Consider the following 40510-nt stretch of genomic DNA (forward strand, 5'->3'; position numbering starts at 1 on the left):
CAGGTTGGCTGCACTGTGGGGTGATAATACGTCCATGACTATTAGCCACGAGTCGATTTACCAGGCCCTTTACGTACAAGGGGCAGGTAGCTTGCGTAAAGAACTTGTGTTTGAAAAGTCCTGCCGGACTACCCGGCCAGGGCGTAAACCCCGCTCGCTTTTAGCGGGGGTGCCCAAACCACGAGGAAAACGCTGGACCCATGATGCCAATATTTCACTTCGCCCAGCCGAAGCCAACGACCGTGCTGTGCCCGGTCATTGGGAAGGGGATTTGATTATTGGCGCAGATGGCACCAGTGCTTTAGCGACATTGGTGGAACGCCGCAGCAGGTTTGTGCTCCTCGGCAGACTCGGCACTGACCATACTGCCGCAAGCGTCAATGAGGTCATGGTGCGGATGATTCGTCGGCTTAAAGAGTCGATGGACACCACGATGTCGACGTTGACCTGGGACCAGGGGGTGGAGTTTGCCAAACACACGGAGTTTTCCGTCGCGGAGAATATCCAGGTGTTTTTCGCCGATCCGCATTCACCGTGGCAGCGAGGCAGCAATGAGCGGATGAACCGGGATATCCGGTTTTATTTCCCCAAAGGAACCAACTTTACCGATGTCACCGACCAGGAGGTCGCCCAGGCGGAGGCATTGCTGAATAACCGGCCGAGGGTAGTGCTCGGCGGGTTAACTCCCCGGGAGGTAATCTCTGGTGTTATCCATGATGCAATGACCGCCTGACCCTACCGTGCATACGCACTAGCACTCGGCGCAACAGAGAACGCTGCCCCCGTTAAAGCTAGGCTTACTATCCCGACTACTAATGAACGGAGTGACTTTCGCATGACCAATCCTTCTTCCTTGTCAAATGGTGAGCTGCAAGGCTTTTACGAAGACCTTTACGTTTATTGCTCTGAAAAAGACTCTTACCAGGTTGCCGAGCGTTTCAAGAAGGAACTCAAAGTTTCTTTTCCCGAAATTGACGATCTTCCTGATTTCACAGTTGATGAGTGCGATGAAGACGAGTATCAGCTTGCTGAAGAATTAGACCCTGGTAGTAATCAGGAAAATTTTCGTCCGTACATGATTACTCAGCATTTCTTCCTGGAAGTCTTAAACCTAAGTGACAAGATAATTGACCCTATTAGTGATGCTGTTTTCGAAGCCGTTCAACGAGCTACAGAAGATGTCCCATACTTCAGTTTCATGGGTTTTCTCAAGGAGAATCACTCTGATGATGAGTAGAAGAACGTAGCATCTGGCTTTACTCTGATACGTAGCGGTGGACTGTTCCCACGGAGTACCCAGTTTGTTTTGCTATCGCCCTGATGCTTAGCCCACGAGCACGTAACTCTCGGACGCGGCGACGCTTCTCGTTAGCGCGTGCGAGGTAGTCTTCGCGCGATTCACTAGTCCATCGTTGAGCGGTTCTAACAGACGCGCCCATTTTCTCGGCAAGAGCGCGAGCTGTTTTTCCGTTACGCGGATAGCGAGCATAAACCTCACTCATAGGGCACTTCTCCAGTTCTCTTGAGCAGCTTTACGCCTAACCGCTCCGCTTTTGCGGCCTCGTGCGCTTTGGATGGTGCTGAAGGTTGCTTCGTAGACGGCGGGGCCGTCTGCCCACATGCGGGATTTGGTGGTGATCCATCGGTGGATGGAGCGGGCGATTTGGTCGACTTCGCGTGTAGACAGTGGTTCGCTGAAGAGTTGTTGGTTCATGGCTTGTGCGGTGGTTTGGATTGCGCGGCCGAGTCCGTCGGGGTTGCCGAAGTGGTGGCGGATTTCGCGGTATGCCCAGGTGCGTGCTGATTCGAATAGGGCGCAGTTGCGCCCTAGTCCGACGGGGTTTTTGCGGCGGGTGCGCTTCCACGATGGTGGCGGCATGAAGCCGGTTTCGGTTAGCCAGAAGTTCAGCTCGTCGAGTGTGTAGAGCTTGAACCCTCCGCCCGCGACACCGGAAGCAGATCAGGCTAAGAAGGTCACCCCAGGTTCGTGGTTCGATGACGCCACGGAACTTACTGTCGACAACATCAGCAGCGTCACGGCCGACATTGTTCCTGGTGAGACGCACGTGTACAAGATCAAGTCCGAGTATGGGCAGCAGCTCCGCGGCGCCGTCAAACTTATTGACGCCCCAGAAGCGGACAAGCTTGCACAGATCTCCGGCCTGGATATCAAGACGCTGAATTCGGCACGCCAACTCGCCGGTAGCGAGGAAACCCGTCCTGTAAATGAACACCAGATCGGCGAAGAGACAACATTTGGTAACTCGGCCCGGATTAACTACCGCAATCGGATCGGCGAAGATAGTGAAAAGTCGGGCGATTACGAGGCTGAAAGAGCGTGGCTGGATGGTGACCAGTACATCGTTGTCTTCTTCAACAACAGTTGGGGCGCCGGTAAATCCCACGATGTCGCGGATGTTCAAAATGTCCCGGTGACTTATCAGCTAACCACGGAGTTGGTCGGCGAGAAGATTCCGGGCCCAGCTTTTGAACAGGTCGCGCACAAGTCGCCAAGTAGCGAAACCCCGACTAGTAGCCAGCAGAATCCGAAGACCACCGAAGAAAACGAGGATGACGGCTCCTCGAAGATGATGTGGTTCTCTATGGGGGCGGTGCTTCTGGTCTTGGTCGTCGGCGCGACAATCGCGTTGACCCGTAAGTAACTCTAGAGCGTCCAGTACACGCCGAATCGGTCAGGCTTGACGACGGTTTCCGTGCCCTCGGCAACCTCAGCGCCTGTAAGGCCAAGCGCTTGGCAGGCGCTTTCGACCTCTTCGGCAGAATCGCTGGAGAGACGCATCGCCACACCGTCGCCGAAGGTGAAATTGTGCATGCCCGGCGAGTCGAGCGTCATGAAATTCTCTGACCCGAAAAGTTGGTTGTATACCTCGGTGGCGGCGGCAGCCTGTGGTTCGTCGCCTGTCCACATGAAGTAGGGAATAACGGCGGGATTCGCTGTCTTTGCGGCAGCGTCCGTGCTTGCAGCCCCGCTGGTTAAGGAATTAATCATCAGTTGCCAGTTGACCCCATTGCCGTCTACCAACCAGCCAAAGAGCGGCGAGAAATCGTAGCTGGTCAGGGGCATGAGTGCAGCACCACCGCTGATGGTTTCATCACCCGCCATCAGATGCTCCCACAGTCTGCGCAGCTGGTTTTCCTGACCAGGGGCAAAACGCACCAAAAAAGACACAGCGGGGGTTAATCGGCGGTTCCCGTCCTCAATGAGCTCGAAGTCCATCCCACCGATGGTGAGCGTGGTGGAGTTGGGCTTGATGTTGGAGTGAAAACCTTCGGCGTAAAACCGCGCAGCGGCGCGAGGGTCGTCGTTAAGCGCGATCACGGCCGAAATAGAAACAGTCATGAAAATGAGCCTAACGACGAGCGCTTAACCGCGCAGAGAACGCAGCGTTTGATCCTAGTCAGTGAAGAATCTTCATACGGTGATATCCCCAGTAACGCTGCGCTGATTAGGGGATTTCAGTTAGTGGCGTGGGCTCTGCTCGCGAACTAGGTCTGCAAATCTGTTGATGTAGTCGCGAACAAAGTCCTCAGTGCTTGACGACGTGAATTCTCCTTGTTCGTCAATGAGTGTTGGCGATTGTCCCAGGAAGACCTCTGGCTGACCGAGCATCGGCATGTCGAAGTACGACAGCGCGAGTCGCAAGTTCTTCTGAGAGCTATAACCTCCCATACGGCCGACGGAGTGGCTGATAATTCCCGCGGGCAGGTTCTTCCATGCCACATCACCGTTGGGCTTAGATCCGATGTCAACGGCATTCTTCAGAGCTGCAGGAATTGTGCGGTTGTTTTCTGGGGTGACAAATAGGATGCCATCGCTGGCTTTAATGGTTTCCCGGAAACTGGTGTATTCCGCGGGAGTCGCAATATCGGACACTGCGGGGTCGTCGTAGTCGAAGTTGTAGAGAGGGAGGTCACGAATCTCGACGATGTCGACTTTGAAGTCATCGGGGAAGTACGTGGCTGCCTTGAGTGCAATCTTTCGTGCATAGGAGGCTCGACGCAAGCTTCCTACCAGGATAGAAATCTGTGCAGTCATGCGAATGTTCCTTTCTTAGGATGTATGGGGAAAGACGCGGGTTTAGAAATCCCAGTCTTCGTCTGCGGTGTCTTCGGCTTTTCCGATGACATATGCGGAGCCGGAACCGGAGAAAAAGTCGTGGTTTTCATCTGATCCCGGGGTGAGGGCGGCGAGAATCTCGGGTTTGAAAGCGGTCTCATCATGGTTAAACCGCTGCGGATATCCCAAGTTCATAAGCGCTTTGTTGGCGTTGTATCGAATGAAGTTGGCAACGTCGTCGTAAAGCCCGAGTGGCTCGTATAGAGCTTCGGAGTACCTCAGTTCGAGCTGGTATAGCTCGTCGAGAAGCTCGAAGACGAAAGCCTTCATCTGCGTTTGCGTGGTGGCGTCGTAGGTTTCTACGCCGCGCTGGAATTTGTAGCCGGAGTAATAGCCGTGCACAGCTTTGTCACGCAGGATTAGGCGCACCATGTCGGCGGTGTTGGTCAGGATGCCTCGTGATGCGAAGTGCAGCGGGAGGTAGAAACCGGCGTAAAGCGAGAAAGACGAAAGAAGCGTTGCTGCCGCCTTTCGCTTGAGTGGAACGGCACCGTAATAGTGTTTGAGCACAGCTTTTGAACGTGCCTGCAGGATGTCATTGCCGACTGCCCACTGGTAGGCAGCGTCGATGTCAGGGGTATTGGACAGCGTTGAAAAAACTGAAGAATAGGACTTTGCATGCACTGCTTGCATGAAAGCGATGTTGGTATAGACCGCCTCTTCATGTTCAGTGCGGGCATCTTGAATTTGGGAAATCTCTCCGACAGACGCCTGCACTGTGTCGAGCATGGTCAGTCCTGTGAAGACCTTCATAGTCAGCTCGCGTTCTAGATCGGTGAGACGCCGCCAGTCTGCAAGGTCATTGGACAGCGGGACTTTCTCAGGCAGCCAAAAATTTGCTGTTAGGCGATTCCACACTTCGAGATCTTTGTCATCTTGCACTCGGTTCCAGTTGATTGGCCGAAGGCGTGCAGATGGGTCTTTCCGAAAAGACGGTGGCGTAGTTGAATAGCTGTAGATGTTCAAGAAGTAGCACTCCTCCAGAATTTTTCCAGGCCCTCTCGGACGTTCTCCACATCGTGGTCTGTCCCCAGTAGCTCGTAGTGATACAGCTCCGGGACCTGGCATTTTGCAGAAATGATGGCTCCGGCTATGCAATAGTCGGTGCCGAAATTCGTGTTTCCCGAGGTGATGACACCGCGGATGAAACTCCTATTGGTTTCGTCGTTGAGAAAAGCGATGACTTGCCTGGGTACTGCGCGGCGACGACATCCGCCACCATAAGTCGGTGTAATCAGGACAAATGGGCTGCAGACGCGAATCATTCCGTCTTTTCGCGGATGTAACGGGATTCGTGCTGCGGGTTGAGCAAGCTTTTGGACGAACCGGTGAGTGTTTTCAGAGGCACTGGAGAAGTACACAATTCTGGGTGACTCCTCCAGTGGGAGTTCCGTGAAAGTCAGCGGCGTCTTCGAGGATGAAGACACTCAATTACCTCCTGTGTTCAATGGGTTGAACAATAAAGTAGAGGAGTGAACGTGGTGTCAACAAGGTGCTGCTTACGTAAGACTGAACGTGCTTAGTAATGCAATTGAGAAGTAAAGTCGCGGCACTGTACTAACGGCGGAAAAATCCAGCAGTTGATTTTCAAGGCGAGAAAGATAGCGGGGCTGGCAGCGGGGGTGTCTCCCCAGCGAGGGGAGGGAGATTCCAGAGGCCTCTCAGCGGAGCCAAACAGGGCAAACAAAAAGGCCGCGCTTTGGAATGAACCAGTCAACGAGATGACTGGGTTTCCAAAGTGCGGCCTTTTCTACAGCGCATAGCATCAATGCGTTATGGAATAACTACAGATGCATAGCGAAATCCACTACTTCAGCGGGCGAACACTGCCGGTGAAGTGCGGGCGCTTCTTCTTGCGATCCCATGCCACGATGTTGACGGCGCGGCCGGTGTTGGAGTTGCCATCAGCCAAATCGTGTGCGGCACCTGCACCGTCACCGGTGTGGGTGAGGGCGACATTGATTGTGGTCGGCAGAACGACCGGCGTACCGAAGGAAATCTGGAACTCGTATGGCTGACCCGGCAGAATCTGAGCTTCAGCCAGCGCGCGGGAGGCAGTGTACATGCCGTGTGCAATTGCTGCCGGCATACCCAGGGCCTTGGCGGAGACAGAGGTGATGTGAATCGGGTTCCAGTCGCCAGAAACCTTGGCCCACTGGCGGCCGGTGTTGCCAGCTAGCTTCCACTGAGCAGTGGGGAAGGGGACCTTGAACTGCTCGCGCTTGATGGTTTCTGCACCGGACTTGATGGCCTCGCGCTGTGCCTGGACTTCTTCGAAGCCCTCGGCATCCTTCAGGCGAGCGCCCTTGGCCAGGTACACCGACTGCTCCTCGACCAGGGTGGCACCGGATGTGGACGACGTAACGGTCGACTCCAGTACAACCTCGGTGCCCGAGCGGTGAGCGCGGAACGCTGCAACCTTCACCGAGATATCAACCTTGCCACCGAGCGTGACCGGAGAAATCTCGCGGTAGGTGTTCTCGGTGTGGACCAGGCCCATCATCGGCAGCGGGAAGTCATCCGCAGCCATCAGCTCCATCTGAATGGGCATGATCAGGGCGTGGATGTGGCCGAAGAAAGCCTGCTCAGACTTCGGGGCGCCTACGACGTCGCGGAAGCCCTGGTCACGGTCAGCGTCGACAGTGACGTTCTTGACCACCAGTTCATTGACCTTGATCTCGGTGGAGTTCGGGCGCTTCTTCGCCGAACCGGCAGCTGCCTTGGCGTAGAGCGGAACCAGATTGGGAATGGCATCCAGGGTCTTAGCCATAAGTTTTCCTCTTTCCTCCTTATCGGGAGCCTATGCGGAAGCCGCAGCTATCGCTTAGGCACCGACGATGTTCTGACCGCAGACGCGCAGGACGTGGCCGTTGACGCCGAGAGCGCGGTCGGAGACCAGGAAGGCAATCGCCTGGGCGACGTCGCCCGGCTGTCCACCCTGCTGCAGCGAGTTCACGCGGCGAGCAACCTGACGGTTGACGAACGGAATAGCAGCGGTCATGTCGGTCTCGATGAAGCCCGGAGCAACAGCGTTGATGTTGCCGCCGCGCTTAGCGAACTCCTCAGCGTAAGCCTCAACCATTGCGATAACGCCAGCCTTGGAGGTGGCGTAGTTGGTCTGGCCGCGGTTACCAGCGATACCGGAGGTGGAAGCCATAGTGGCGATACGAGGGGCCTTCTCGAAGGCCTTGTGGTTCAGCAGCTGCTCGTTCATCTTCAGCTGGGACTCGATGTTGACGGCGATGACGGAGCCCCACTTGGCATCGTCCATGTTGGCGAACATCTTGTCACGGGTGATACCTGCGTTGTGGATGACGATATCCAGGCGACCGTAGCGGGCCACAGCGGCATCGGCGATAGCATTGCCAGCGTCATCAGCGGTGATGTCCTGCTGCAGGGCCAGGCCGCCGAGCTCGTTGGCAACCTTGGACAGAGCCTCACCAGCCTGCGGGACGTCGATAACGATGACCTCTGCGCCGTCAGCCTTGAGCTGGCGAGCAATAGCGGCACCGATACCACGAGCGGAACCGGTGACAGCGGCAACCTTGCCAGCCAGCGGCTTGTCCCAGTCAGCCGGAATCTCGCCAGCGTCGGAGGTGACGCGGAGGAACTGGCCGTCGACGAAGGCCGAGCGGCCGGAGAGGAAGAAGTGCAGGGAGGAAATCACAGACGGCGCAGTGACCGAGACACCCGGGGCGACGAGGATGCCGTTGGCGGTGGAACCACCGCGGACCTCGTGGCCGAGGGAACGAATCAGGCCCTCGATGCCACCGGCGACAGCGTTTTCCGCAATCTCAGCCGGGGTTGCGTTGTGGTGAGCGTCCTTAGCGCGGGAGATGGTGACAATGCGGCCACCCTTGTCCAGCTTGCGCATGTGCTTGGCAGCAGCCAGCACCGGGCCCTGCAGCTCTGCTGGGCGCTTAGCCTCGGTGACGACGATGACGATGGCTCCGACCTTGTCGTCAGCGGCGTTGTCGCGGCGAACCTGCAGGCCCCACTCGGTTAGCTGGGCTGCAACTGCGTCTGCATCTGCACCCTCACCGGTGACGAGCACCTTGTCGTTGTTTAGCAGCGGGCCGCCCGGCTTGTGGCGGCGCAGGAATGGCGGCTGCGGCAGGCCAGCGGCCTTAGCTAGTCCAGTGAGCGGACCACCGTTGACGAGTTCCTGGTACTTATCAGCCATGGAAAATTCTCCTTATCAGTAAAACCTTGTAAGTAAGTAAAACCTTGTAAGTAAAAGTGTCTTTATCGGTGGTGCGCTATTAGACGCGAGCCTCGAGGACTGCGACAACGCCCTGGCCGCCTGCAGCGCAGACGGAAATCAGGCCGCGAGTGGTCTTGCCCGTCTCGTTAGCCTTCTCGCGCAGCATTTTGGACAGGGTAGCCACGATGCGACCGCCGGTAGCGGCGAACGGGTGGCCAGCCGCCAGGGAAGAGCCCTTCACGTTGAGCTTCTCGCGCGGGATGGAGCCCAGTGCGCCGTCCAGGCCCAGCTTGGTGCGGCAGAACTCCTCGTCCTCCCATGCCTTCATGGTGGACAGGACAGTGCCGGCGAAGGCTTCGTGGATTTCGAAGAAGTCGAAGTCATCGAGAGTCCAGCCGTTGCGGGCCAGCAGACGCGGGGTGGCGTATGCCGGAGCCATCAGCAGGCCCTCGTCACCGTGGACGAAGTCAACAGCGGCTGCCTCGGAATCGACGACGTCGGCAAGCACTGGCAGACCGCGCTCAGCGGCCCACTCCGGGGTGGAGATAAGGACGGCGGAGGCGCCGTCGGTAAGCGGGGTGGAGTTGCCAGCGGTCATGGTCGGCTCTGCTTCTAGACCACGGCCGAAGACTGGCTTGAGCTTAGCCAGCTTCTCCGGAGTGGAGTCAGGGCGCATGTTGGTATCACGGGAAACGCCCTTGTACGGGGTGACCAGGTCGGAGAAGAAGCCCTCGTCGTATGCGCGTGTCATGTTCTGGTGGGAAGCGGCGGCGAGCTCATCCTGCTCAGCGCGGGTGACGCCCCACTTGGCGGTGGTGATGGCCTGGTGCTCGCCCATGGACAGGCCGGTGCGCGGCTCGCCGGTCGACGGAGTGTCCGGAGCCAGGTCGGACGGACGGGCCTTCAGGAAGACCTTTGCCATGTCCAGGGTGGACTTCTGGCGGCTGGCCTCCAGCAGGATCTTGCGTAGGCGGTCGTTGACAGCAATCGGAGCATCCGAGGTGGTGTCCACGCCGCCGGCGATAGCGGAGTCGATCTGGCCCAGCTTGATCATGTTGGCGACGGAGTTCAGAGCCTCCATACCGGTGGCACATGCCATCTGGATGTCGAAGGCTGGGGTGTCCGGAGCCAGTGCGGAGCCGAGGACGGACTCGCGGGTGAGGTTAAAGTCACGGGAGTGCTTCAGCACAGCACCAGCGGAGACTGCGCCGAGGCGCTCGCCGGCGATACCGTAGCGGGCGACAAGGCCGTCGATAGCGGCGGTCAGCATGTCCTGGTTCGACTCGTTAGCGTATTCCTTATTAGAACGAGCGAACGGAATGCGGTTACCGCCGACGACGACTGCGCGGCGCAGAGAGTTCTTGTTGGCCTGAGCTGCCATGTGATTGTTCCCTTCAAAATTCTTGAAGTGTGACGTGAATTACTAAATTTAGACAATACTGGTATCGGTGTTTTCTGTCACGTTTTTAGAAATAAAAATGCCCCACCTGCCACCGCGCGGGGGAGGTTAGGGGTACGCGCTGTCATTTGGCTGTCGGGCAAGCGTGGTAACGGCGCCGATAAATCTCAAGAAAGTTTCCGCTTGACGACGGCCACCGCGTCAACCCCCACTAGTTAGGGTGGTGGCCGGAGGTATCAATAGAGTGCAAAGGCGTATAGGGGTTTAGACTTTATCGCCATGCGACCTGAACTTTCCTCGTATAACCATCTTTCCGCGGGCAAGGTCCGGGAAATCTACGAGATTGACCCTGAGACTCTTCTGCTTGTGGTCAGTGACCGTATCTCGGCGTTCGACCATATTCTTGAGACCCCGATTCCTGATAAGGGTCGAGTCCTCACCGCGATGAGCGTGTTCTTCTTCGACGAGATTGATTTTCCGAATCACATGGCGGGTCCGGCCGACGATGAGCGTATTCCGGAAGAGTGCCTCGGCCGCGCACTGGTCTGCAAGAAGCTGGACATGCTGCCGTTCGAGTGTGTCGCACGCGGCTACCTGACTGGCTCCGGCCTGGTGGAGTACAAGGCCAACGGCACCGTCTGCGGTATTGAGTTGCCGGAGGGCCTCGTTGAAGGCTCCAAGCTGCCAGAGCCAATCTTCACCCCGGCCACCAAGGCCGAACTGGGCGAGCACGACGAGAACGTCTCCTTCGATGCCGTCGTTGATGCTCTCGGTCAGAAGCGCGCCGAAGAGCTGCGCGATGCCACCCTGCGCATCTACACCCAGGCCGCTGAACTGGCTGCTTCGCGCGGCATCATCCTGGCTGACACCAAGTTCGAGTTCGGCCTCGACGCCGACGGCAACCTGGTGCTGGCCGACGAGGTTCTCACCCCGGATTCCTCCCGCTACTGGCCGGCCGACTCCTACCAGGAGGGTTCGGTCAACCCGAGCTTCGACAAGCAGTATGTCCGCAACTGGCTGACTTCCTCCAAGTCCGGCTGGAAGAAGGACGAGGGCACTCCGCCGCCGGCGCTGCCGGGTAGTGTTGTGGAAGCAACTCGCGAGCGGTACGTCGAGGCCTACGAACGACTGTCGGGCCGCCGCTTCTCGGACTGGATTGGAGAACCTGCGTGAGCGAAGTGACCTTGGACTCGGCATCCGTCGGCAAGCCTGCAGCAAAGGATTTGCCTGCACCCCGTGCACAGCGGAAGCCGGTGACTCGGTCCTTCCACGGAAGGTACTTCACTGATAACTTCGAGTGGCTCCGCGATAAGGAAAACCCCGAGGTTATCGAATATCTAGAGGCGGAAAACGCCTACACGGAGGCTTTTACCTCCGGCCTTGATGGCACCGCAGACACGATTTTTAAGGAAATCAAGTCGCGCGTGCAGGAGACCGACATGTCGGTCCCAACCCGTCTGAATGGCTGGTGGTACTACTCGCGTACCCAGGAGGGCAAGTCTTACGGGATGAGCTGCCGCGTGCGTGCGGAAGCCGGTGACGGTCTTGACGCGTGGACCCCGCCGACCATCGCCGACGACGCCCCGGCACCAGGAGAGCAGGTCCTCCTGGATGCCAACGAACTGGCCGAAGGGCACGACTTCTTCGCCCTCGGCGCAGCGAGCGTCTCCGCGGACGGCAATCTGCTGGCCTACTCCACCGACGTCACAGGCGACGAACGCTACACGCTGCGCGTAAAGGATTTGCGCACCGGCGAACTGCTTGACGACGAAATTGCGGGCATCGCCGCAGGTGCTACCTGGGTTGGCTCGGAGTGGATCTTCTATCAGAAGGTCGATGAAGCCTGGCGTCCGGACTCCGTCTGGCGTCACCGCGTGGGCACCTCCACTGACGACGATGTCCGTGTCTTCCATGAGCCCGATGAGGCCTATTGGGTCGGGGTCGGCACGGTGCGCAGCGAAAAATACCTGATTATTGAGACCTCCTCGAAGATCACCTCTGAGGTGTGGTACCTGGACGCCAGTGACCCGACCGGAGAGTTCACCTGTGTGCGCCCGCGTGAGACTGGTGTTGAATACGACATCGACCACGCGGTCGTTGGCGGCCAGGACATGTGGCTGATTACGCACAATATGACCGGCTCGAACTTTGCACTGGCCATGGTGCCGGTAGGGGCTTTCGCTCACCTTTCGGACCTCACCGAGCTGGTTGCCCACCACGATGATGTCCGCGTTGAGGGCGTTGACTGCTTCGCTGGTCACATCGCCTTTGGCTACCGTCGCGGCGGTATTGGTCGCGTGGCGTTGGCGGTGTTGAATCAGGATGAGGCTGATGCTGCTGCGCCAGTGCCAGCGTCCGCTGTGAACTTCGTCGAGCTTGATTTCGACGAAGAGCTCTACTCCGCAGGCACCACCGGAAACGCCGAGTGGGACACTCCGGTGCTGCGCTACGCTTACGGCTCTTTCACCACGCCGTCACAGCTCTGGCAGATCGATATTGCCTCGGGCAAGCGGGTTTTGCTCAAGGAGCAGAAGATTCGCGGGGAGTTCAATCGCGGTGATTACGTCGCTAAGCGTGAATGGGTGAGTGCGAGCGACGGTGCCCAGATTCCTGTGTCGATTATCCATCGCGCGGACCTCGACCTGGACGCGCCGAACCCGACGCTGCTCTACGGCTACGGTTCCTATGAATCGTCCATGGATCCGGGCTTTTCCATCGCGCGCCTATCGTTGCTGGATCGCGGCATGATTTTCGTCATTGCGCACGTCCGCGGCGGCGGTGAGATGGGGCGTGGCTGGTGGGAGAGTGGCCGCGCAACCACGAAGAAGAACACGTTTACTGACTTCGTGGCAGTCGCCGACTACCTGCTGGATTCCGGCTGGACCACGCGCGAGCAGCTGGTAGCGCTCGGCGGTTCGGCAGGAGGCATGCTGATGGGCGTGGTCGCCAACATCGCCGGTGACAGGTTCGCGGGCATCCAAGCAGTGGTGCCGTTTGTCGACTGTCTGACATCCATGCTCATGCCGGAGCTACCTCTGACGGTGGTGGAGTGGGATGAGTGGGGCGATCCTTACCATGACCCGGAGGTCTACGACTACATGGCCTCCTACGCGCCGTACGAAAATATCTCGGCCGATGTGAAGTACCCGAAGATTCTCGCGATTACTAGTTTGAACGACACTCGCGTGCTCTACGTGGAGCCGGCAAAGTGGATCGCCAAGCTGCGTGAGGTTGTCGGCGGCGAGCCGGGTCAGTTCCTGCTCAAGACGGAGATGTCTGCGGGGCACGGTGGTGTGTCCGGACGTTATGAGCGGTGGCGCCAGACGGCCTTCGAGTACGCCTGGATTGTCCACACCGCTGGTGCGGTGAAGTAACACATGGATATTCGCACGCTGCTGTCCGCACAGGGCATCGACACCGATTCGCTTTCCGACGATCAGTTGGCCGTCTACCACACGCTTTTTCGGCGGCGGGATGTCCGCCGCGAATTCGCCGGCGAAGTGTTGGACAAGGCGCGGTTGATGCGCGTGCTGGCGGCCGCTCATGCCGCGCCTTCGGTGGGACTGTCCCAACCATGGGACTTTCACATCATCCAGGATTCGGATCGCCTGCAGCAGTTCGCCGACCACGTTGCCGGACGCCGCGCTGAATTTGCAGCCAAGCTGGAAGGGGAGCGGCGCGAGACCTTCAATCCAATTCAGATTGAAGGAATTGTGGACTCGGGAACGGGCATCGTCGTCACCTATGACCCGACCCGTGGTGGCAAGAACATCCTCGGCCGCGACACCGTCGATGACACAGGTCTTATGTCAGTCGCTCTGGCTATTCAGAATCTGTGGCTGGCTGCCACGGCAGAGGGGCTCGGTGTCGGTTGGGTCAGTTTCTACCATGAGGATTTCCTGGCCGATTTTGTCGGTGTCGAGGCTCCCGTGCGGCCGGTAGCCTGGTTGTGCATTGGGCCGGTGACACACCTGGCTGCAGAGCGGGATTTGGAGAAGTTCGGCTGGCGCAAGGGGCTGGCGCTCGATGAGGTTGTGCACTGGGGGCTAAGTCGCGAGGCAGACGCAGGTTGATGCCCTGCGGCGCTTATCGGATCCTTTACCTGAAAGGCTTTTGAGTATTCTCCTAGCTTTGTCCTCTCTGTTACCAAAAATTTACATACGCCTGTTTTTGTTGAATCCATGGCAGGCAGTGGGGTGCAGGAACAGATTCGGACGACCGACCAGGTTGTCCGACCGGCAGGCAAAGAACTTATAACCGTTGACGGTGGGGTGGTTGGGTCGCCGCTTTTGGTGTCGGTGTCGGGTTTGCGTGATGGCACGTTGCTCGATGTCGCTCGTTTCGTCGCGGCGATGGAGCAGCGCAGTATCACACCGTCGCTGTTGGTAGCTCCTCATGCTGGCAAGAACTGGTCGCTGCGGGAAGCTCCGGCGGTGCTGGATTGGCTTCGCCGTCGTAGTGATGACGGGATCGAGATTGTCCTCGCGGGATTCGACCAGTCGGTTCGGGGCCGGGTCGCGGAATTTGCGTCGTTAAGCGAGCATGAAGCGCGTTTGCGTCTGACTGCGGCGACGCGCCAGATGCGTGCGATGGGTTTTGAGACGGATGTATTTGCACCACCGAAGTGGGCCATGTCGCCAGAGACCATGAACGTGCTGCCGGAGCTGGGCTTCCGTGTGGCAGCGGATCGAAACGGTGTCCGTGACCTGACTACCGGTGCGGTCGATCCGACTCGTGTGCTGGCCATCGGTGAGGGCTTCGGCGGTGCCGGTTGGTGGCGCCGTGCGGTGCGCTCCTCGGTGCAGCGCTCGCTGGAGAAGGGACGCGCGGTGCGCCTCTCGGTCAACGCGTCGAAGTTGCGTGAGCACAAGCTGCGCCAGGATGTTGTCGACATCATTGACCAGGCGGTCGATGGGGGTGCGCAGCCGGTCAACCACTCCGCAGTGCCGCTGGGCCGTGAGCTCTTTGAAGGCATGGAGCAGGTCGGCTAACCGCTGCGCCTGACGGTCAACGCGCGGCTGCCCTAGTGTGGGAATTATGAGCAATCTCTTTGACATCCCAGTAACTACCATCGACGGCAACGAAGCAACGATGAATGACTGGGCGGGCCACGTCCTGCTTATCGTCAACACCGCCTCTGAGTGCGGTTTCACTGATCAGTACGACGAGCTGCAGGGCCTTTTCGACGAACTCGCACCCCGCGGCTTCTTCGTCCTCGGGTTCCCCTGCAACCAGTTCGGCGGCCAAGAGCCCGGCAGCGCCGAGGAAATCAAGCAGTTCTGCCAGCGCGAATTCGGTGTCACCTTCCCGCTATTCCAAAAGACGGAGGTCAACGGCGACAACGCTCACCCGCTGTACCAGCTGCTGAAGGAAACCCTGGACGGCGACGGCGAGGCCGGAGATGTGAAGTGGAACTTCGAGAAATTTGTCGTTTCGCCAGAGGGCGAGGTCATCGGCCGCTTCCGCTCTAAGGTCTCGCCTGACGACGACGCCCTGCGCAACCTCATCGAGGAAAACCTGCCTATTTAATCAGGTCTTTTAACTTGGCTATCTGGCGGCCTCCAGCGGTGCCTGCTCGAAGTAGCCAGTGGCGCCGTAGCCCACGATGCCGCCTCGGTTGCGCAGCGTCATGCTGGCCAGGCCTACGTTGCCAAGCTCATCGCCACCGACAGTGACCCAATCACCTCGAACCGCGACAACCATATTGGCGTGCATCCCGAGGCCGGCCGGGTAGCGGTAGAAGATGATGTCACCGACCTGCGGAGAGAAGTCCTTGTCGGTGACGAAAGCATCATGCGCCTTGTAAGCATCCATGAGCTGTTCGACATCTGTGACCAACCATGGGTTCGCGGTGGCGGAGGCCGTGTTTTTCTCGCTGTTCTTGTCAGCGTTGCGCTTGTCGCTGGTGGCCGCCGCCTCTTCGGCATCTTTTGGCCCCTCTGCCGCGTCATAGACCGGCACACCCGCTGAAGCGAGCAGGAATGACAAGAATGGGGCAGTCCAGGACCCGGAACAGTCGACCGTATTTCCAAATGCATCGAGGTTCGGATCGAGGTTCGGGGTTGACTCCGAGGCCCGATCTGCAGCCGAGGCCTGGTTCGCAGCCATACGCGCAGAGCCTGGCCTGGTCGTGGCAGCGGTGGCCGCGGCACCTTCATCAGCGGTCGGGTCAGCATAGGAATCCGGGTGCTTGCCAACCTCAGGGATAACGCCGCGGATGTCGTCGTCAGTAGCGCCACACGCCAGCCCGAAGTAGACCTCCGGGGAAGGCTGCTCCTCATACTGATAGCGGGCAACGTCCTTCAGAGCCTGCTGATAGTAAGGACGGTCAGGCTCAGTGCGGGGGAACGTGCCACCACGCCACGCCAGGATATTGATAGGACCAAAGAGCGTGAACCACCCGGCAAAGAGAAATACCGCCGTCAGCGCCAGAATAGAGGCAGGCGGAATAGCGGCACGAACACGCTGCAGGAGGCTCGGGGAGGGTGCAGTCTCCGGGCTGTCGTCAAGCGATGGTGAGGAAGACTCAGACCGTGCTTCGTGGGGCTGCTGCGCGGGCACTGGCGCGGGTGAATCGGTGGTCATAACTTCATAGGATAGTAGGGGCGTTGTGCAGGGGACTGTGGTGCTCCTTGGCGAGTGCCGCTCTGGGGTACCGCTACTGACTGTGGCGGCAGTTAAACTGTGGGACATGACTTCACCCGACCAGCGTAACGAGGCCGAGCGCGACCCTCGTGAGGATTTGCCGAGCTTCCTGCACGAGCCGGACAAAATAGACAAAATTCTCTATGCATCGCTGATGCTCATCGCGGTGTATGGCTTTGCAATTATCCCGTTCCGCGCGGTTTTACTGCTCAAGTACACGTTCTTGCACACGTGGCTGACCGGCTCGAATCTCTCGGTGCTGATTCTCGCGTCGGAAAACGAGGACCGGCCGCTGTTCCTTTTCGCCGTCGTGGTGATTGCGGCGCTGTCGACAATCAAGTTCATGCCGTTCTTCTACTGGATGGGCAAGAAGTGGGGCACGGAATTCATCACGATGAGTTTCGCAGGCCACCCACCGCGATGGTTTAAGAAGATGGAGAACTTCATCTATGAACGCATCGGACTGAGCGTGTTGGCATCCTTTGTGCCGTTCTCGCCGATTCCGGCCACGATCGTCGTGGCCATCGGTGGTATTGCGAAGGTGCGCGGCTGGGTAGTAGGCGTGTACCTCTTCCTCTGCGCCGCAATGCTTAAGTGTTTCTACCTGTACTTGGGCCTGAAGTTTGGCCCAAGCATCCAGGGCTCCCTGCAGACGATTGACAGGTACGTCACCTACATCACCTTCGCGCTGATTGGCTGGATGTTCCTGTCCATCTGGTGGAAAAACAGGAAACCGAGCAGCCCGGCGGCTTAGTCCTCTTCGCGCTCAATCAGCGGCAGCGGACTGTACTTGTCGCGCAGTGCCTTCAGCGACAGATCGTGAGCGTGCAGGCGCTTGTCCTCATCCGTCGTCGGCTGGAAGTGCGGTACCGGCTGCGGGTTGAAGTCGTCGTCAATTGCGACATACGTCATGGTCGAATGCAGCGCCTTGCGCAGTCCGCCAACACCCTTGCGCGGCTCACAGCAGTAGACCTGCACCGACAGGTGCATAGAGGTCGTGCCGGTGCGCAGAATGCGTGCGCGCACCTCAACCAGATCACCAATGTGAATCGGGTTGTAGAAGCGAATACCGCCTGCGTACACAGAAATGGTCTGGCGGCCCGCCCAGTTGGTGGTAACCGCCGTCGCGGCCTCATCAATCCACTCCATGGCGGTGCCGCCGTGGACATTGCCGCCCCAGTTAACATCGGTCGGCTTCGCCAGGAAACGAGTGGTCAGTTCGGGTGCGGAGGAGTCCGCGGAGTACGTCTGTGCGCGCATACTGGCCTCGATGTCGCGGCGGAGCTCGAAACGAGAAAGAGCGGCTTTTTCAACGCGCTCTTCTTCCTCTGTCTGCGGAACCCACTTAGGAACCGGAGTCGACTTACCGTTTTCATCCATGGCCACAAAAATCACCAGGCAGTCAGCTGCGCGGGTGAACTTGCCCTCGCGTGGATCCGCCGAGAGCACCTCGTTGACAATGTGCATAGAGCTGCGACCGGTGTGCGCAATCTTGGAGCGCACCTCCACGATGTGGCCGCTGGGAATCGGACGAGTGAAGTGAATGTGGCCGAAGTACGCAGTCACACAGTAACGTCCCGACCAGCCGGTCGCGCAGGCGTAAGCGGCCTTGTCAATCCACTGCAGCACGCGGCCACCGTGGACAGAATTGGTGCCGGCCATGATGACGTCGGTCGGCGAGGCCATAAAACGGAGCACTAGAGAAGGCGATGCCGGGGCATGCACCTGTTCAGCTTTATCAGTCGACTGCGTATTCATATATGGAAGCATAACTCTAGGATGAGGTTATGGTAGCCAAAATCTCGCCTTTCGACGTTCGCAGCGCCCTTTCCACCGCCGCACCCTGGGCGGCGCAGCGGCTTCTCGACCGCGGACTGCTCTCCGACCAGGTGGCAACCGCCTTCATCGAGGAGGATGGGGCGCAGGGATCGTCGTTAAGCCGTGCGAGCCTTGCCAAAGCGGTGCGCCTGTCCGTGCGGATGCTCGCCCAAGAGGCGCCGGGGCACAGCGTTGAGGTGCGCGTGCCACCCTTCGTCGCGGTTCAGTGCATCGAGGGGCCTCGGCATACGCGCGGTACGCCTCCCAACGTCGTGGAGATGATGCCGGAGATCTGGCTGGGACTCGCGTGCGGAATGATTACCCTGGAGCAGGTGCAGACGCATATCGACATGTCGGGCACCCGCGCGGCAGAAATTGGGGCGCACCTGCCGGTGGCACGTATTCCTTAGAACCCGTGTTTCATAAAACCCGTGGGGGGATACTGAATTGGTGCCCGGGCGGGTGGGGCTATTAGTGTGAATGTCGTGGCCGATACCAACATTTCAGGTGCACCAAAGACCAAACTTTTGCCAATTTCGCCTTACGACGATTTGGGGGAGACATCCCCGCGTGAAGAATGTGGGGTCTTTGGCGTTTGGGCACCTGGCGAAGACGTGTCCAAACTCACCTACTATGGCTTGTTTGCCCTGCAACATCGCGGCCAGGAAGCCGCCGGTATCGCAGTCGGCGACGGCGACCAAATTCTCGTATTCAAGGATCTCGGGCTTGTTTCCCAGGTTTTTGATGAGCAGACGCTCGACGCTCTGAAGGGGCACGTAGCCGTAGGGCACACGCGCTACACCACCGCTGGAGCTCCTGCGTGGGAGAATGCACAGCCGATGTTCCAGATGGCCTCCGACGGCACGGACATCGCGCTGGGGCACAACGGCAACCTGACCAACCACCTCACGCTGTTTCACGAGGCGGTGGAAAAAGGCCTGATGCGCGACGAGGGCGAGCTGCCCAGCGACTCCGCAATCATGACCGCACTGCTTGCCGACGAAACCGGCAAGGTCGACCATCCAGAAGACCATGGCTGTAGCACCAACGTGGAAGCGGCCGCACTGACGCTGCTGCCGCGCCTGAAGGGTGCTTTCTGCCTGACTTTCACCGATGGTGAGACCCTGTACGCGGCGCGGGACCCGCACGGTGTGCGCCCGCTGTGCCTGGGCCGCCTGTCCGGTGGCTGGGTAGTTGCATCCGAGACCTGTGCGCTGGATATCGTCGGTGCCTCGTTCGTCCGCGAGATTGAGCCGGGCGAGATGGTGGCCATTGATGCCTCTGGTGTGCGTTCGCAGCGCTTTGCCGAGACCACCCACGCAGGGTGCATTTTCGAGTACGTCTACCTGGCGCGTCCGGACTCCAACATTCGCGGTCGCTCGGTCAACGCCGTGCGCCTTGAGCTGGGCCGCCAGCTGGCTCGCGAGTTCCCGGCCGATGGTGACCTGGTCATGCCTGTGCCGGAATCCGGTACCCCGGCGGCTGTCGGCTACGCCCAGGAATCCGGTATTCCGTTTGGGCAGGGGCTGACCAAGAACGGTTACGTGGGTCGCACCTTCATTCAGCCTTCGCAGACAATTCGTCAGCTGGGAATCCGTCTGAAGCTGAACCCGCTGAAGGAAGTTATCGCCGGTAAGCGCCTGGTTGTGGTCGATGACTCCATCGTTCGCGGCAATACCCAGCGCGCCCTGATCCGCATGCTGCGTGAGGCCGGGGCGAAGGAAGTGCACGTGCGCATTGCCGCTCCGCCGGTGAAGTGGCCGTGCTTCTACGGCATCGACTTTGCCTCCCCGGGTGAGCTGCTGGCCAACGGCGTGGATGAAAACGACATCGTCGCCGGTATCGCAACTGCGATTGGTGCCGACAGCCTGGGCTTTGTCTCCATCGATGGCATGGTGGCTGCGTCCGAGCAGGCGCAGAGCGACGTGTGTTGTGCGTGCTTCGATGGCAAGTACCCGCTGGGTCTGCCGGAGGGCAACCCGAATGCGGCGGCCGTGGAGAGAATGCAGGCAGCGCAGGCTGCTAAGGCCGCGACGAGCAATTAGCCGCGAAACCTCCCTAGAATGAACTACGAGAACTGAACCGAGAACAAAGCGCAGCGGTCCTGCGGCTTGCAGTCTGTGAATCGCGGCCTGGCGATCACGGTTTGTGAATCACAGCCTGTGGTCACAGGTTGCATACCGCAACCGTTGCTTTGTTCCTGGTCCGCCAATACTCCCGGATTCGGCAGTGATGTCGCCCGGGGGAGAAAGTTTAAAGCGAGAGCCTCTAATGACCGAGAACGTTTCTGGTGCTTCCTACGCTGCCGCCGGTGTCGATATCGAAGCCGGCGACCGCGCCGTTGAACTATTCGCCCCGATTGCAAAGAAGGCCACTCGCCCAGAGGTCCGTGGTGGACTGGGCGGCTTTGCCGGCCTGTTTGCGCTGGGCAACTATGAAAAGCCACTGCTGGCCGCATCCTCCGATGGTGTGGGTACCAAGTTGGCTGTGGCGCAGGCCGTCGGCAAGCACGACACCATCGGCCTGGACCTGGTTGCCATGGTCGTCGATGACCTGGTTGTGTGCGGTGCAGAGCCGCTGTTCCTGCAGGACTACATTGCGATCGGCAAGGTTGTGCCGGAGCATGTCGCCGAGATTGTCTCCGGTATCGCCGAGGGCTGCGTCCAGGCTGGTTGTGCGCTGCTCGGTGGCGAGACCGCCGAGCACCCAGGTGTGATGGAGCCGGACGAGTACGATGTCTCCGCCACCGGCGTCGGTGTCGTGGAAGAGGACAAGGTCCTTGGCCCGGACCGCGTGCGTGAGGGCGATGTCATTATCGCCATGGAGTCCTCCGGACTTCACTCCAACGGCTACTCGCTGGCTCGCTACGTGCTTCTGGAAAAGGCTGGCCTGGAGCTCGACGGCTATGTTGAGGACTTTGGCCGCACCCTGGGTGAAGAGCTGCTGGAGCCGACCAAGATTTACGCCAAGGACTGCCTGGCCCTCATGAACGAGGCCGAGGTCCGCACCTTCTGCCACGTCACCGGTGGTGGCTTGGCTGGCAACATGGCCCGCATCATGCCGGAGGGTCTGACCGCCGACATGAGCCGCGCAACCTGGACTCCGGGACCGGTGTTTAAGACTATCGCCGATCTGGGCAACGTCTCCCGTGAAGAGATGGAAAAGACCTTCAACATGGGCGTTGGCATGGTTGCGATTGTCTCCGCAGAAGACTGCGACCGTGCGCTGGCTCTGCTGACTGCCCGCCACATCAAGGCTTGGGAGCTCGGTACGGTGCGCAAGAGCGAAGAAGGTGAGGACCGCGCCGTCCTGCGCGGCAACCACCCGCGCTTCTAGGTGTTTGCCTGTAGTCGGTCGGGACTGGAGTTGGTCGGGACTGGGGTTGGTCGGGACTGGGGTTGGGCTGCAAAACTGACAACCCAGAAATAACGTGGGCTGCAAATGTGAAACTGTGTAAGTTTATGACACTTTCCGGCCATTTTTCGGGCCATTTTTGCTATAAGCGGGGTCAGTAACTCGCATTGGCCGCCTGGCCCCACCGTCGCCGCACATAAACCACACATAAATGCGGTCGCTAAGCCTCCACCTCTGGCCAGCTAGGCAAAAACAAGCACCCACCAACGAACACGTCGGTGGGTGCTTGTTCTATTGAAATCAAAACGCTTTGCGGAAAATACGACAGCAGTTAGCTTGCGCTAGCTGTCGCGACCAGCGCCTGAGGCCCATTCCTCCCAGTCAGAGTAATAGTCGTCTCGATCGGACTCGTTCGACTTGCCGACGAGTTCCCGCTGCAGACGCTCCAAGTCCATTTCTGGTGAATCGTACTTGAGCTGACGGGCAACCTTCGCCTGCTTTGCTTTCGCACGGCCGCGACCCATGGCCTGACCCCCTTGTGTAATCCGTGGGGCGGCACGGGGATACGGCCGACCCACTTATGTCTTATTGCGTTAATTCCTGTAAAACACCATAGCCGATTTTTACACGAAGGGGTTACGCGGGGAGGCCCATGGTGGGTCATGTCCTCGCGCAACGACGGCTCAATACATGCTGTGACCTGTGGAAATGGCCTTTCTGAAAAAGAATGGAAAAAGTTATTTTTTCACCACTCTGTCTGGTGGCTTTACCTATTTCCGTTATCTATTGTCCGGCTACCGCCCACGCAGGCGGTTGATAGCCACGCGGCCCGGCGGCAGCTGCTCGGCACGGTCGATGGAGGAGGGGTCGACAGCCACGGCGCAGTCGCCGACCACAAGTCCCTCACGCTCCTGAGCTGAGCGTTTAAGCAGCGCCAGGGCAATCGGGCCGTAGTCGGCATGTTGCACGACAGTGCCCACACGCCCTACGGTGCGCTTGCCCATCATGACAGCATCGCCGGTCTCCGGTAGCGTAGCCGAGCCGTCGAGCTGTAACATCACCAAAACTCGTGGGGAACGACCAACATTATGGACCCGCGACACCGTCTCTTGGCCGCGGTAGCAACCCTTCTCCAAGTGCACGGCAGCCGTGTCGAATTCAGAGGCAATCCAACGCGGTGCCTCGTGGGGAATCATCTTCTCATCGACATCGAGCGCCAACTCCGGACGCAGGGAAACGACGCGCTCAGCCTCCCATCCCATCAGCCCAACAGGGGAGGCGCCAGCCGCGACCAGCGCGTCCCAGGCGCCGACCAAATCCTGTCGGCGCACAAGAACATCCACACGCCCACCACGTGGCCACGGCAGGTGCCGGACGTAGGAATGCCCCACCGTTGTAGCCTTGCCCACCTGCGGGAATGCAAGACCAGCGGCTACCAAAACCTCGGGGGACTTCGGCCCCATGACGGAGATAATTGCCCGCTCGACCTCTGCAATCTCCACCTTGGACCAGAACACCATCATGTTCAGGTACTTCAGCAGGGAGTCGAAGCCGACAGGGGGCACGTCGATAAGCACGGACTCGTCCAAAATGGTCAGCGTCATGTGATGGAGGACGTGACCGTTGGCATCCAGATTCAGCGCTTCAGTGACCGTGCCGGGGGTGGCGTCGTCGACTTTCTGCGAAAAAAGCGTGTTGAGATACGTCAGACGGTCCTCACCAGTAATCTCAATAACGCGGTAGTACGAGCGATCGACAACTCCACAGTCCTCCTGCAGATGCCGTTGCTCAACCAGCGGTCGGCCATAGTGCCATGCCACGCTGGCTTGCTCTGGAGTTCGCTCCGAGGTTTCCGCGGGAGCACTCGCCGAGCCTTCTATCTGCCCACCTGATTCGAGGGCAGCGGCGCCAGCCACGTGAGCCATCAAAGGACTTACATACTCAACACTCACTCCCTCATGTTAACCAGAAAGTCCCGAAATAAGCATGGATTAAGCTGGGATGCATGACGGATTCGCTTTCTTCTCTAGTGCTTATCGACGTCTTCGCAGACGGCGGCCCGGTTGCTGTCGAGGCGGCCCAGCCCTTCCTCTATGCGGACGATCTCGGGGCTATTCGCGGTGACGGAGTTTTTGAAACCCTCCTGGTCAGGGGTGGTCATACCTGCAACACAGACCGACACGAGAAGCGGTTTGCGTCCTCGGCATTGATGCTGGATTTGCCCGCCCCAGACTTGGAGCAGTGGCGAGCTGCCACCGAGGTTGCGTTGCAGGAGCTGCGCGCTAGGTCAATTGAGGGGGATGCAACGTTGCGGTGGGTCTACTCGCGTGGTCGTGAGTCCACCGGAAAGCCGACCGGCTACGTCTTGGCAAGCTCCGCCGCGAAGGTAGCGGAGAACCGCCTGAACCCGGTGTCGGTCATGCTCGCAGAGCGCGGGTTTTCCCTCGACCTTGGCTCCCGCGCACCGTGGGCTCTCATCGGTGCCAAGACGCTGTCGTACGCGGCTAATATGGCCGCCTTGCGCTATGCCAAGTCCAAGGGCTTCGACGATGTCATCTTCACCTCTGCGGAGGGAAACCTGCTGGAGGGGCCAACATCGACCATCATTGTGCAGCGCGGCAATGAGTTGCTGACTCCCAACCCCGGTGAGGGAGTTCTTCCTGGCACGACCCAGGCAGCACTGTTTGAAACCGCCGCCAACTGCGGATGGACTGTCACACCGACTGTCCTGGTGCCAGGCGACCTGTACACTGCCGACGCAGTGTGGCTGGTGTCCTCGGTGCGCATCGCAGTCGTGGTCAAATCCATCGATGGCGAGCCCATCCGCCAGCCGGATGCGGCCGCGGAGAAGGAATTCCGCGACCTGTGCGACGAGGCGCTGGCGACGCAGTAGGGCACGACGCGACAACAGCTGTGCAGTGACGCGGTAGGCCGCGACGCAACAAGGCCGAGCGGCGACGCGACAAGGCCGCGCAATGCCCGTCGTAAAGCGGTGTAAAGCGGGAAAACCTAGCCCGCGTAGCGCTTGAGCTGCGCAGACATTCGCGGGACGAACTCGTCTTCCCGTAGGCGCTCGTCCACCCAACCAAGATCGTTGTTCGGCATCAGGCCGTAGAGGCGCTTGCCCGGGCCGAGCGAGGCCGGACCGGTGGCGGTGACCATCGTGGAGGCCGCTTGCAGCTCCCACGCGCGCTCGGAGACCGGCTTGCCGTAGTAAATCTCGGTGACACCGGTGGAGTGGGCGCAGATGAACTCAATCTCGTCATCGTCGTTGATGCGCCAGAATCCGGTTTCGCGCTGGTCCGGGCCGGTTGGCTTGCCGTCTTCATCCAGTTTCCAGATGCGCGATTCATACTTCAGGTAATTCTCGCCATCGTGGCTGAAAATGAGCTGCTGGCCGAAGTTGTACTCGCCGTCGACGACGGTGTTCGCCTGCCCCTCGCCGCGCCAAACGCCGACGAGCGGCAGGAGCGCCAGCAGACCGTCATGAATATTCGGGCCAAAGCGCAGGTTTGCAGTCTCGTCGGGGATCGGGAGCCCCTCAAGCTCGGAGATATTGCGCGTAGCGGTGCTCTTGGCCTGCTCAGCTGCGCGGTTAATCGCCTCGTTGCCGTCGAGGCGAGGTGCGGCCGCAGCTACAGGCTCCTGTGCAGCGGCGTCTGACTGGTTGCTGCCATTGTTCTCGGTCATGCCTCACACTCTACCGCTGACGCTAGGCCAGCCACGTAGGGGCTGCTCGCGTACAGCGCCAACACCGCTTGACGACGGCCCTAGCGACGCACCCGACAGTTCTTCTCCGGCAACTCTTCCGCGGATTTCGCTGCTGCCTCCGCGTCCTGTTTAGAGGTCGGCGGCATGAAGTTTTTAGGCGAGACGGTGCAGAAAACCTGTTCGCCCTCAATGGTGATGGACCCGCCAGACACGTACACCCGAGTTGCTGGCATGCCCAGAGGGATCTCTGAATCCCGCAGCGTCAGGCGGAAGGTGTCCATGATGTGCTGAGCATCGGCCTCAGACAGCTCGGGCTTGCTGTGGCTTTTGGTGTCTGTCGGGGACATTGGTGCGGAAATAATCTCCAGCGGCGTGATAATCACGTCGCTGCTCACGATGCGTAACTTCGCCGCAACCTGGGTTTTCCCCTGCCAGCCAGGCGGGGTGGCCTCGAAAATCGCCTCGGTCTCCCAGCCGCCGGTGGGGGAGGAATCCTTCAGGCGCTGAATGCTCAAGTCTGTTAGGCCAAGTTTATTTCCCAGAGAGACGCCGTCGAGTGAGAGCTTGGTGAAGTACTGCTTTGTATATGACTCAGGGAAATCGCCACTGAGCACCGACGATGCTGGAACCTTAACGTTGGCAGCGCCGTATTCGAGGGACACCAGTCCGAAGTCGGGTACCTCCACGTCGCGGATACGCGAAGTCACGGAGCTCCACTTACCCGTCAGAAAAGATGACAAATACGCCTTGCCGCCAATGCCGACATATGGAGTCATCTCCAGCTGCGCAGTCTCTTGAATGTGCTTGGAGAGCTTGTACTCCGCATGGCTGGCGAACCCCATGTCGGTGGTAATCACCAACGCGGCAACAGCGAGGATTGAACCGCCAATTTTCTTCTGTCGTCGGGAAATGGACACACTCTATTAGTACCTCATCATTAGTGCCCCATTGCTTTAGGTTCAGACGACGTCGGCACGTGCTGAACCTGCTGCAACGTATATAGGGTGGGGCGTATGAACGTAACCGAACTGCTTGACGTAGACACCACCGCCGCCAGCGCACTGTTACAGCGCGCAGCCGCCGCCGACGGCGTGGAGGCGTTCGGAGAGGCCTTTGTCCGGGGGCTTGACGACGACTCCTTCGGCCACCGACACTTTGCGATTGTCGACAATGGCCGTTACCTGGGCCTGGCCGCAGTGGCTCCGGATGCCATGGAAATGGTTGTTGCCCCGGAATGTCGCAGGCAAGGTGTGGGGTCGAAGCTACTGGCGCACATCGATGCCGAGGTCGGTGAGCGTCTGCCAATGTGGTCTCACGGCGATGTTGCCGGCGCCAGTCGATTGGCAGAGCTGACGGGACGCAAGGTTGTCCGAGAGTTGCTGCAGATGGCCATTTCGGGTTCCGCGTTGGAGAAGGCCGCGGGGGACGTCGATAAGCGGGACGATGTCGAAGCCCTAACTCTGACTGCAGCGCGCGAGAAGTGGGGCGCGGCGGCGGTGGATAAGGCATGGTTGGCCGTGAATAATGAGGCCTTTGACTGGCATCCGGAGCAGGGCGGGTGGTCGCAGCCGCAGCTCGATCGTGCCAGGGCTACGCAGTGGTTTGATCCGGAGGGCGTGTTCTTTGCTGCAGATGTGGCAGGGGCGAGCGACAGCGCCGAGGAGATTTGCGGTTTCCACTGGACAAAGTGGCATGCCGAGGAATCCGTGCCGACCGGCGAGGTGTATGTTATTGGGCTGAGCTCGAAGGCGCGCGGGCGGGGGCTCGGGCGGTGGTTGACCAATGTTGGCCTTGCTCACCTGCGGAGCAGGGGCGCGGAGAAGGTCATTCTCTACGTCGAAGGTGATAACGCGCCAGCAGTGCGCACCTATCGTGCGGTTGGTTTTGAGGTCGCTCGACGCGATGTGATGTACGGGGCGTAGGGGCCGGCTGGGATGTAGGAACCAGCCGGGGGCGAAGAGGCTTACTTTGCTCTTAGGTTTTGGGGAATTTTCCCCTTCGGGCTGGCGTGGGGCTATGTAATTTTGAGAGTTTTAGAGCCTCATTTCACGATTTCTTACAGGGAAAATGAGAACAATTAAAGAATTACTTTTAACGTTCACCAATTGTTAATGTTTCGAACAGGTTCCGGTTACTATCGCTAGTTAACTTCAGCTCAGTGGACCGGAGTGTGGCGGTTCCACGAGAACTGTTTCACTCATCGTGTAAAACCTGGAGGATTTACTGTGCTGAAGAAGAACCGTGTGGCATCCGTAATTGGCCTGGCCGCTGTCGCAAGCCTCACCCTGGCTGCTTGCTCTGAAGAAGGCGGAGAAGCCGCATCTCAGGTTGAGGGCCTGTCTGACGTGACCGGTGAGCTGCAGGGTGAGGGCGCTACCTCGCAGCAGCGCGCAATGGACCTTTTTGCCACCAAGTTCGAAGAGACAGGCTCGACCCTGTCCTACAACGCATCCGGCTCTGGCTCCGGTCAGACTCAGTTCATTGCCGGCACCGTTGCTTTCGCTGGCTCCGACTCCCCGCTGAAGGAGAAGGACGGCAAGGACCAGGTCGCAGAGGCTAAGAAGCGCTGCGACGGCAACGACGCATGGCACCTGCCGATGGTCATCGGCCCGGTGGCAGTTGCGTACAACCTCGAGGGTGTTGACGTCACCCTGACCCCGGCACTGGTTGCTGAGATCTTCGACGGCAAGATCACCAAGTGGAATGACCCGAAGATTGCTGAGGCTAACGAGGGCGCCGACCTGCCGGAGAAGGACATCAAGGTTGTCTACCGCTCTGAGGAGTCCGGTACCACTGATAACTTCATGAAGTTCCTGAGCGCTGCTGCTCCGGACCAGTGGAAGCACGAGGCTTCCAAGTCGTTCCCGACCGCTACTGGCCAGGGCGCTAACGGTTCGGCCGGCGTTGTCAACGAGGTCTCCAACATCGACGGTGCAATCACCTACGTCGAGGCCGGCTTCGCTGAGGACAAGGACCTGGGCATCGCCAAGATGGACTTCGGTCACGGCCCAGTTGAGCTGAACAACGACACCGTCGGTAAGGCTCTGGACTCCGTTACGTTCAAGACTGAGGGTCACGACATGGTTGTTGACGCCGATGCTCTGTTCGCAATGGATGAGGAAGGTGCTTACCCGCTGGTCCTGACCACCTACGAGATTGTCTGCTCTGCTGGTTACGACGAGCAGACTCGTGACCTGGTTAAGAACTTCCTGAAGGTCGTTCTGGAAGAGGGCCAGGGTCCGGAGCTCGAAGAGCTGGGCTACATCCCAGTTCAGGGCGAGTTCAAGGACAAGCTGTCCGCAGCAGTCGACGCTATTAAGTAAAAAGACTGCTGCGCGCGACGCCAGTGACAACAGACTGAGTTCTGTTGTCACCGACGTCGACGCGGGGATAACTTCAGCCGGCCATGCAGGTTAGAGCTGTGGGCCGCAAAAACCTGATGTAGACCGGTTGGCTTTAATAAATCGACACCTCAGTTGATTGTGTACCGCTACCTAGGCGGTATTTGGGGCCAATCGGTCTTCGTGTGCGTTGAAGCACAAATGACTTCTATTTAGGAAATGAGATCATGAGTTCCTCGACTCCCATTGACGGGAAGCAGGAGGCTGTAGACAGCAGTCTGTTGCAGTCCTCAGCACCGCAGGTTGATTCCTCCGGCGATGAGAGCTCGGAAGAGCAAGCCATTCAGACCGGCGTTGTTCGTCCTGGTGACCGAATCTTCAAGATTCTGGCTGTCGGATCCTCCGCATTGGTGACTGCATCTATTATCGCAATTGCAGTGTTCCTGCTTCTGCGGGCAGTTCCGGCGCTTTCCCGTAACGAAGCAAACTTCTTCACCTACACCGAGCGATGGAACCTGGCAGACACCTCCGCCATGTACTTCGGTATTCCGAACATGTTCCTGGTGACTGTCGCGGTTTCCATCCTGGCACTGGTGCTGGCGATGCCGGTTGCGCTGGGTATCGCTATCTTCCTGACTGCCTATGCGCCAAAGAAGCTGGTCAAGCCGCTGGGTTACCTTGTGGACCTGTTGGCTGCAGTGCCGTCGATTGTTTACGGTCTGTGGGGCTTCATGGCTCTCGGCCCGGCTCTGGCTGGTCTGTACGGTTGGCTGGCTAAGACATTGGGCTTCATCCCGATGTTTGCGGTGTACCCAAACTCGCCGGCATTCGAGACCGGTCGAAACCTCTTTACCGGTGGCATCGTGCTGGCAATTATGATTCTGCCGGTTATCGCAGCTACCACCCGTGAGGTATTTGTCCAGACCCCGCGTGGACACATTGAGGCATCGCTGGCTCTTGGCGCTACCCGCTGGGAAATGGTCAAGCTGGCTATCCTCCCGTTCGGTCGCTCCGGCTTCATCTCCGGCTCGATGCTGGGCCTGGGTCGCGCCCTCGGTGAGACCATGGCTCTCTACCTCGTGATTTCCCCGTCCTCGGCATTCCGCGGTTCGCTGTTCGATGGTGGTACCACCTTCGCAACCGCAATTGCGAACGCGGCACCGGAGTTCAATGACAACCTCAAGGCCGGCGCTTACATGTCCGCAGGTTTGGTGCTGTTCTTGCTGACCTTCGTGGTCAACTCCGCAGCCCGACTGATTGCGAAGAAGTAGCAAGGTCGTAGGAAAAGAAAAGAGAAGTAACAATGACTAGTTCAACTACTGATTCTTCGCCTAACGGCCCCACCGACATGGTCCCCACCTCCGAGTCGGCATTCACCCAGATTAAGGGCTCCCGCAAGGTGGCGGACAACGTCTCCACGGTCCTGATTTATATCTGCATGGCTCTCGCGCTGATTCCGTTGGTGTGGGTATTGTTCGAGCTCGTCGTCCGAGGAACCCCGTCGCTGCTGAGCGGTGAGTGGTGGACCGCCTCCCAGCGTGGTGTCACCGTTGGTGCGGATGCTGGTGGTGTTGCCCACGCAATCGTCGGTACCTTGATTCAGGCCCTGGTCACGACCATCATCACCGTGCCGTTCGGTATCTTCGTCGCCATCTACTTGGTTGAGTACGCAGGTAACTCTCGCTTGGGTAAGATCACCACCTTCATGGTCGACATCCTCTCCGGTGTGCCGTCGATTGTCGCGTCGCTGTTCATCTACTCGATGTGGGTCGTCATGTTCGGCATGAGCCGCTCCGGCTTCGCTGTCTCGCTGGCACTGGTTCTGCTGATGCTGCCAATCGTTGTTCGCAACACCGAGGAAATGCTGCGCATCGTTCCTCACGAGCTTCGTGAGGCCTCCTACGCACTGGGTGTTCCGAAGTGGAAGACCATTTTGAAGATTGTGCTCCCGACCGCGCTGTCGGGCATCGTCACCGGTGTCATGCTGGCTGTCGCCCGCGTCATGGGTGAGTCCGCACCGATGCTGATCCTGGTTGCCACCTCGCGAATCATTACCTACAACCCGTTCGGCCAGTCGCAGTCCTCGCTGCCGCTGTTCATGCTGGACATGTACAAGGCCGGTAATACCGGTGCGGCATTCGACAAGATGTGGGGCGCAGCGCTCACGCTGGTTCTCATCATTGCCCTCATCAACATCCTGGCTCGCTTCGTATCCGCCAAGTTCTCCGTCAAGAGCAGTTAATTCTGGGCGCCTAACGTCCGCTATTTCAAGGAAGGTTTTTGAAAGACCATGGCTAAGCGCCTAGACCTTAACGATGTCAACATCTACTACGGCGACTTCCACGCCGTGCAGAGCGTTAATCTGCACGTCCCGCCGCGTTCCGTCACCGCATTCATCGGCCCGTCCGGCTGTGGTAAGTCCACCGTTCTCCGTTCACTGAATCGTATGCACGAGGTCATCCCAGGTGCCTACGTCACTGGCGAGGTGCTTCTCGACGGTGAAAACATCTATGGCCCGAAGATCGACCCGGTCTCCGTTCGTAACACCATCGGTATGGTGTTCCAGCGTCCGAACCCATTCCCGACCATGTCCATCGAGGACAACGTCGTGGCTGGTCTGAAGCTGGCTGGTGTTAAGAACAAGGCTCACCTCAAGGAGGTTGCCGAGAAGTCCCTGCGCGGTGCCAACCTCTGGGATGAGGTCAAGGACCGCCTGGACAAGCCGGGCGGAGGCCTCTCCGGTGGTCAGCAGCAGCGTCTGTGCATCGCTCGTGCGATTGCAGTTGAACCAGAGGTTCTGCTGATGGACGAGCCGTGCTCCGCTCTGGACCCGATTTCTACTCTGGCTATCGAGGATCTAATCCACGAGCTGAAGGAAGAGTTCACCATCGTGATTGTGACCCACAACATGCAGCAGGCTGCTCGTGTGTCCGATCAGACCGCATTCTTCTCCCTCGAGGCAACCGGCAAGCCGGGTCGCCTGGTCGAGGTCGGCCCGACCAAGAAGATCTTCGAGAACCCGGATAAGAAGGAGACCGAGGACTACATCTCGGGTCGCTTCGGCTAAATCGTGGCTTCGGCTAAAGAAAGGTGCGAATCTCGCACTGGTCAAGCCAAATAAACAAAGAGGCAAAAGCCCAGCACCTCGCCAATGTCCAGGCGAGGTGCTGGGCTTTTGTTGCGCGGCTGCTAGAGCGCGTACGTGTTTTGCCAGACGGTTGCTTAGCCGCGCGAGTGGTTTGTGGCGGGGCAAGCAGTTACTGACCCGGTTTATAGCACTACATAGCGAGTAAATAGCGTTCAAGTGCTATAAACTTAATCACTTTCTCGGGAGCGGACGGTGTTTGGTCCGGGTTGGCCTAAAAACCGGCTCCAGCTCGGCTCCAACGCGTCCCCAGCCCGCCTCAACCTGGCCCCAACGTGGTCTCAACCCGACCCCATCCTGACAGCCCCAGCAACCTACATCCGCAGGTGGCGCTCCAAGGCCTGCAGGCGACGGTTGAAGCTGCGCTGGTCCCGTTCGTCCTCAAGCTTGTCCAGGTACACATCCCGCTTGTAACCGGTGGCCAAGTAAACGATCCGGGCCGCAACCTCGACCGCGTGGTCCGCGTAGCGCTCGTAGAAACGGCTAAGCAGGGTGACATCCACAGTCTGCGCAGGGGAGTGCGGCCAATCATCGGAGTTGGTCAGCGTGAACAGGTGCTGGTGGATGTCGTCGATGCTGTCATCGGTCTTGTCCAAGGCCAATGCCTGGTCAACGTCATAGTCGATGAGTACCTGACGAGTTTCATGCGTCATCTGCTCAGACACAGAAGCCATCTCGCGGAAGTATCCCTCTACGGGCTCCGGCAGTGCCTTGTTCGGGTGGCGACGCCGGGCAACGTTGGCAATATGCACACTCAACGCGCCCATGCGGGAGATGTCCTCGACAATGTAGAGGCCGCTGACAATCTGCCGGAGGTCACCAGCTACAGGAGCTTCGCGTGCCAACAGCTCAAAGGCTCGCTGCTCCGCATCCTGGCGCAGGTCCTCGAGAGAATCAATCTGGGAAAGAACGGTTTCAGCCGAGACTAAATCAGCTTCAAAGAGGGCCTTGTTCGCAAGCTTGTGCATGGATCCAACTCGGTCACACATCACAATGAGACTGTGGGCCAGGTTGTCCATTTGTTCTCGATAGACAGTGCGCATGCGTTTCATACTAGGCAATCTGAAGCAAGCCCGCGCGATAGTCACGCAATAGTGGGGAGCCCCCAATTACCCTCGCAGATTTACCCCAAGCAGTCGTACAGAACCGAGAACTAGCCGCCAGAGTGCATAATCTCCGCGCCCTCGGGCACGGTGTCGTCCTCCGGGTCGTCCAGCCAGCCCTCCGGCAGCACCACCTTTGCAGGGGAACCTTGTCGCCCGCGGGCACCGTCAGCGTCCTCTGGGAGGATGTGGGCGCTGGGGCCGTCGTAAAGCGGTGTGAGAATTTCATCGAGCGTTGCCAGCGAATCGACGCGCGCGAGAGCCTTACGGACCTCACCGCCGGCGGGGTATCCGCGCAGGTACCAGGCGATGTGCTTGCGCAGGTCGCGGCAGCCCTTACGTTCTCCCTCATGCTCCACGAGCAGTTCCGCGTGACGACGGATAATCCCCGCGACCGCACCAAAAGTTGGTGCCGGCGGCACTTCTTCGCCACGCAGCTCGGCAGAAAGCTGCGCGAACAGCCACGGGCGACCAAGGCAGCCACGACCGACGACGACACCGTCGCAGCCGGTCTCATCGAGCATTTTGCGGGCATCGGTGGAGGCGAAGATGTCGCCATTGCCAAGCACCGGGATGTTGCTGAAGCCGGAGTCGACCATGTGCTCCTTCAGCCGCGCAATCTGTGACCAGTCGGCGTGACCGGAGTAGCGTTGCGCCGCGGTGCGGGCGTGTAGAGCAACAGCTTTGGCACCCATCTCGGCGGCGATTCGGCCGGCATCGAGGTGCGTGTGATGCTCGTCGTCGATACCGACGCGGAACTTCACCGTCACGGGGGTGTCGGCGCCCTCCGTGGCTTTGACGGCCGCGGCGACGATGTTGCCAAAGAGGCGACGCTTGTACGGCAGCGCCGAGCCGCCGCCCTTGCGAGTGACCTTTGGTACCGGGCAGCCGAAGTTCATATCGATGTGGTCGGCGAGGTCTTCGTCGACGATCATCTTCGCGGCCTCGTAGGTCCATTTTGGATCGGTGGTGTAGAGCTGCAGGCTGCGGGGATTCTCGTTGGGCGCGAATGTGGTCATGTGCATGGTCTTCTCATTGCGCTCGACTAGCGCTCGTGCGGTGACCATTTCGCAGACATAGAGGCCTGAGACCGTGCCCGTGCGCTGCAGCTCCTGCTCGCGGCACAACGTACGGAAGGCCACGTTGGTGATACCGGCCATCGGCGCGAGTACCACGGGGGAGGCGAGCTCAAAGGGGCCGATGTGCATGTGCGAGGACGTGGCATCGGCGGGTTTGGCGGCGCTGAGTGGACTCGTGGAGGTATCTAACACGTACAGTATTGTGTCACGCTGAACTGCCGTTTTCGAATCTGTTTTGGCTGGCGGATTGGATCGGGCGGTTAGCGCTGCGTGCGCGGATGCCTGACGACGACCACCGTTCGGCGGTCCCTCCCACCGGGGAGCTCGGTGGTGTTGCGGAGAATTTCCAGAATGTGGTTCGACTCCTCGTCGAGGTGCTCGGTGGGTTCGTCGAGAAGCAGGATTGGCGCTGTGCTGACCAGCGCGCGGGTGAGAATGAGCCTGCGTCGCTGACCACCTGAGAGACTGTCCGCGCCGCTGTCCAGAATCGTGTCCAGTCCGTCGGGTGCGGCGTCGACCCATTCGCGCAAACCCACGGTATCCAGTACGGAGTAGATGACATCATCGCTGACCTGCGGATTGCCAATGGAGATGTTATCCCGCACCGTGGTGGCGAAAATGTGCTCGTCTTCGGCGACGAAGCGCACTAGATTGCACGGTTGGGTGTTTCCGTGAGCCTCCCCGGTACTTGCTTCACTGCGCCACAGTTCGTGGCCATTTTCGTCGGTGACGGTCACCGTGCCCGCAATCGGCGGGATGAGTCCGGCGAGGGTTTTCAGCAACGTAGTCTTGCCGCTTCCCGACGGCGCCGTAATCTCCCGGTATCCGCCGAAGGTGACTTCGAAGTTTTGCATCGGCAGTTGGGTCGGCTGAGATGCTGTGGCCTGCGCTGACTGGACAGCGGTCCCTTCCGTGTTGCTCGAAGCGTGGCCGTCGGGGTAGCCCACTACTAAATCTCGTACCTGCAGCGTTGGCTGAACTGCCAGGTGGTCCTGGGGGAGTGCAGACGAGGGTACTGGTGCATCCGCCGGGTCAGCTGCGTCGGCCTCGTCGGAGCCGCCCGTATTCGCCGCCAGCGCCAGCAATGCTTCGCGCGATCGCGCCAGCGTCTGCGCTGCCGCAGGTAGCGGGCCAACCGACTCAAAAGCAGCCAGTGGAACCAGAACCAGAACCGTCAGCCACTCCGGGGAATGGGCCAAACCGCCTCCGGTGCTTCCGGTGCCCGCGGCAGAGTCCGTCACCAACCACGAGGCGACGACTACGGTGAGGACAGCCGTCAGCACGCTGGCCGCGGTGCTCAATGCAGAGGCTCGCGCATTTGCCCGGCCAGTGGCGTCATCGATGGCCGCAACCTTCTTACTGGAGGCCGAGGCGGCAGAGACTGCCTCATCCAATTGGCCGTGGATGCGCAGGCCCGCGGCGTCGGAAAGCAGCGTTTCGACGGCGCCGGCATGCGACTGCAGCGCGGCCGCGCGACTCTGACTCGAGCGTGCAGTGGCGCGGTACGTCAAGTATGGCGCAACGCCGCCTGCGAGAAGCAGCCCCACTGCCAGCAGAACCGCAGCGGTGGGGGAGAGGATTGTGACGAAGACAACCGCGATGAGCGAGGTCATAAGCGCCACCAGCGCGGGCACGATTGAGCGCACGATGACATCGGCCAGCGCGTCAATATTCGTGCCCAGCGCTGTGACAATATCGGAACGCTCACGCAGCGCCAGCGTGCGAGCGCCCACGAAATGCTCCCACAGTTTCACCCGGGAGCGCTCTGCGGTACGTAACGCCACGTCATGGGAGACCAGCCGGTCGAGGTATCGGAACACAGCTCGCGAAATACCCAGCGCGCGCACAGATGTAACCGCCAGAGTGATGTCCATCAGCGGCGGCTTCTGCCAGGAACGCGTAATCAGCCACGCCGACACCACGGTCAGGCTCAGTGCGGACAGCAGCGTGATGGTGCCCGCCAACACTGGCCACACCAGGTCGCGGGGGCTCACCAGTCGACGAAGCGCTTGCAGGATAGTCATCGCGACTGCACCTCCACCACGTCGTCGGCCGCCGCAATCAGTAGCGGATCATGGCTGGTGGCAATCACCGTGGCTCCGCGCCGGGCACGTGTGCGCAAGATCCTAATCACGGACTGTGCACTGTCGGCATCCAAGTGGGCCGTCGGTTCATCGAGGAGGACGAGGTCGCGGGTGTCGTCGGCAAGCTCGCGCCGAAGTGCCTCCCGCTGACGTTGCCCGAGCGAGCGCCGCGAATTATCGCCCACCGCAGCCGCGTCCAACACAGGACGCTGGGGTAGCCACGCGATGCGTTGCAGCAGGTCCTGGCCACGGAGAATGCGCTTGCCGTCGCGGATGGTTACGGAGCCCTCCAAGCCCTCGTGCACAATTCCGGCGACAGCGAGCAGCGCCGTCGTTTTGCCCACGCCGTTCGGTCCCGCCAGCACGGTTATCGCGCCAGGCCGCGCGACGGCGCTTAGCTCACTTGGTCGTACGCCGTCTCGCCCCGGCGCGGAGAGTCTCTCGAACACGACTGTGGGCGCACTGTGGGCGCTGGGGGTACTGCTTGACGACGTTCCTTCGGTCGGCCCCTCCACAGTTTCAGCGGTGGGGTTCGTGGAGTTCGGAGCCTGGCAATCTTCCTTGTCCAGATCCTCCCCGTCCAGATTCTTTCTGTCCAGCAGTTCCGTGACCTCGGTGGCTGCGACCACACCGTCCTGAGCTGCGTGGAACTTCTGACCAACCTGGCGCACGGGGCCATAGATTTCCGGGGCGATAATGAGCACTGCCAGACCAGTGGCCAGTGTCATGTGGCCGCCCAGGAGCCGGAATCCGATACCGACAGCGATGAGCGCAATTGACAGGGTGGTTAGGAATTCCAGAACTGAGGAGGACAGGAAGGCGATGCGCAGGACCTCCATGGTGGACTTCCGGTGGCGGGTCGACAGGCGCTTGATCTCCTCGCTGGGAGCGTCGGCCATGTTGTGTGCCTTAAGTGTTGGCAGGCCGATGACCAGGTCGAGAATCTGGCCGCGCACCGTACCGATGTCGGCCAGGCGGCGTTCCGTGCGGCCCTCAGTGAGGCGGCCCACCAACCACATAAACAGCGGGATGAGAGGCAGCGTGACAACTGCGATGGCAAACGACGGGAGGTCCAACCACGCCACCGCGACCAGTGCCATTGGGGTAGCCAGAGCTGCCGCCACCAGTGCGGGAAGGAATTCCGCCACGTAGACGGCCACACCATCGAGCCCGACCGACAGCAGCGCGCGCCAATGCGCGGTGTCGACTGTGCGGGGATCGCGCAGAGCAAGGGCTCGCAGAGCACGGCTGCGAAGGTCTGTCGCCACGCGTGCACCAGCTGATTGGCCGAAGCGCACCAGGGCGTAGGAACAGGCCACCCGAACGATTACGGAGGCGGTGGCTACCACCGCAAACAGTGTCCAGTTGGGAGTCACCTCGCCCAGAACCTGCGCCGTAATAGTGCCAATGGCCAGACCTAACGCGATTGTGGCACCTGTGCTCGCGGCGGTCAGTGCGCCCGCGAAAATGACCCAACGCCAGGCTGGGGCCGACAGCTTGAACAGTTTCGGATCGACAGGTGCCACTTTTTAGAAACTAACCTCCAACGGACAGACGGCTACGAGACCTTGCGCTCCGCCATCAGTCGCTTGCGGAACACCCAGTATGTCCACGCCTGGTAGGCAATCACTAGTGGGGTAATCGCAAGCGCGGTCCAGGTCATGATTTTCAGCGTGTAGGGGTTAGAGGCGGAATTCCAGATATCGAGGGAAACGCCGTCGGCAAGCGTTGTCGGCATCAGGTACGGGTACATGGCGCCGAAGACGACGGTCGTGACGGCAATTACGGCGATGGCGGTGGCGGTAAAAGCGATGCCGTCGCGATTGCCCACGGTGGCGGCGATCGCAATGAACAGCCCTGCTACCGCGATGACGACAACAGCCCATAGCCAGGTCTTTCCGTAGCCAAGCTGCGTCCAGATGAGGAACACTCCACCGAAAATCAGCGCTGACAGAGCTGGGATGCGAGCCGCATTGCCGACCTCGTCACGCAGCTTGCCGGCAGTCTTCAGGCGCAGGAAAGTCACCGCGTGAAGAGCGAACACAGCCGCAAACGCAATGCCACCGACCAGTGCGTATGGGGTCAGCAGTCCCAACAGGGTGCTGAAGCCGGAGTCCAGGTTCTTGTCGGCGTTCAGCGGGACACCACGCACCAGGTTCGCGACGGCTACGCCCCACAGAATCGGCGGCAGCCAGGAGCCGAAGATAATCGCGCGGTCACACCAGGCGCGCCAGCCTTCATCGTTGACCTTCGAGCGCCACTCCAGCCCGACAATACGGACAATCAGCGCCACCAAAATCAGGAAGAGCGGCAGGTAGAAGCCGGAAAACATGGACGCATACCACTCTGGGAACGCTGCGAAGAGCGCGCCACCTGCGGTAATCAGCCACACTTCGTTGCCGTCCCACACCGGCCCAATCGTGCCGAGCATCGCTTTACGACGCGGCTCATCGCGGCCAACAAACGGCAGCAGCATTCCGACGCCGAAGTCAAAGCCCTCAAGAAGGAAGTAGCCGGCGAAGAGGAACGCGACCAGGATAAACCACAAAACGGGAAGATCTAATCCGAACATGTCAGAGGTACATCCTTATCTACTTTGTGTCCTCAGTCGCGGAGACTTCGGAGTCGGGGCTAGTAGCGGACTGGGCATGGACCTTGTTGAAACGCACTGGGGACGAAACAATCGCGCCCAGATCGGTAGCGATTGGCGACGACGGACCCGCATGGTCAGGGGCATTGCCAATGGCACTGATGGCCTCAGTGGATTCGGTCGGAGGGCCGGCAATGACTGCGCGGCGAATCAACCAGAACCACACCACTGCCAAAACCAGGTAGAGCAGGGTAAAGCCCACCAGCGTAATAATCACCGTGGCCGGCGCATGGTCGGACACACCCATGTCGACGGTCATGCGCAGCAGTTCCGTGCGGGGGTCGCCCGCGTGATCAGGGTTGGGGTGCACAATCCAGGGCTGGCGTCCCATTTCCGTAAAGATCCAGCCAGCGCTGCTGGCCAAGAACGGGAATGGAATTGCGAGGATGCTGCAAGCAGCGAAAATGCGGGCTCGCTTGCCCGTCGGCACGCGCCCCTTGCGAGTGAACAGCCAAGCGAAAAACGCAATGGCCAGCGAACCGACCATGAGCCCAATCATGGCGCGGAAAGACCAATAGGTGACGAACAAGTTCGGGGAGTAATTGCCCGGACCGAATAGGGCCTCGGCCTTTTCCTGCAGATCTTGCACGCCCTGGAGTGTGACGCCACTGAACTTGCCCTGCGCCAGGAACGGCAGCACCCACGGCACCTCGATAAGGTGCAGCACTGAATCACAATTGTTGTGCGTGCCGACGGTCAAAACCGAGAACATCGGATCCGTCTGCGTGTGGCACAGGGACTCGGCCGAAGCCATCTTCATCGGCTGCTGCTCGAACATCAGCTTGGCTTGGATATCGCCGGTGATAAACACCGCCAGCGAGCTGAGCACAGTGGTCCAGAGCCCGACTTTCATGGTCTTACGGAACGTCTGCTCGTGGACAGTATCTCTCTGACCACCGCGGCGGCTCTGAACCAGCCACCAGCCACTGACACCGACGACTAGCGTGCCAGCCGTGAGGAAAGAGCTGGCCACGGCATGCGGGAACGCTGCCAGAGCAGTGGAGTTGGTCAACAGCGCACCTAAGTCCGTCAGCTCAGCGCGGCCGGTTTCCGGGTTGTAGACCGCGCCCACAGGGTGCTGCATGAACGAATTGGCGACGATGATGAAGTACGCCGAGATATTCACCGCAATGGCGACAATCCAAATCGAGAGTGTGTGCATCCAGGTTGGGATACGACCCCAGCCGAAAAACCACAGGCCCAGGAAGGTCGATTCCAGGAAGAACGCGATGAGCCCTTCAAGGGCCAGTGGGCCGCCGAAGACATCACCAATCATGCGGGAGTATTCCGACCAGTTCATACCGAACTGGAATTCCTGGACGATACCCGTGGCCACGCCCATGGCGAAGTTAATGATGAAGATGGTGCCGAAGAACCGTGTCGCTCGGTACCAGAGATCATTCTTCGTCGTGGCCCACAGAGTCTGCATAAGTGCGACAAGCGGGGCCAGGCCAATGGTCAGCGGGACAAAAATGAAGTGGTAGACGGTGGTTATGCCAAATTGCCAACGAGATATATCGACGACATCCATGTTTCCTCGACTGAATAAGTAGACATAAAAGATGCGTGTACTCCGCCTGGGTTTGCCGAAGTTTGCATCGAGTGTCCGCAGTAATCCTGCTTACTAGTTCAGTCGGATGGGGAGACCCAAAAGTTCCTGGGTGTGAACTAATCGACTAGCGGAGGGAAAAACTCGCAGAGGACAGATCTCGCAGAGGGCAATTATTAAAAACATGCGCACAATTGCTAGGCTATTTTGTTGCGCGGGCCTTTAGCTCAGTTGGTAGAGCTACGGACTTTTAATCCGCAGGTCGCGGGTTCGAGCCCCGCAGGGCCCAC

General features: G+C 59.5%; 39 protein-coding genes and 1 tRNA gene. 19 read left to right on the forward strand and 21 right to left on the reverse strand.

Annotated features, from left to right (window positions below; genetic code table 11):
• Both Q0U90_RS08505 and Q0U90_RS08510 read left to right on the forward strand, forming a co-directional pair.
• Positions 1 to 733: IS30 family transposase (locus tag Q0U90_RS08505; protein ID WP_297453590.1), on the forward strand; the 733-nt coding region annotated here is incomplete at its 5' end.
• Positions 734 to 835: 102 nt separating this feature from the next.
• A complete protein-coding gene (locus tag Q0U90_RS08510; protein ID WP_048733056.1) occupies positions 836 to 1237 on the forward strand; it encodes a hypothetical protein in 402 nt (133 codons plus the stop codon).
• 19 nt (positions 1238 to 1256) lie between these two features.
• Here Q0U90_RS08510 and Q0U90_RS08515 read toward each other — a convergent pair whose 3' ends face one another.
• Both Q0U90_RS08515 and Q0U90_RS08520 read right to left on the reverse strand, forming a co-directional pair.
• Positions 1257 to 1502, reverse strand: a complete 246-nt coding sequence (locus Q0U90_RS08515; protein WP_080969594.1) for a helix-turn-helix domain-containing protein — start codon at positions 1500 to 1502, stop codon at positions 1257 to 1259.
• Complete coding sequence (locus tag Q0U90_RS08520) at positions 1499 to 1879, reverse strand: primase C-terminal domain-containing protein (RefSeq protein WP_255468697.1); 381 nt, start codon at positions 1877 to 1879, stop codon at positions 1499 to 1501. The genes Q0U90_RS08515 and Q0U90_RS08520 overlap by 4 nt, the downstream gene beginning before the upstream one ends.
• Positions 1880 to 1928: 49 nt before the next feature.
• Here Q0U90_RS08520 and Q0U90_RS08525 point away from each other — a divergent pair, with 49 nt between their 5' ends.
• A complete protein-coding gene (locus Q0U90_RS08525; protein ID WP_187271209.1) occupies positions 1929 to 2663 on the forward strand; it encodes a hypothetical protein in 735 nt (244 codons plus the stop codon).
• 2 nt (positions 2664 to 2665) lie between these two features.
• Here Q0U90_RS08525 and Q0U90_RS08530 read toward each other — a convergent pair whose 3' ends face one another.
• From Q0U90_RS08530 to Q0U90_RS08560, 7 genes are all read right to left on the reverse strand, one after another.
• Entirely contained in the window at positions 2666 to 3361 is a 696-nt protein-coding gene (locus Q0U90_RS08530; protein ID WP_187404827.1) for a VOC family protein, read from the reverse strand.
• Positions 3362 to 3481: 120 nt separating this feature from the next.
• Positions 3482 to 4057 carry an NADPH-dependent FMN reductase gene (locus Q0U90_RS08535; protein ID WP_016421405.1) on the reverse strand — a complete coding sequence of 192 codons (576 nt, stop codon included), beginning with the start codon at positions 4055 to 4057 and terminating at the stop codon, positions 3482 to 3484.
• 42 nt (positions 4058 to 4099) lie between these two features.
• Positions 4100 to 5104 (reverse strand): class 1b ribonucleoside-diphosphate reductase subunit beta, encoded by a 1005-nt coding sequence (gene nrdF / locus Q0U90_RS08540; RefSeq protein ID WP_080969595.1) that lies wholly within the window; start codon positions 5102 to 5104, stop codon positions 4100 to 4102.
• Positions 5101 to 5565 carry a class Ib ribonucleoside-diphosphate reductase assembly flavoprotein NrdI gene (gene nrdI / locus Q0U90_RS08545; RefSeq protein ID WP_297453617.1) on the reverse strand — a complete coding sequence of 155 codons (465 nt, stop codon included), beginning with the start codon at positions 5563 to 5565 and terminating at the stop codon, positions 5101 to 5103. Before nrdI ends, nrdF begins: the two co-directional genes overlap by 4 nt.
• Before the next feature lie 380 nt (positions 5566 to 5945).
• Positions 5946 to 6908, reverse strand: coding sequence for a MaoC/PaaZ C-terminal domain-containing protein (locus Q0U90_RS08550; protein WP_297453620.1), 963 nt, complete (start codon positions 6906 to 6908; stop codon positions 5946 to 5948).
• 54 nt (positions 6909 to 6962) lie between these two features.
• Entirely contained in the window at positions 6963 to 8321 is a 1359-nt protein-coding gene (locus Q0U90_RS08555; RefSeq protein WP_297453623.1) for a 3-oxoacyl-ACP reductase, read from the reverse strand.
• 79 nt (positions 8322 to 8400) lie between these two features.
• Entirely contained in the window at positions 8401 to 9723 is a 1323-nt protein-coding gene (locus Q0U90_RS08560) for an acetyl-CoA C-acetyltransferase (RefSeq protein ID WP_297453626.1), read from the reverse strand.
• Between the two features lie 297 nt (positions 9724 to 10020).
• Here Q0U90_RS08560 and Q0U90_RS08565 point away from each other — a divergent pair, with 297 nt between their 5' ends.
• From Q0U90_RS08565 to Q0U90_RS08585, 5 genes are all read left to right on the forward strand, one after another.
• The gene (locus Q0U90_RS08565) at positions 10021 to 10914 is read left to right on the forward strand and encodes a phosphoribosylaminoimidazolesuccinocarboxamide synthase (protein WP_297453629.1); all 894 of its coding nucleotides are present in this window, start codon (positions 10021 to 10023) and stop codon (positions 10912 to 10914) included.
• Between the two features lie 50 nt (positions 10915 to 10964).
• Positions 10965 to 13115, forward strand: coding sequence for a S9 family peptidase (locus tag Q0U90_RS08570; RefSeq protein ID WP_297453701.1), 2151 nt, complete (start codon positions 10965 to 10967; stop codon positions 13113 to 13115).
• Between the two features lie 3 nt (positions 13116 to 13118).
• The gene (gene bluB, locus Q0U90_RS08575; RefSeq protein ID WP_297453631.1) at positions 13119 to 13814 is read left to right on the forward strand and encodes a 5,6-dimethylbenzimidazole synthase; all 696 of its coding nucleotides are present in this window, start codon (positions 13119 to 13121) and stop codon (positions 13812 to 13814) included.
• A gap of 108 nt (positions 13815 to 13922) precedes the next feature.
• Positions 13923 to 14732 (forward strand): polysaccharide deacetylase family protein, encoded by an 810-nt coding sequence (locus Q0U90_RS08580; RefSeq protein ID WP_297453633.1) that lies wholly within the window; start codon positions 13923 to 13925, stop codon positions 14730 to 14732.
• A 46-nt stretch (positions 14733 to 14778) separates the two neighbouring features.
• Positions 14779 to 15270 carry a glutathione peroxidase gene (locus Q0U90_RS08585; RefSeq protein WP_297453636.1) on the forward strand — a complete coding sequence of 164 codons (492 nt, stop codon included), beginning with the start codon at positions 14779 to 14781 and terminating at the stop codon, positions 15268 to 15270.
• An 18-nt stretch (positions 15271 to 15288) separates the two neighbouring features.
• Here Q0U90_RS08585 and Q0U90_RS08590 read toward each other — a convergent pair whose 3' ends face one another.
• Entirely contained in the window at positions 15289 to 16326 is a 1038-nt protein-coding gene (locus Q0U90_RS08590) for a hypothetical protein (RefSeq protein WP_297453639.1), read from the reverse strand.
• Positions 16327 to 16432: 106 nt separating this feature from the next.
• Between Q0U90_RS08590 and Q0U90_RS08595 the strand changes: the two genes are divergently transcribed.
• On the forward strand, positions 16433 to 17140 hold the full coding sequence (locus tag Q0U90_RS08595; protein ID WP_297453642.1) for a hypothetical protein: 708 nt from the start codon (positions 16433 to 16435) through the stop codon (positions 17138 to 17140).
• On the opposite strand, the gene Q0U90_RS08600 is transcribed toward Q0U90_RS08595, so the two are convergent.
• Complete coding sequence (locus Q0U90_RS08600) at positions 17137 to 18144, reverse strand: acyl-CoA thioesterase (RefSeq protein ID WP_297453645.1); 1008 nt, start codon at positions 18142 to 18144, stop codon at positions 17137 to 17139. The genes Q0U90_RS08595 and Q0U90_RS08600 overlap by 4 nt on opposite strands.
• A 29-nt stretch (positions 18145 to 18173) precedes the next feature.
• Between Q0U90_RS08600 and Q0U90_RS08605 the strand changes: the two genes are divergently transcribed.
• The 3 genes from Q0U90_RS08605 (at position 18174) to purM (ending at position 21540) form a co-directional block, all read left to right on the forward strand.
• Positions 18174 to 18614, forward strand: a complete 441-nt coding sequence (locus tag Q0U90_RS08605) for a sterol carrier family protein (RefSeq protein WP_297453648.1) — start codon at positions 18174 to 18176, stop codon at positions 18612 to 18614.
• 117 nt (positions 18615 to 18731) lie between these two features.
• Positions 18732 to 20249 (forward strand): amidophosphoribosyltransferase, encoded by a 1518-nt coding sequence (purF, locus tag Q0U90_RS08610; RefSeq protein ID WP_297453704.1) that lies wholly within the window; start codon positions 18732 to 18734, stop codon positions 20247 to 20249.
• 226 nt (positions 20250 to 20475) lie between these two features.
• Positions 20476 to 21540 carry a phosphoribosylformylglycinamidine cyclo-ligase gene (gene purM / locus Q0U90_RS08615; RefSeq protein ID WP_297453651.1) on the forward strand — a complete coding sequence of 355 codons (1065 nt, stop codon included), beginning with the start codon at positions 20476 to 20478 and terminating at the stop codon, positions 21538 to 21540.
• A gap of 359 nt (positions 21541 to 21899) precedes the next feature.
• Here the strand turns inward: purM and Q0U90_RS08620 are convergent, their stop codons facing one another.
• The gene (locus Q0U90_RS08620; RefSeq protein WP_005511943.1) at positions 21900 to 22082 is read right to left on the reverse strand and encodes a DUF3073 domain-containing protein; all 183 of its coding nucleotides are present in this window, start codon (positions 22080 to 22082) and stop codon (positions 21900 to 21902) included.
• 270 nt (positions 22083 to 22352) lie between these two features.
• Positions 22353 to 23510, reverse strand: a complete 1158-nt coding sequence (locus Q0U90_RS08625; RefSeq protein WP_297453660.1) for a folate-binding protein — start codon at positions 23508 to 23510, stop codon at positions 22353 to 22355.
• Between the two features lie 53 nt (positions 23511 to 23563).
• On the opposite strand from Q0U90_RS08625, the gene Q0U90_RS08630 reads away from it, so the two are divergent.
• Positions 23564 to 24451 (forward strand): aminodeoxychorismate lyase, encoded by an 888-nt coding sequence (locus tag Q0U90_RS08630; protein WP_297453663.1) that lies wholly within the window; start codon positions 23564 to 23566, stop codon positions 24449 to 24451.
• A gap of 116 nt (positions 24452 to 24567) precedes the next feature.
• Here Q0U90_RS08630 and Q0U90_RS08635 read toward each other — a convergent pair whose 3' ends face one another.
• Both Q0U90_RS08635 and Q0U90_RS08640 read right to left on the reverse strand, forming a co-directional pair.
• Positions 24568 to 25248 (reverse strand): FABP family protein, encoded by a 681-nt coding sequence (locus Q0U90_RS08635; RefSeq protein ID WP_297453665.1) that lies wholly within the window; start codon positions 25246 to 25248, stop codon positions 24568 to 24570.
• Positions 25249 to 25328: 80 nt separating this feature from the next.
• The gene (locus tag Q0U90_RS08640) at positions 25329 to 26186 is read right to left on the reverse strand and encodes a DUF2993 domain-containing protein (RefSeq protein ID WP_297453668.1); all 858 of its coding nucleotides are present in this window, start codon (positions 26184 to 26186) and stop codon (positions 25329 to 25331) included.
• Between the two features lie 96 nt (positions 26187 to 26282).
• Between Q0U90_RS08640 and mshD the strand changes: the two genes are divergently transcribed.
• From mshD to pstB, 5 genes are all read left to right on the forward strand, one after another.
• Positions 26283 to 27191, forward strand: a complete 909-nt coding sequence (gene mshD / locus Q0U90_RS08645) for a mycothiol synthase (protein WP_297453671.1) — start codon at positions 26283 to 26285, stop codon at positions 27189 to 27191.
• Positions 27192 to 27494: 303 nt separating this feature from the next.
• Positions 27495 to 28592, forward strand: a complete 1098-nt coding sequence (gene pstS / locus Q0U90_RS08650) for a phosphate ABC transporter substrate-binding protein PstS (protein ID WP_297453674.1) — start codon at positions 27495 to 27497, stop codon at positions 28590 to 28592.
• A gap of 245 nt (positions 28593 to 28837) precedes the next feature.
• The gene (gene pstC, locus Q0U90_RS08655; RefSeq protein WP_297453677.1) at positions 28838 to 29881 is read left to right on the forward strand and encodes a phosphate ABC transporter permease subunit PstC; all 1044 of its coding nucleotides are present in this window, start codon (positions 28838 to 28840) and stop codon (positions 29879 to 29881) included.
• A gap of 77 nt (positions 29882 to 29958) precedes the next feature.
• Positions 29959 to 30852 carry a phosphate ABC transporter permease PstA gene (pstA, locus tag Q0U90_RS08660; protein ID WP_297453707.1) on the forward strand — a complete coding sequence of 298 codons (894 nt, stop codon included), beginning with the start codon at positions 29959 to 29961 and terminating at the stop codon, positions 30850 to 30852.
• 48 nt (positions 30853 to 30900) lie between these two features.
• Positions 30901 to 31677 carry a phosphate ABC transporter ATP-binding protein PstB gene (gene pstB, locus Q0U90_RS08665; protein WP_297453680.1) on the forward strand — a complete coding sequence of 259 codons (777 nt, stop codon included), beginning with the start codon at positions 30901 to 30903 and terminating at the stop codon, positions 31675 to 31677.
• 392 nt (positions 31678 to 32069) lie between these two features.
• Here the strand turns inward: pstB and phoU are convergent, their stop codons facing one another.
• The 6 genes from phoU to Q0U90_RS08695 all read right to left on the reverse strand — a co-directional run bounded on the left by phoU (position 32070) and on the right by Q0U90_RS08695 (position 40202).
• Positions 32070 to 32798, reverse strand: coding sequence for a phosphate signaling complex protein PhoU (gene phoU, locus Q0U90_RS08670; protein ID WP_297453683.1), 729 nt, complete (start codon positions 32796 to 32798; stop codon positions 32070 to 32072).
• Between the two features lie 110 nt (positions 32799 to 32908).
• A complete protein-coding gene (dusB, locus tag Q0U90_RS08675) occupies positions 32909 to 34066 on the reverse strand; it encodes a tRNA dihydrouridine synthase DusB (RefSeq protein ID WP_297453710.1) in 1158 nt (385 codons plus the stop codon).
• A gap of 131 nt (positions 34067 to 34197) precedes the next feature.
• Positions 34198 to 35961, reverse strand: a complete 1764-nt coding sequence (cydC, locus tag Q0U90_RS08680) for a thiol reductant ABC exporter subunit CydC (protein ID WP_297453686.1) — start codon at positions 35959 to 35961, stop codon at positions 34198 to 34200.
• Positions 35958 to 37547, reverse strand: coding sequence for an ABC transporter transmembrane domain-containing protein (locus tag Q0U90_RS08685; RefSeq protein ID WP_297453689.1), 1590 nt, complete (start codon positions 37545 to 37547; stop codon positions 35958 to 35960). The genes cydC and Q0U90_RS08685 overlap by 4 nt, the downstream gene beginning before the upstream one ends.
• Positions 37548 to 37579: 32 nt before the next feature.
• A complete protein-coding gene (gene cydB, locus Q0U90_RS08690; RefSeq protein WP_297453691.1) occupies positions 37580 to 38593 on the reverse strand; it encodes a cytochrome d ubiquinol oxidase subunit II in 1014 nt (337 codons plus the stop codon).
• Between the two features lie 19 nt (positions 38594 to 38612).
• On the reverse strand, positions 38613 to 40202 hold the full coding sequence (locus Q0U90_RS08695) for a cytochrome ubiquinol oxidase subunit I (protein ID WP_297453694.1): 1590 nt from the start codon (positions 40200 to 40202) through the stop codon (positions 38613 to 38615).
• A gap of 234 nt (positions 40203 to 40436) precedes the next feature.
• Between Q0U90_RS08695 and Q0U90_RS08700 the strand changes: the two genes are divergently transcribed.
• Positions 40437 to 40509 (forward strand) — tRNA-Lys (locus Q0U90_RS08700).
• Position 40510 lies beyond the last annotated feature (1 nt).

This window comes from uncultured Corynebacterium sp. (genome assembly GCF_946998835.1).
Taxonomy (GTDB): Bacteria; Actinomycetota; Actinomycetes; order Mycobacteriales; family Mycobacteriaceae; genus Corynebacterium.

Bases quoted from the DNA above. Each gene is read 5' to 3' on its own strand.
- purM (WP_297453651.1), top strand. From the start codon at position 20,476: ATGACCGAGAACGTTTCTGGTGCTTCCTACGCTGCCGCCGGTGTCGAT.
- Q0U90_RS08555 (WP_297453623.1), bottom strand. From the start codon at position 8,321: ATGGCTGATAAGTACCAGGAACTCGTCAACGGTGGTCCGCTCACTGGA.
- Q0U90_RS08535 (WP_016421405.1), bottom strand. From the start codon at position 4,057: ATGACTGCACAGATTTCTATCCTGGTAGGAAGCTTGCGTCGAGCCTCC.
- Q0U90_RS08510 (WP_048733056.1), top strand. From the start codon at position 836: ATGACCAATCCTTCTTCCTTGTCAAATGGTGAGCTGCAAGGCTTTTAC.
- mshD (WP_297453671.1), top strand. From the start codon at position 26,283: ATGAACGTAACCGAACTGCTTGACGTAGACACCACCGCCGCCAGCGCA.
- phoU (WP_297453683.1), bottom strand. From the start codon at position 32,798: ATGCGCACTGTCTATCGAGAACAAATGGACAACCTGGCCCACAGTCTC.
- Q0U90_RS08630 (WP_297453663.1), top strand. From the start codon at position 23,564: ATGACGGATTCGCTTTCTTCTCTAGTGCTTATCGACGTCTTCGCAGAC.
- Q0U90_RS08590 (WP_297453639.1), bottom strand. From the start codon at position 16,326: ATGACCACCGATTCACCCGCGCCAGTGCCCGCGCAGCAGCCCCACGAA.
- Q0U90_RS08520 (WP_255468697.1), bottom strand. From the start codon at position 1,879: ATGCCGCCACCATCGTGGAAGCGCACCCGCCGCAAAAACCCCGTCGGA.
- Q0U90_RS08530 (WP_187404827.1), bottom strand. From the start codon at position 3,361: ATGACTGTTTCTATTTCGGCCGTGATCGCGCTTAACGACGACCCTCGC.
- bluB (WP_297453631.1), top strand. From the start codon at position 13,119: ATGGATATTCGCACGCTGCTGTCCGCACAGGGCATCGACACCGATTCG.
- cydC (WP_297453686.1), bottom strand. From the start codon at position 35,961: ATGACTATCCTGCAAGCGCTTCGTCGACTGGTGAGCCCCCGCGACCTG.
- Q0U90_RS08515 (WP_080969594.1), bottom strand. From the start codon at position 1,502: ATGAGTGAGGTTTATGCTCGCTATCCGCGTAACGGAAAAACAGCTCGC.
- pstA (WP_297453707.1), top strand. From the start codon at position 29,959: ATGGTCCCCACCTCCGAGTCGGCATTCACCCAGATTAAGGGCTCCCGC.
- cydB (WP_297453691.1), bottom strand. From the start codon at position 38,593: ATGTTCGGATTAGATCTTCCCGTTTTGTGGTTTATCCTGGTCGCGTTC.
- Q0U90_RS08695 (WP_297453694.1), bottom strand. From the start codon at position 40,202: ATGGATGTCGTCGATATATCTCGTTGGCAATTTGGCATAACCACCGTC.
- Q0U90_RS08560 (WP_297453626.1), bottom strand. From the start codon at position 9,723: ATGGCAGCTCAGGCCAACAAGAACTCTCTGCGCCGCGCAGTCGTCGTC.
- Q0U90_RS08550 (WP_297453620.1), bottom strand. From the start codon at position 6,908: ATGGCTAAGACCCTGGATGCCATTCCCAATCTGGTTCCGCTCTACGCC.
- Q0U90_RS08605 (WP_297453648.1), top strand. From the start codon at position 18,174: ATGGTAGCCAAAATCTCGCCTTTCGACGTTCGCAGCGCCCTTTCCACC.
- Q0U90_RS08580 (WP_297453633.1), top strand. From the start codon at position 13,923: ATGGCAGGCAGTGGGGTGCAGGAACAGATTCGGACGACCGACCAGGTT.
- Q0U90_RS08595 (WP_297453642.1), top strand. From the start codon at position 16,433: ATGACTTCACCCGACCAGCGTAACGAGGCCGAGCGCGACCCTCGTGAG.
- Q0U90_RS08565 (WP_297453629.1), top strand. From the start codon at position 10,021: ATGCGACCTGAACTTTCCTCGTATAACCATCTTTCCGCGGGCAAGGTC.
- pstC (WP_297453677.1), top strand. From the start codon at position 28,838: ATGAGTTCCTCGACTCCCATTGACGGGAAGCAGGAGGCTGTAGACAGC.
- dusB (WP_297453710.1), bottom strand. From the start codon at position 34,066: ATGCACATCGGCCCCTTTGAGCTCGCCTCCCCCGTGGTACTCGCGCCG.
- Q0U90_RS08585 (WP_297453636.1), top strand. From the start codon at position 14,779: ATGAGCAATCTCTTTGACATCCCAGTAACTACCATCGACGGCAACGAA.
- Q0U90_RS08635 (WP_297453665.1), bottom strand. From the start codon at position 25,248: ATGACCGAGAACAATGGCAGCAACCAGTCAGACGCCGCTGCACAGGAG.
- pstB (WP_297453680.1), top strand. From the start codon at position 30,901: ATGGCTAAGCGCCTAGACCTTAACGATGTCAACATCTACTACGGCGAC.
- Q0U90_RS08620 (WP_005511943.1), bottom strand. From the start codon at position 22,082: ATGGGTCGCGGCCGTGCGAAAGCAAAGCAGGCGAAGGTTGCCCGTCAG.
- Q0U90_RS08600 (WP_297453645.1), bottom strand. From the start codon at position 18,144: ATGAATACGCAGTCGACTGATAAAGCTGAACAGGTGCATGCCCCGGCA.